The sequence below is a fragment of the Pseudomonas sp. JUb42 genome, from assembly GCF_024807945.1.
Lineage (GTDB): Bacteria > Pseudomonadota > Gammaproteobacteria > Pseudomonadales > Pseudomonadaceae > Aquipseudomonas.
Window position 1 is genome coordinate 1 of the sequence record NZ_JANUFD010000005.1, and the last position, 57671, is coordinate 57671.

Genomic DNA, 57671 nt, shown 5'->3' on the forward strand with positions numbered 1-57671 from the left:
CGCTTAAAAGGCTAGAACTGGTGCCCACTTAAATTTAAGTGCACACCATGTCCTGGCTTTGCGGGGCTGGGTAGATGACTTGGCCGGACGCTTACACAACGTGAGCTTCAGTGAGTGTGGATGAGTTGTCCGGTTAGAGTGTACCCTTGCCAGACGTCAGGCGAACCATACGCCCAGCGTCAGAGTAGAGCCGTCTTCTGCATTTCCTGACGCTTCGGCGTTAACCTATATAGCCTCAACCTGACAGGCCACACTCCCAGGCCTATTTATGGACGCCAACGGAATGAGGGTTCCAATCCTAGGAATTGAATATGAGGTGCCCGTCTACGTGCACACGACCACTTCGGAGGTCACGACCACTAGCCCATACAGACTCGTAGTGGTTGATGAAAATGGTAAGCCAGCTCAAGTCCTCACTGAAGCCAACTTGCAAAGCTACCATTTCGACGAACAGAAGAACGTAACTCCGAATGCGTGACTGTGTAGCTCGTGCCTGGCATTTTGAGCCGCCCCCCCGTCAAACCAAAGACACTTTCGACATGATCCGGGGCGAGCGTGGCCTGAACGACAGCTGGACAGGGTACCGAGGCGTCTGTCCTTCTCAGACAGATCACCTCCCTACCAAGCACCGGTTACTGTCGCATGACTTTATTCCAGTCAACGAAATGTCCCGCAGCCTGTAGCTCACGCCCTAGGGACTGCTTCCAAGCCCCTGCGTCGTCCATCTGCTCCCAAACAACACCTGCAAAATCACTTGGGATCTCCAGCGCTCCGCGCTTAAGAGCACAAACCCTGTCCCGTCCAAGTCTGCCGATGAAATATCCCAGCTCCAGGAGCACATTTTGTCGAGCCCTAGGCTCAAGCTCACCGCCTTTCACTCTCCCCTCGTCGTCCGGGGTTAAGAGCACAACCGCGAAGCTTACATCTCCATGAGCTTCCACTTTCTCGATGACCGTTCGACCTCGATTCGCTTGCTCATGCAGGATGATGGCCTCGAAGCCGATCCGTTCTAGAAAGCGAGCAAGCGTTTCACGCGCACCGTTATCGTGGCCATGAACGATAAATATCTTATTTGAGATGGGTAGCTGCAAGCTTGGCTCAACGTTGCCATTCGATTCAACGTAAAGCTTGTAGTCTCTGACAAAGGGAATGAGAAGCTGCTTTGTAAACTCGCGAACCCCCGCGATTACCTTATTTCCGGCATAGAAGAAATTACGGCCAAAATCGGTTGCGAAACCCGGATCAGCGGCCAGCATGTCGATCAGAAGCAGAGTTAGACCCATCGTCTCCTTAGGGTCATCAGGCCAAAGGAGGGACGCGCTACCCACCATGCCACCTGCCGTACGCTCGCTTGCTTCTAGAAACTGGTCTACATCTAGACCGGCTTTGAGCGAGCTATTGATGCTTTCCAAATCAGGATTGTTCAGGAGAGCCGAAATTCTTTTCAGAGGGCGTTCGAAGGTTTGGAGATTCGCGCCTTGGAGGTCGAGCAGCGCGTTATTCAATTGCTTGAACAGATCAGCGTACATTATTCACCCGCTTCCATTCTCGCGGCCGAAGCACGCTCCAGGATTTCAGAGCGGTAGCGCTCTTTCATTTCAGCTGCAAGCGGCTCAATGATCGGATTGGAGGCGTAACGGCCAATGCATTCATCAATTACTGTCTCGACCTGCTGGACTGCTTCCTCGATGCTCGCAGGATCGTTGGGGTCGAAATTTACCGTGCACAGATCACCATCGAGATCCTTAAGTACTTCTTGTGCCTCTTTGAGCTGCCGCTGAAGCTGGTCGAGTCCTTTAAGCATAGTCATCACTCCTTCGGGTAATCTCAGAACAATATCACTAATTTTCTGACAGATGGATCCAAAAATCGGCAGGGCCGCGCATGACGGAGAGGAGCCGTACGATTACGGCCCGCACCGCCGGCGCAACGGTGACCCAGCCACTCGATGCCCATAATCACCTGGTGATTGATCGCTGCTTATCGCGGGATATTTCCCCCAAGCCCTCCTGCTAACCGGTGTGGCACATTGAGCTAATTCTTACGCATTCAGAATTCGCTCTATTCGCTGACGCGCAGCACCTGTAAGCCGTTTGACGCCTAGCAACCGCGCGACCTCCAATGCGGGGTCAGCCGCATCAATGATGCTCGCAGCGATGCGCAGCTCCTCTGCCGCAATTTCTTCAATCGAACGCGCATCGTTGGCCGATACGGGAACACGGTATGTCGACCATGCCATCACATCGCCTTCGGCGTGCCAGATGAATACCTCTTCAAAGCCCGCCTGCTGGACGTGATGGTGCTGATCAGCCAGCTCCAGCACTCGATCCCTAATCAGTCGACCAGATCGTTGGAAGCCATGCGCACGCGCTACACGTTGAACTAGCAGCGCATCGAGGATTGGCGCCTCTTGGCGAATCACCTCCTCAATAATCTGACGAAGCACTGGAATGTATTCAGGCACGTGAAACTGCTCGGCTTCGATCAATGAGGCGAGTGCCGAAAGATCAGCCACTCGATATTCACCCTGTCGCCCAACAGCAGTTTGGCGGCCATAAGCGCTAGCGATTCGAGCCTCAACCTCCAAAGATTGCTCATCACCGGAATCCATCGGGGATTTAATCAGGGCTTCTACAACCTCATCCATCTCTGGCTCCACGGCGAAGTCGATGGCGACCGTTGGAGCTACCGCTTCATCCGCTTGGATTGGCGCGACCTCCAACCGGGATTGATCCAGTAGGTCATTGAGCGCAGCGTGCAGCTTCTGGAGAGCGCCTTCCTTGTTCACCCACCACTCCGTGGACCAAAGGCGCAGCAGATTCCATCCCAAGCCCTTGAGAATCGCTCCGCGAACTTTGTCTCGGTCCCGAGCAGTGGCAGCGCTGTGGTAAGTAGCTCCATCGCATTCAACGCCAGCCAAGTAATCACCCGGCCGGTCAGGGTGAACAATCCCCAGGTCGATGCGGAAGCGCGATACGCCGATCTGTGGCACTACCTGCCAGCCAAGACGTCGTAGACCCTGGGCAACGGCCTCCTCGAACGGCGAGTCGTAGCCGCCTACAGAGCCTTGTATCGCTTCAGCCAGTGCCCTTGGGCCGCGCTGAGCAAATTCGATGAAGTGCTTCAAGTCACGAACGGCGCGGGCGTTGGTCCGGTTCAGATCGATCATTGACGGATCGAAGGATGTGAAGACGAGCATCTCGCGCCGAGACCGGGTGATGGCGACGTTCAGCCTGCGCCATCCACCGTCCTTGTTGAGCGGACCGAAGTTCATGGACATGACCGGCGCGCCCGCCTCCGTTGGTCCATAGCCTATCCCTAGCATAATTAGATCGCGCTCATCGCCCTGGACCGTTTCCAGGTTCTTCACGACTACAGGTTCGGTCTGTGTATCTTGGAAAAACGGCTCAATTTGTGGGTACTGCTTGCGCGCAGTATCCAGCAGATCGTTGATCAGCTTTTGCTGGTCAGAGTTGAGCGTGATGATACCGATTGAGTGGCCGGCAGCGACGAACGCAGGATCAGTCAGACGCTTTACAGTCTCGCTGACGATGGCTTCAGCCTCAGCTTGGTTGTAGCGGCCCTTCCCTTTCGCATAGACACCCTCAACCCTGCGCCACTCTACAGCGCTTGCACGGGTCTCCGCCGCAGGAAAGGTAATCAGGTTGCTGTCGTAGTAACGGTGGTTGGAGAACGCGATCAGGCTTTCATGGCGGCTACGGTAGTGCCAGCTCAGACTGTGGCTTGGCACCCCTGCCCCCAAGCATTCATCCAGGATGCTTTCCATGTCCTCGGCGGTGTCATCGTCACCAGCGCTTGGACCACGGCTGAAGAAGTTGGTAGGTGGCATCTGACGCGGGTCACCGGCGATTACCACTTGCTTGCCCCGAGCGATTGAGCCGATAGCATCCCATGGGGCAATTTGCGAAGCCTCATCGAAGATGACTAGATCAAATGGAGGCTGATCGGCAGGTAAGAACTGCGCAATCGATAGCGGGCTCATGAGCATGCAGGGAGCCAGACGGTTCAACGCGTCTCCCATCTCAATAGCCAACTGCCGGACCGGTTTGTGCCGGCGAGACTTTTGCAATTCGTGCTTGAGAATCGCGAAGCCGCTGCTCTTGGGGATGTCGTTCTTGGATGGAATAAGGCCGCAGAGCTTCGCCCGTATGTAGCGCACCGTTAGTTTCGCCAGTTCGTCGTCCAGACGAACAAATGCCCCGATGTCGCTCATGTGTTCGGCAGCGACGAAGTTTCTAAGAAGCGGTTCGCTGTCGATGCCATGGGTCGCAAACCAATGGGCGTAGGCGGTGACGAAGGTTTCTTCAGTAGAGGTTGGCGTCAGACGCCCTGCTTCCAGAGCTTGAGCCAGACTGATTAGCCCAGCCTCGGCAGCCTGCTCGCGCACTCGGCACCAGTCGCACCATGCCTTTAGCTGTTCTTCTTGTTGCTGAATGGAGAGCGAGGTAGCCCGCAGTGCAGTAACGGACGGATGCGTATCGGTGCTCGTTCCAGCCAATCCAGCAAATAGGCGTGCTGCATCGTCATATCGGGACAAGGCTTGTTGCAACACTGTCAACGCAGCACCAATTTGCCCACTTGGCGCCAGCATTTCATTCGCATCGATGACGAGACGCGCGACTGAGCCGCGCAAGGAAACCAGGTGGTCGGGTGACTCGGCGAGAGCACTCAGCAGCCCGCGCAGATTCTCAGCCAATATGACCGCACGCAGAGTGCGGGCACTGTCGCTCGTCAGACCTTGCCAGCCAGGAATCGACTGCATGTCGCTCGCCAACCGATCCAACTCGGTTAGCTGAGCATGGAGGCGCTCGAAAGTGGCGAGATCGGCAAGGGTATCTGGAAGACCCGCTGCACCACCCAATGTGGCTAATTTCTTCGCTACCTTTTTCTTGGCGAATGTTGCCAGGAACCAGAACTTGCCTTCAGCCTCTTGCCAATCACCGCGCAATTGGTCGAACGGGATACGGCGGCACGCTTCATCGGCGTAATCCAGTGAGAGGCTTTCCTCAAGCTCCCGATAGCTCTCGATCAACTGACACGCACGTCGAGCTGATTCGATACGCGTAACAGCATCGGGCGTAAATGCGAATGAAAGGTTCTGGCCATGGGATTCGACTACCAGAGTGATCACATCACATAGCTGCTGAATCTGAGTCACCTCGGCTACAGGCAACGACAGGTGCGTTAGTCCAAGGAGCTTCTCGCTTGTGGCGTTCAAGGCATCAAGCGCCTGCGGCAATTCTCGCGAGGCGCTAGCGATCTCTGACTGCCAGACGTTCGACCATTGGGTCTGCGACAGAGCGCCAAACTTGCCTGACAGGTCACGAGCGGCAGTGCCGTTTAAGCCAAGACGCCGGGAGAGGTCCAGTAAACTTCCGTACTCGGCAGCATCGTGCTGCGTGGTCGGGGTCCAGGTCAGTTTCGGCGTCTGAGGGCCGTGGTCGCGAACTACCCGGCCAATCGCCTGGTGCAGGGAAAGGCCGTTATCCCAACGTCGGTGCAGGACGTCAACCAACTGATTCAGTCGCGAACGAAGGGTCTGCAGCCGAGCAGCTTCGTTTTCCCACTCCTCGGCACTCAACGCGTCACTCACATCCCATGCACGATCCAGTTGCTTGAGCACTTCAACCTTCGACGCCTTGCTTGAATGCAGCTCCAGGCAGAACTCGCCCAGGCCTTTTTCAGCCAGGCGGCGATAAACCACATCCAGCGCTGCACGTTTTTCGGCAACGAACAATACGCGACGTCCCAACGCAAGGTTGTGCGCAATCATGTTGGCAATGGTCTGCGACTTACCGGTGCCCGGAGGCCCATCCATTACAAAGCTATGAGTACTGGCAGAAGCGACTACGGCTGATAGCTGCGACGAATCGGCGGGCAATGGTGCGAACAGTTGTGCTGGCGTTACAGATGAATCCAGCTGCTCAGGTCGGGGGAATTCGTCTGAACCAGAAAAGCTCTCTCCTGCTTCATTTGGCTCTAAGAGATGCTTGACCAAAGGGCTTTGCAGCAACTGCGCCGCGTTGGCGTTCAGGTCTTTCCACATCAGGTATTTGGCAAACGAGAATGTGCCCAGAACGAGTTCGGTGCTCACCTCAAACCCAGGCACATCGCGTACTGCTCGCCGCACCATATTCCAGATACCGGTCACATCGATGCCACTTTCATCACTCGGTAGTTCACCATCGAGCCCAGGGATCACCAGCTCAAAATCATGACGCAGCAGTTCAAGCAGCGTCATATTGAAACGTGGCTCCTCATCGAGCAAGCTCAACGTCACTCCGGACAAAGCGCTTTTGCGCTCAAGCTTCACCGGCAGCAAGACCAGTGGAGCGGAGTACGTTTTTACGTCGTCTGCGCTTTTCTTCCATTTGAGGAAACCGATAGCCAGGAACAGCGTGTTTGCTCCGCCCTCCTCTAAATCGCTGCGCGCTTTGCGAAACAGATCGATCAGCGTCGCTTCAAGCTTGACCTTTTCCAGACTCGCCAGGACTTCACCACGCGCGAGTGCTTGACGAGCGACTTCATCGACCAGGCTTTCGTTGTTTTGCTGCTCGTAGAGAGCAACATCACGGCCACTGCTTTTCAGGTCAGGTACCGGCACCACGCGAATGCGCCCGCCACTGGAAAGAAGATCTTCGAGGGCCGCCGGATCCGGGCAGAGAAGACGCACGCCCTTGGCGCTATCTGGCAGGTGCAGCAGGCGGTTGCGGGTGGTCAGATCAAGTAGTTTACGCTGCCAAAGCGTGAGCTTGCCGGCCGGACCGTCGCTGTCTTCGTTGATTTCGACATCGAACCCTGGGAGCGGCGGAGCATCTTCCAGCCCTTCAGCAGCGGGCAACGCATCGGCGCTCGAGTCGACCACCTCTACTGCTGAGACCAGCGCCATTGGACGGATCTTCTGCATGCGGGCACGATGCACGTCGATGGCCATGATGAACTGCTCATCATCGAGCTGCCGTTCGGCTGCGGCGACTGCCTGGCTGAAGCTAGGCGGATGCGCCCGCGTGGCCAAGGTGGTCTCAAAAACCAACATCTCCTTCAGATCAAGGCGCTTGCGCACTGCTGAGGCTTCGTCGGTCAGCAATTGCGAGAACTCTTGAGGCTGCAACCAGACACCTGCAAATGCGTGCCCCTTAGTCATCAGAAGCAAAGCGTTTAGTCCGGCCTGCTCCAGCGCCGCTGCAAACAGCAAGGCGGAGTCGAGACACGTCGCTACTCCGTTTTCCAGCACAACACTCGGGGGCCTGATTTTTTGGCCCTGTTGCTCGAAGCTGGCCGGAGGCAAGGCGTAGCTCAGTTGAAACCTGCATATCCCTGACCAGATGGCAGAAGCCAGCTCCCACGTGCGAGTTCGTGATTTGCTTTCATAGCCGTCAATACCGTCTTTCTTGCTTGCCCGGCGCAACACTTGCGAAGCTGCTTTGAGCACCCGGTCCACTGCTGGGTCATTGGGCATGCTGAAAGCAGCTAGCAGCTCGGGCATCGCGCTCAAACCGCCCCACTCTGTTCGGGCCAGCAGTTCTGTCGGGAAACGCTGCTCCACGAGTAGGCTATCGCCTTGAGCCAAGCGCATTACGACATCGGCGGTCAGGCTTTCGCTCAACCCAGATAGGTAGCCTCCATTGAGCTTGATATCGCGTTCGGAAATGCTGAGGCGGTCACCCGCATGGATACGGTCGATGTGCCAGGTTCGGCTTTCAACGAAGCCCGGATCGGTACTCAAAGTCAGGGTGAGGTTTTCTAAGGTTGTTTCTTCTTGGTTCCAGATGCTCAACTCACGTACGAGTGGTACCGCATTCTGGTGCGAGGCGAAGCCGATTTTACGGGCAATCAGCGCCTCAATCTTGATGTTCATTCACGGGCTCCTGCTGCTGCGAGCGCTGGCCTCATATAGAGGCCGCAAATGGCGCCTATAGTCCATTAGTAATCGACGGTTGGGAATTTGTTTATTATTGAACCATCCGGATTGAGGCGTTATTAAAGTTGAGAAGCGGCCGTTTTGCGAAAAGGCGCAATTTGCGTTTAAGGCTCGTCCTCGCCTACCCAGGATCCCTCGCCGGGCTCCCGTGGTTCAGCAGAGGATGAACCCGCTTGGCACTACCCATGAGATCCTGTGCTTCCCGACTCATTCTTGCCCAAAGGAGCTGCCCCTGGACGTTACGAAGACAGACCTGAATGCCAGCGACGTCTATCACATCCTCAAGGATGTCGTTCTCGGGGAGCGGACGATGCACCGAGGGAGCGAAGAGCCTTGCGATGGCCTTGGTCCAGGCGTGATGACTGTGTTGCTCATATCGCCTCCGGGACGGAAACCATTCGGATAGGCGTTGGGGGAGTCATGCTTATGAACCATTCGCCTTTGATTATCGCCGAGCAATTCGGGACCCTAGCCAAGCTGCATTCTGGCCGTATCGACCTTGGCGTTGGCCGCGCCGATGGTGGCGTGGATCATTCAACAGGCGCAGCCCTCAGACGACTAAGCAGCGGCGAAAGTTTTCCTGGAGGTATTGCCGAACTTCAAAACTACTTCGCTAACGAGAAGGCTCACAGGAAAGTACATGCCTATCAAGCAGAAGGCACACATGTCCCTATCTGGATTCTTGGCACCAGTATGTATGGCGCGAAGCTGGCAGGACGACTCGGGTTGCCCTATACGTTCGGGTCCCATCTGAACCCGATCAAACGTCGATGGCACTCCAGGCCTACAGAAATGAATTCCAGCCCTCCTCCGTTTTGAAATCGCCTTATGTCATGGTCGGAGTGAACATCGCTGCCGCTGAAACGGACGCTGAGGCTCAGTGGCTCGCGACGACACGGATGATGACTTTCACCGACCTCGTTCGCGGAAAGCTAGGTCCTACTAGGCCACCGATTGATGATATGGATGCTTATTGGTCACCAACAGAAAAGCTGCATGTGCAACGAATGTTGGCGCGGTCCATCGTGGGATCAAAATCCGCCGTAAAAGCGGAGCTGAAGGAGTTCTTAGTGGAAACCGGGGCCGGCGAGGTCATCATCGCCTTCGATATATACGATCACAAAGCCAGGCTGCGCTCCCAGGAGCTGGCAGCCCAGTGCATGACAGAATTGTGATTGCTACCTTCAGCGTTTGACGCGCGCTTATCATCCAACATCGAACTTGAAGATAACATCTACTCGGAATGGATCCAGGGGGCGTTAGGGCCGATGTCTCCCATGAAACCGGAAACATTGCGACCCTACATACTCGTAGTTAAAGCTTGTACTAGAACTGCCGATTACTTGACATGTGTGACGCGCAACGAGTCTTCACCGACCTCACCATCAAGGAGCCCCAGCCGGCTTCCCTAATAACTGACCCGAAGGACAAGCTCTTGAACCAACCTGCATCTGGGCTGCCTGAAAATTCCAGCCAGCGCTCTGAAACAACGAAATTAATGCGTAAAATACTTCGAAAGGCACCGAAGTATTGGAAGTTTATCGCCGGAGCTATTTCCCTTTACGCCGTAGGCGCAGCGATCCTGGCATTATACATCTATCTCTACGTGATTCAACGGGTGGATTTATTCATGCCCTCCGTTACAGTGAGCCCCGCACTGTTCGCATGGTTGACCTGCGGGGTCCTTATATTGCTCGCAGCGCTACTTTGTATAATTACGCCAGCCATCGTATTCACGGGAATGATATCGCTGTTCGGTCTGCCCGCTAAAGATGCAGCAAGGTTAACACCCCGATTAGCCTTTCTCATGGCAGGTGGATTTGGAGTGATGATCCTGGGTGCATACAAATTAAATTCAGACGATTTTGCTTGGTCATTTCTTGTAGTATGGCTGCTCGGAATTTTGGGTATTTCGCTACTCGTGGCAACTACGAAATTGCAACGATCAAGCTATCTGAAAAAAATAGAAGGGAAGAGTTGGTACAAAGTTAGAGCCGCGTGGATGATTCTCGGCGCATCAATAATCTACCTACTTACCGTAGCTGTAGGCATATATCCAACAACATTTATATCATGGTCTCACCCCGACGCCTCAACGCAATCTGGGGAACTTCTGGTCATGGGAATCTCTATTGCATGGATGGTCTTGCTCTGCATACCAACAATCACATTCTACAATACAGAGGGAGACCTAACAAAAAAGGTGTTGAATACCTTCAAAGCCGTCTGCTTTGCGGTCTTTGCGTTTCTTGTTATGTCACCCTCTTTGTTTGGACTGGTTGCTTATTCGGCGGCCTCAGCGGTCAAATTAAGGAATTCCCAAGTGTCGGAATATATTGTTAGCAAGAAATATCCGAAGGCAACTTTGGATAACGAACTTTGGAAGGTCAGAGAGCTAAAAGATGAAGAGAAAACTGTCACCATTCAAGCCTTCCCTCTGTTCAAGTTCGGCGAAACCCTCCTGCTTTGCCCTGCTAAATACGCACAGCTCGATAGAGATCACATTGCCGAAGTTTCTAAATATTGCTTTGCAACAAGCAGTTCCGAAATGACACTAGCCGCACCCACTCAATCAGGCAGAACGTTTTATCTCAAAGAAACCTATTGCGGCCGGGTATTTACAAATCCACCTTTGAAGCTCAGCCAAAAGCAGCAGTGCATATATGCGCCCCCCAAAGAGCAATCCAATGGCCTCATAATTTCAGCTCGTATGCGGTAATACGCCTATCAGCTTACGGCGGGCGACTTCGTTCGTGAACATGTACTCAAATTTAGATACGGAAGGCGACGCACTAGATGTGCGAAGATAATACCGGACAGCGGCCCGCACCATACGGATAGCAAAGGCAAGATCAATCTGTACTGGATTTTGAAAAAAGATCTCCCTGATGATACACCGTCATTCACAGCCTGCTATGGCTATGCGCAGCAGTTACCGAAATCGGACTGGACGCCGCACCGAAGGGTGAAATTGATCTAGTTTTGATTCACCCGGTGTTCGGCGTACTCTTCGTAAAATTCAACGCCGTAATCTCCGCTGTATTCTCCAAGCTTTCATTTTAGCGTAACTAAAAACATTATTCCTATACGCAGCATCCTCAAACCCCTCTATAAATGAAAGTAGACATTCATTATTTAAATAAGGCGCTGCAGAAAACAAGTCAAGAATTTCCAGATACTCTTGCTCAGAGTAAAACCCTGGAACAAGCGAGCCTATTTGCCTAGCATCACTTAACCATCTGTACCCTGACGCCCTAAATGCTGACGCCATAGTCGATTTCTCGTTTTCATCAGAAAGCCCAAAAATACAGGAAATCATTAATAACGCAATCATGCGTTCGTATGGCGAAGCAGTTACGGCACCTAAATTCATACTTTCCTTATAAGTTAAGCGCTCGTGAACAATAGGCTCACGACCATCGCAGTAGAGCGCTCTCGCCGGTCCGGCTGACCTTGCAACAATGCGACAAGACAAAAGTATCTGCATCGTCAGAATTGTTATATTTTTCAATAAGCTTGTTGAGACCAATTCGGGCTGTCCACTTAACGTAAACCATTCAGCAGTGTCTAGCCCAGCAAGCCACTTTTGAATTCTCATCCCAATTTCTGCACTAGGTATTTTGCTTGGTACACCGCCCCACCTCCTTGAGTAAGCAAATAACGGCGCTGAACCGACTTCAGTCGCGAAGGCCTCCCAAGGCTTATAAAACGTGGGATCATCTTCCATAACTATTAAAAGACAGCCATGGCGCAAGCAATAAGGTGCTGTTATGTAACACCATGACTTGCGCCATGCGGGCATGCCAATATTTACAATATCTTCCCGTATGCACATCCGACAGAAGCTGAATCTGTGTAGCGGGTGACTGAGTAGAGATGCTCTTGGTTTAAAATAAGATCTGATCAGTTCTTTTTTTAGGCCTCCGGCATCACAAACTCGATCAAACGCGGCACTGTACAAATCAAAGTCTGGGTCCTCCGAGTCGTCATAATACATCTCACCTTGATCGGAATTGAAGCTCAAACAGTTTTTGCTGTGGGCGGCTCTAAAAAGCCAAGATGCGAAAGTTTCGTCTATCAAAGGTTTTGGCCATCCTTCAAAGTGCATTTATCATCTCCAGCAAAAGACAGAAATGTCACAGCGCATTTTCACATACACCTAAAATGCCCAGGGATTGCTTATAGCTTCTCGCATCACGTCCAAATCTATGAATTCCTTTTCGTTTTTTATCGCAACTATGGCACTATGCTTTATGAGTTTAACTACGTTATCCATTAACCCATTAGTATTCGCTAATATAAATTTCACAGATGCGCTCTCGTATAAGCACGATGGCTTTTTCAGAGGAAGATTTTCTTCAAAAGCGGCTAAAAACGCTCTAAATACTTCAGATTCATTCCATCTAGGGAGATCATGAATGTAGTACCTACGCAGCAACTGTGCGTCATGGCGCAGAGCATTACGCGCTAAAGATGTACCAAACCCGATTACCGACAAACAATATGGCTCCCCCGACAGCCCTTTAAGAAGAGACAAGGTTTTTAACTGCTCCGGACGATTGGATAGCAATGCGTCATGAAACTCATCTATTACCAAGGCTCTAACGCGCCTCAAGGTAATAAACTCTTCAAGTTCGGCTGGCAAACTAGGCCTAGTTTTCTTCCTGACAGAGTTTGAAGCTCCTATTGCATCTAATAAAAGCTCTCTAAAGTTAAGGTTTCCTGGATTTTCATTCAATGCAAAAAAGGAAATTTTTTCGTTCCACCGTTCACTTATCAGCTTAAGCTGCCTAACTATGCTCGTCTTTCCACTCCCCCCCTCTCCGCAAATCAACATGCATGGAGCCTGTATCTGAGGCGGTGACTTGACCATATTGCTAATCATCCTAATCGCTAGAGTAGAATGTGGGCACTCGATCCACAAATCGTTCTGGACCGACTTAATCTTCTGCTCGATTGACAACCCCAACATATAACGCTTCGATTCTTTTATATGATCCCCATTCATATCAAGCATCCTCACTAGGAAGCGCTATAGGCTTATGGGTATAATTTACAATGCTTCTCTTATCATTAATATCCGACAATCCTAAATTTTTAGGTCGCGATTTTAAATCCGCATCGGTTAAATAGTCAGCGTATTCAGAGAATGATGCTCTCCTTTTCTTTTCTTTTCGCGTTGTCTTTGTACTTTCCTTAACAAGGCTTTCATTATCCCTGCGTAGCTGAGCAACTCTCACCGGGGTAATCCATTCAGGCTCGAGATTTCGCTTTCTTGATAAAAAATATTCCTCAAAACTACAATCTGAGGTTGTCAAATCCGCAAATGATAACTCAACATACTCATTTTCAAGTTTTACCCATATTTTGGATAAGGATAACGGATCATACTTTACTAATACTTTTTTTAACCCTATAAAAAGAGATAGAGCTGGCGACCAGTAATGCGAACCGAAAAGGGCAATTCCTTTCGGCGAGATATCCCGCCTCTCCTCTGGCATGAAATCAAGCCTAAACCTGAATGGGTCACGCACTAACTTAGGTTGGGTTAGTGCATTATTTTCCCCCATAAAACTACGATTCCAAGCATCTCCCGGGCTACATTCAATTCCACTATGGTACGTACCGTGATAGATGGCAACTTGGCCAGAAAACCATATGACAAACTCTCGAAAAGACAACACGGATTTTTTATCACTATCATACCCTTTTCGTTGCTGGGTATTAGAAAAGGTCGTGCCAGATAGGAAGTGAACGTGACTAGTCATCATCGTCCCTATCAATCTTTCAACATGACCTCCATAGTGTTTCTTCCCCGGAGGCCTGTATTCTGGTTTAATATCATATTCTTTGCAAGCAGCCTCCAACTTAGGAGATCTAAATTCTTTAGCGTTATCCATGTGAACAATAGATGGCACGCCATGAAATGGATAAATATCCGCATCAGCACCGATGCTATTAAGATATGTTCTTTTGGGAAAGGCAGCATGAGTCATTGCGCACGCAACCGATACAGATGAAGGATGATGATATCCAATATAGTAACCAAGTATAACTCTAGTATGTACATCTATAACAACAGTCAGCCACGGCCGACCGATAGGCTCGCGAGTTAACGGATCACACAGTATGACATCTACTAAAGTATGATCCATCTGAACAACTTCCAACGCACAATTAGTAACTCTAATACCCGGACGCGCATCAAATTTTTGATTAGCAGCCTCTGCCCCATATCTTAAAGTGTGAAGTTCTTTAGCATTAAGCAATTTTAGTCTACAGGTGACTGCGCCGATGCTAGGCGGGGTTATACCACTGAGAAGGCAAATATCCGTTACTTCCTGGTACGCCTTTTTAAATGTAAGCTTTATGCCCGAGCGTTTTTTGGAGATTGTTAGACTTATGATTTCCTCGACTTCATTAGTCAATCGCGTTTCCCCGACTTTCCTTCCCCGACTCTGACGCAATAATGAAAGCATACCAACTTCGGAGCTATAGCTCTTTAACATTTTATAAAGCTGTGTCTTTTTCACACCTAGCATCACCATTGCTGTTGAATGGTCAATTTCTTGATTTTTAAGCTTTCCTATAACAAGAAAACGATCGCGCGCAATGTTGATCTCTTTTTCTGATGCTTTATTTTTTGCCAAAACTAATTCTTGGCTATATATCTCTTTTCCGTCAGAAGCTATAGCTGGCAGGAACGTTAACTGATCTACAGCAATGATTATTTTTTTTCTATTTTTAAACAGGCTCACTTCGACATGCGATTCAGACACGCACTTTAGGATGGTGGCAGGTTCCCCCGCGACCAAAACCACCAGACCTTGCTCCAAGGCTACAAGATGCATCTTGATCAGTCCGCGAACAAAACCAATTCAACAAGCATAATAAAAAAACGGAATTCTGCAACAATATGGCTGTATTTTTCCGTTTTTTTGATACAAACTATATTTTTTTATATAAAATTCAATTAGTTATGCTTGGTTCGCTTTTTAAATGGTTCTCACATCGTTATGGTCTCGCTGAGCACTGACAAGAGCAACATATAATCTCCATCAGGTGGCTTGGTCGCCCGCCTACAACCGAAAAGAGCTTTGCATCGCACGCGCCAACAACCCCACAGCCTCATCCCCACGAGATGCAGCACTGCGCACGAGTACAATGTCATAGTCCGGAATAACCGGCATTCCTTCGAGGATCTGCATGCGCTTGGTGACCTTGCCACGGTCGATCAGGCTGACGGCCAATCCTGCCTCCACACACGCTTTGATCGCTTGGCTGGAGTGACTTTCGAGCACGATGCGTGAACGCCGACCTGACACTTTGAGCGACTCGGTCATGGCCTCGCGGTAACAGCATTGCACGGTGTGGACGGCCAGAGGCAATGGATCTTCGAGCGCCACAGTGGTACTCATCGGACCGACCCAGACCGGCGTGGTCGACATCAACACCTGGGTGTCCGGGCCTATGTCGTCCTTGAGCTGAGTCACCACGGCCGCCTGTAATTTGCCGCGCTGGACCCATTCTCTCAGTACAGGACTCGGCCCCGTCTTGAGTTCCAGCACCACGTTGGGCCAGGCGGAGGTGAAGGTCGGCAGAATTTCCCGGATGACGTGGGTCACGTATTCGTCAGGGACCCCCAATGTGATGCGCCCGGCGAGGTCGGCGCCATGCAGATCAGCCAACGCCTGATCGTGGGTGCGTAACAGCGCAGCGGTCGAGATCAACAGGCGCCTGCCCAGTTCAGTGAGAGAAATTGACTGGTTATCGCGATTTAGCAGCCGACCGCCCGCCACCCCCTCAAGACGCTGAATGTGAACGCTGACCGCTGCCGGGCTTTTATGCAGGTGCTCGGCGGCCGCGCTGAATTTTCCGATGCGCACTACAGCGTGAAAGGTGCGTAGCAAGTCGATGTCTAAAATTGCAGACATAATTCAATTCCGATGAACAACTGATAAAGGATATTTTGATTTATTAGACTACGCCCATTCCGTAGGCTTTGGGAATGAGCCAGCCAATTCCGATTCAACATGAAGAAATAATGCGCCGGCGGTGGCATCAGACCTTGCCGCTGCTGTTGCTTGAAGCCGGTCTGTTGCTGACCTGGAGCTCGGGATTCATCGGCGCACGCTTGTCCATTGATTACGCACCCGCATTGTTAGTCACGTTCTGGCGCTGCGTAGTGATTTGCCTTCTCCTGCTGCCCTTCGTGTATAGACCGCTGCTTAACACACCTTTTCGTATCCTGTTGAGACACGCAGGGATCGGACTGCTGGCGATGGCAGGGTATCTGACCGGATTGACGCAAGGGATCACGCTCGGGGTTCCTGCCGGGCTCGCTGCCCTGTGCGCGGACCTGTTGCCGCTGGGCATGGCGTTACTGTCAGCGGTGTTTCTTGGTGAGCGGTTGGTGCGTCAGGTCTGGCTGGGGTTGATCGTCGGGCTGATCGGCGTGATGTGGGTTAGCCATAGTGCGCTGGCGCTGGGCAAAGCACCGCTATGGGCCTGCGCCTTGCCAGTAGCGGGCATGCTGTCGCTTGCGGTAGCGACGTTGTGGCAGAAACGCGCCAGCACGTCACAATCAATGAGCCTTCTGCCCAACCTCTGGCTGCAATGCTTCGTCTCGAGTTTCGCCTTTGCCGCCATCGAGGGCAGCCAAGGCAGTCTGGCGCCCATTCCCTCTACGGGCTTCACGTTAAGCGTGCTGTGGACAGGCCTGTCGACCCTCGGCGGCTACGGGCTGTATTGGCTCTGCCTGAGCCGAAGCACCGAGACCCGCGTTACCAGCGTGCTATACCTGAGCCCGCCGATTACCTTGCTCTGGGCCTGGGCCATGTTCGATGAACCACTGTCCTGGCAGATGGGGGCCGGGATGGCGATATCCGCGATCGGCATCTGGCTCGTGATGCGTGCCGAAGCCAGGCACACTCCGTCCGCAGTACATGCCGTGACCGGTCTGCACAATGAATGCCGGCTGCCTTGCCCGCGGCACAAATCCGTTTGATCGCGTCTTCAATGGCTTCCTGAACATCGGGATGTCCAGGATTACCTCGATAGCCCATTGCCGCCGATAGATCGGCCGGGCCGATGGTGCTGGGTGCGGTCGTGGTCATGCTCAATTACTCAAAATCCAGGGTCTGACCTCCCATGTCAGCCACCAACCGCAGTTGGATCTGATCCGAAAATCGTCACAAACGTCCATCCGATACACTGTCACCATGCTGTCATACGTCAAAGCCAACATCCGTGGTTACCCTCCCCCTACCCTATTGAAGGACGACACATGCACACTCGCTCAAGCCCGCCAGCGGTCAAAACGCTGCTTGCCCGCTTTATCGTTGTCGGATGCAGCCTGCTGGTGAGTGCTTGTGACAGTGTGACCGGGGGTTCAGTGGGCAGCAGGCCAGCCGCCGCTGCTTCGTTCAAAACCCTGGACGGTGCACCGCCCCTGGTTATCGGGCATCGCGGCCTGCCGGGGCTGTACCCGGAGGAAACCCGGGCGTCTTATGAGCATGCGGCCGATGCGGGTGCGGATTCCCTCGAGCTGGATCTGCACATGACCAAGGACTGCGTATTGGTGGCTCGACACAACCCGTGGTTGAGCGACAACACCAATATCAGCGAAGTCGCCAAGACAAACACCGAGGTTGCACGCCGCAAGCGTACTGTTCCAGGGGTATGGGTCAATGTCAGGTATCCCGCCACTGCAGAAAATGGCCCGGCCCGATACCTGAGTGATTTGACCGATCCCAACGACCCAAAATCAGTGTTGAAATCCCTGGTCGTTGACGGTGAAGACCACACCAATGATTGGTCAATCAGCGACTTCACACTGGCCGAACTCAAGCAATGGATAGGTGGCACGACTTTCGATGCCCGCGACGAGCGCCCTACCGAGCTTAACGGCAAGTTGCCGATCCTGAGCTTTCAGGAAGTGATCGACATTGCAAAAGCCAAAAGCGCAGCCACAGGCCGGGTTATTACGACCTACCCGGAAAGCAAGAACCCGATCTGGAACAATGCCCAAGCCGTTGCCAATGGTTGCGGCGCACCAGGTACTCATCCGTTCGAGGCGGCTTTTCTCAAGACCCTTAAAGACAACGATCTGAATCGCAAAGATGCCCCGGTCTTTGTACAAAGCTTTGACCCGAACAGCCTGAAATACCTGCGCTCTATCGGCCTGCATACCAAGGCAGTTCAGCTGGTCGATGGGAACGGCATAAACTTCAAGACCGGAGAAACCATTTTCATCACGGACAAACCCAACACCTTCGTCAGCGGCCGCCCTTACAGCTGGACCATTGCCGGGGACCCACGCCCCTTCGGTGCGCTGCTGACGCCAGCCGGGTTGGCCGAGGTCAAAACCTACGCCGACGGCATTGGTCCTTGGAAGCCACAAGCAATGTCGCTTACAGCCGCTTCAGCGCAAACCACTTCGTCCCAGCCGGGCTTGCCCCAGGTCGACACCCTTAAGCCGACCAGCCTGATCAGCGACGCCCACCAGGCCGGTTTGTTCGTCCATATATTCACCTTCCGCAACGAAGCGAAGTACCTGGCAGGTGTCTACAAGGGTAATCCAGCGGCCGAATACATGGCCTTTTTCCGGGCCGGTGTTGACGGTGTATTTAGCGACTTCACGCCTGATGCCGTTGCTGCCCGCACTACCTACCTGAAGGAAGTAGCGCGCTAAAGGAAGTCATCCCACGGCAATTGGCACCGGCCTTACCTGCTCAACCGGCGTGCCCGACCTCTTGTCGGGCTGCCCACCATCGAAAAAACTCTGGGCGATTAACCTCACAACCTTGCAAAACCCGCAAAAACCGATGGTTCTTGCTGATGGGCAGCCTGTCGCCAGGCGGCCATGGGTCGACGAACCGTAGCGTAATTTACTAACGCGACACGCTTCACCCTGCCGCTGCCTGGCAAGCCCTTCCAGGGTGAATCGGGCCTGGGTCAATACCACATCCTTGATCAGCTCCATTTCCCGCTGCTCGACGGCCGTCCAGTTCAACAGCTTGAGCATCCGGCTGCGTTGCGAACGGAACGCCATGCCTTGGGTAAACAGCGCAATCGAATGAATGACCGTGCGCTCGTCATCCACTGCCAGAGCTATCCCTCACCCATGGCGCGATCAGCCAGCACATTGCCCGGCTGGAAAAGAGCTGGAGGGGGTGCGTCCGTTTGTCCGTGATGGCCAACGGATGATCCTGACCGACGCGGGCCAAGTGCTGGTGCTACAGGTCCGCGAAGGCCTGAACACCCTGTCACAGGCTTTCGATGAGGTACGCGCCCGCCCGCGACGTACCGGTGCCAGCAGCACCCTGACCGTCAGCGTATTACCCAGTTTCGCCATTCGCTGGCTGGTACCCCGGCTGGCAGAATTTCAGGCGCTTCGCGCTGATGTCGATATTGCCATTCGCCCAACCACTTCACTGGCGGTATTGGACAGCCGCGACGGGGTCGATCTGGCCATACGTTACGGCAGCGGAAACTGGCCGGGATTACATGCCGTCAAATTGATGAAAAGCGTGGTCTTTCCGGTATGCAGCCCCGGGCTGCTTGCTCGGCTTGCGGTCAAGACACCGGCCGACCTGCGCGATGCGCCGCTGTTGAGAAACCCGCGGCAGAAATGGCAACCCTGGTTCCAGGCTGCCGGACTGGATTGGCCAGAACCGGCGCACGGCCCTTTGTACGACGATTCCGGTCTGCTTTTGCAGGCCGCGGCCTTGGGTCAGGGTGTAGGGCTGGCCCGTGAAGTTCTGGCCGCCGACGACCTCGCCACCGGCCGGTTGGTACGGGTTGGACAGTTGGCGATAGAAGATGCCTCCAGCTGGTTCCTGGCCTGGCGCGAACCGCTGCGCTGCAATCGTCCGGATTTCGAGGCTTTCGTCCGCTGGCTACAACAAGAGGCCGATAGCGCCTGAACATCCGGCCAAATCCTGATCTGGAATGCATAAGGCACCGGACAATCGTCCAGGGCCTTTTATTCAACAACACTCAGACAACTGCGGATCAGGCGCTCAGGGCCTGCTCGATCGCCGCTGTCAGGCGCGGATCATCCGCTGCGACATCCGGGGCGAACCGACCGATCACTTTACCGTCCCGGCCGACCAGGAATTTCTCGAAATTCCACAGCACTTCGTGTCCTTCGCCGCTCTCGATGCCGTAACCCTTGAGGCGTTCACGGAACGGGCCGTCGCCGGTCGCTGTTGGCTGGGCTGAGGTCAGCTCGCTGTACAACGGATGCCTGTCGGCGCCTGCAACGGAGATCTTGGAGAACAGCGGGAAATGCACGTCGTAGGTGGTGGAACAGAACGACTGGATTTCTTCGTCTGAGCCTGGTTCCTGCTCCTTGAAGTTGTTGGCCGGGAAACCTAGTACTTCAAGCCCTTCGGCCTTCTTGCTCTGATATAGGCTTTCCAGACCTTCGTACTGCGGTGTAAGCCCGCACTTGGACGCGACGTTGACCACCAGCAAGACCTTGCCCTTGTACTGGCCCAGGTTGGCTGAAGTCCCGTCGATTTGCTTAAGAGGAATGTCGTAAAGAGCGGCAGTCATGGGTATCTCCTTTGAGTGATCGGTAGTGTCATCCAGTGGCACACATTAAAGCGTATTCAATAATTGAAAAATACCTTGCACCGGGCACACCATTTCTCTGCTTCGGTCCGGTTCATCGGAAAACGCAGAACAGGATGGCTTGCATCAGCGACCTCTAAAACCAGTGCGTAATCGATAAATTCACGCCTGATTTCAAAGGCCGGGACGCTCATGCCCGAAGCATTGACTATTCGAGCCTCAACACCGCCCGCGAATCTCCTCTCAACCTGCACCCACTCACATCGCCAGCCTGTTACCCATGAGAAGTCGCGGACTTGATAGTCGCCAGTGGCGCTCTGGCATTGAGCGAGTTTGTGCCTGGCGTGGTCAAAGACGACGAACAGCGGGCGTGGGTAGCCGAGGAACTGAGTATCGTCGAGGCTCAGGCCTTCTTTCATGTTGATGGAGGCTACAAGTGCTTTCGCTCGTCTGCGCCGCCATATCAGGAAACCTATGGCTAGGCAGAGAATTGAAAAGGAAACCAGAAAAGCCTGGAATATGTCGAAGGTAGGCGTCCCTTTGTGAGGCAGCATGCACCACAAGAGTCCTATTGTCGCTAACCCCGATAAGCACGCTACGGGGATAACGATTCTATTGGCAACGCTGATTCCGAATGTCTTCAACTCGCTGCTCATCATTGTTTTCGCTGTCACTTGTTGACTGGATCAGTGCTTACACTGTGAGTGAAGGTCAACCGGAGCGAACCCGTGTCACGGACTTCAGTGGTAATCAACTCACCCTTGTTGTTATCAAAAGCGATCGCATCACCGACCTTGCCCAGGCTCAACTGTTGCCAAACTATGGCAAAACGCGTTCTGGAAACTTTGCGTACTTCACCAACAAAAGCCCACTGGGCAGGCACTGATTGGGCTGGTGAAACCTGACACTTTACGGGCAAGGGATAAGCCGGCTCGGTCGTTTCACGAAGGTACATTGCCGATTTGATAACGGCAGTACCAGGCGTCGGCACACAGTCGACAATGGCACCTGCGCTGATAGTCGTCTCCCTGCCCGCTCTGCTGCCTGGGCACCATCGGCAAGCAATAAAAGCCCTGCGCCAAGGATGACCTTTATATTCTGCTGCATCAGCCATTCATCCTGCTGAGCGCCTTGTACATCATCATCAAGAACACCACAGTTCCCACCACCGACAACACCAGCCCAACGACAAGCACGACCTTGGCGATCTTGGTCCAGGTCCGCTGCACCTTGTCAAACTCCTCGAAACTGGCCCAGCGCTTGTGTGCCCATGCCAAGGAACGCCCGCGCACTATCAGATAAAGCCAGACACCCTGACCTACAAGCGACAGCGCGATGTTGAGCGTCGGATATCGGTGCGGCATGAACGGTGGTATCAGTGCCAGGAAGCTCAAGGCACCGAACCAGACGCCATTGCACAACGCCCACACGCCACCAAAGACAAACGCGCCCCAACTCCCGCCCCTGGCCTGCAGCGGAATGACCTCGGAACGTTCGCCCGAGTTGTTATCGACGACGGGTTGAAGGGGTACTGCAGGGCTGAAGCGGCCGTCGCTCATGACAGGTACACCGGGATAAGGAGCGCCACTGTAGCAGAGTCACTGCAGTTGGCTGGCTCACCACGTTGAACGCCTCATGGGCATAACTCCAGACTCAGAAGTTCCTGAATGTTTTGTCGACGCCTGATCAACCGAAAACCGGCGTGCTCAATCAGGATCTCGGGCAATAGCGGCCGACTGTTGTAGTTTGAAGACATTGAAGCGCCATAGGCACCGGTGTCGTGGATCACCAGCAGATCACCGACACGGGCCAAGGGCAGATCCCGGGCGGCCAGAGCGTGTTCATCCTGGGTAAAAACATCGCCAGACTCACACAGCGGCCCGGCCACCATTGTCGGCTGCAACGGGCGGGTGACCGGCTTGCCGTCAGCGTCGAGCAACGTCATGTGGTGGTAACTGCCGTACAACGCCGGCCGCATCAAGTCGTTAAAGCCGGCATCAACCAGCACGAAGGTATTGCCGCCCATTTGCTTCACGGCACGGACCTCCGTTACCAGGTAGCCCGACTCTGCAACCAGAAACCGGCCGGGCTCTATCTCCATACGCACGGGATGGCCAAGCATCGCCTCGATTTGCGCCCTGGCCGCCGCCCATGTCCGGGCGTAGCGCTGGATATCGACCGGTCTGTCGGTGCTTCCATAGGGTACTGACAGCCCACCGCCAATCGAGAAGGCCTCTATATCCCTGTCCATCTGACCCACCAGCTTGATCATCGACTGAGCAATCTGCTCCAGATGCTCGTAATCCACACCGGAGCCGATGTGCATGTGCACACCCACCAAATGCAGACCGTAAGCGCTTATACAGTCCAGCGCCTCGCCCAGTTGCTCATGCCAGATACCATGTTTGCTTTTTTCACCGCCGGTGTTGGTCTTGCGACTGTGGCCATGGCCGAATCCGGGGTTGATGCGGATCCAGACACGATGTCCTGGGGAGCGCTCGCCCAACTGCCTGAGCATGTCGATAGAGCCCGCGTTCACTTCGACTTGTAGCACGATCACTCGGGCCAGGGTCACCTGATCGAGCATATCGCAGGTCAGGACCACCCCTGGCGGATGACCATCGACCGAGGCCCCGGCAGCCAGGGCTCGCTCGACCTCACCCAATGAAACCGCATCCAGGACCAGACCTTGAGCACGCATCAGGCGCAGGATATGCAGGTTGGGGTTGGCTTTCTGCGCGTATCGAACCGTGTCGAAACCCTGCAGATCTTCGATGCGATCAATGATCGTCCTGGCCTCATAGGCCCAAAGCGGCGATCCGTGGCGGCGAACCGCGTCGGCTAATAATTCAAACGGTGCGGAATCAATCATGAAGGGTTCTCGTCCAGGGAAAACCCGAGAGTGGACCCGGCAGAGAATTTATAAAAATAGCTTTTTTTCGTCAGATCATTCAGATCTGATATGGCTATAACGTTCCTTATTGGTTTTCCCGTGAAACTATCCTTTCGTCATATCGAGATATTTCGAGCCATCATGTCATCCGGGAGCGTTACGGGTGCCGCCCGACTGCTCTTCACCTCACAGCCCACCATCAGCCGTGAACTCTCACGATTAGAGCAGTTGGTCGGGCTGTGTCTGTTTGATCGTGAGGGGGGACGCTTGAAGCCAACAGCACAGGCGTTTCTGTTGATTGAGGAAGTTGAGCGCTCGTACATCGCCCTGGAACGTATTGACCGTTTCGCTCAGGCGATTCGCAACTTCGAGCATGGGAGGCTGGCGATCACCTGCCTGCCGCTGTTTTCCCAGACGTTGCTGCCCGAGGTGTGCCGGCAATTTCATCATTTCCACCCAGGCGTGAGCGTAAGCATTACCGCTCAGGAGTCGCCACTGCTGGAAGAGTCCCTGGTCGCACAACAACATGACCTCGGCTTGACCGAAGTCGAGCAAATACCCAGAGGGACGTTCGGCGAATTGCTGTTCAGTGCAAACATGGTCTGTGTATTGCCTGACCAGCACCCGTTGGCACACAAGGCCCAGCTCGAGCTCAGCGACTTTCACGACGTGAATTTCGTCAACCTGTCCCGCCTTGATACCTACCGGCAGCAGCTGGACCAACATTTCAGAACTGCCGGCGTCAACCGGCGCACGGTCATCGAGACGTCCAACGCCGCATCGGTATGCGCCATGGTCAGACAAGGGTTGGGCGTGGCCGTTATTAATCCGCTGAGTGGACTGGCGGCGGCCCAAACCGGACTGTCGATTCGTAAACTGAGTGTTAGCGTGCCTTATAAGGTGATGCTGATACGCCCCGACCACAGGCCAGGTTCGACGGCAGTGGATGTGTTCTGCGAGGCGTTACGAACGCAGGCCCGACAGATAACCGATATCCTGGGCAAGGATTTTTGAATTGATGGGCAACTGTTCATTTGAACGTTAATCCCCAATAGACAGCCATGTGATCTGAAACATTCTTTCTCCAGTCCCGTCCTGACAGGCTGTTCATTGTGATGTAGCAGTGATCGTCGCCCACCAAAGAGGCGCCGGTTATGATCAAGTGGTCATAAGGACTGGCAGGATCGCCTTTGGCAGTCAGGCTGGTTGCGTCATTTCTCGGGCATGCCGACGGAGCCAGTGCGGGAGATGCTTGCGGATCGGCCCAGGTAAATCCCGGTTGATAAACGTCTTTCTTGTTGGTCACGCCAAGATTCCAGTCGCCACCGATCACCACCGCAAAGCCTTGCGGTGGAATTTCAACTGCCTCGTGGGTTGTTGTCGCAAGGCTGTTAAAGAATGAGCCTGCTGCGTTTGCTTCCGCTTGGCGCAGTTTCGGTGAATTGCCAAAAATAGAGTGAATATCCGCAAACCACGCATAGTGATTTGATGTACCCACGCTGACCCTGGCAAGCATTGCGTAGGGCGGACGACTGAATGAAGCGGCGGGCGCATCCTGGAAGTCTATCGGCGTTATTTTGCTGGTTTTATATACAAAGCAATAGGCTTCTCTATACGTACTGTCGCCCTTCACTGCAGAACAGGTACTCGCCACGTCGCTGCCCAGCTCAGTGCAGGGCAAAGATGAACTCATCGCTTCCTGCAAGAAAAGCACATCGGCTTTCGACATCAGCCCTTTTATCTGCTCGCACTTGTTTTGTGTGGCTGGCGACGCGCCCCATCCAAGATGAAGAGTGTTGAGTGAGGCAACCGTAAGGTCCGCTGCATGGGCGTTACCGACCAAGGCTGGCAAAACGCAGCAGATCGAGAGAAAAATGCGCACGCTTCGAATCAATCACTCACCCCTTCAGGTAATGCTTGCAGAATGGCCTTTGCGCAGCGGTGAATCGTCTAAAGCGACGGTTGGTCTGCCAGGCTAACGCGCGACGATACCAATCTGCTGCAGGAATGTCAGGTTGTCCTCCAGATGCCAGTTCTCGGCGATCCGGCCGTTGGCGATGCGGTAGATGTCGGTGGCAATGAAGTTGACCGCCTGCCCCTGCCCTTGCACGCCGTTGAATGTACCGGTGAAGTGGCCGCTGAAGCGCAAGTGCGATACCACGCGATCACCGCTGACAATCATTTGTTGAATCTCACATTGCAGGTCTGGCACCGCACTGTGGAACGCCTTGGAAGCCGCCAACGGACCTGCGATACCTTGAGGGCGGCCAGGCGGCAATGCGCGGTCCATGAAGTCCGCCGCCAGTGCCTCTTGTGCCAAGGCCGGATTGCCGGACTGCCAGAAGGTCGCATAGCGCCGCGCGGCCAGGGTTTGCGCCTCAACCCGTGCGGGATTTGCGCCAGGATCGGCAATGATTACCTTGGGCGTTATCAGTGTCGGCTCGGCAGCCCTGGCGTTCGAACTCAGGACGGTAGTCGTCAATGTAGCAGCGGCAAGCAGGCCCGAAATCAATCTGCGCATCATGCTTCTCCCACAGTAACAGCGGGGTAATCGCTGTAGCCCTTGGCGCTGCCGCCAAACAGGGTCGAGTGATCGAGAGGCGCCAGCGGCAGGTTTTGCATCAGGCGCAATGGCAGGTCCGGGTTGCTGACAAAGGGCCGACCGAAAGCGACCAGGTCGGCATAGCCCTGACCGATGACCCACTCCGCGCGCTCGCGATTGTAGTTGCCGGCGACGATGATCGGACGGCTGAAGCGAGCCCGGATCGCCTGGCGGAACGACTCGGTAAAGACTGGCGCATCGTCCCAATCGGCTTCCACCAGGTGCAGATAACCGATGCCCTTGCCTTGCAGGTATTCAGCGGCTTCGAGAATGGTCGGCAGGATATCCGGGCAAGCCATGCCACGCGCCGTCAGAAAAGGAGCCAGGCGAATAGCGGTACGTTCGGCACCCACCTCGTCGCTGACCGCATCGACCACGTCCTTAAGAAAGCGCAGGCGATTGCTGCGCGAACCACCGTACTCATCGGTACGGGTGTTGGAGGTGGTGCGCAGGAACTGATCGATCAGGTAACCGTTGGCGCCGTGGATTTCCACGCCGTCAAAACCTGCGCGCATCGCCCGGCGCGCGGCCTGGCGGAAGTCTTCGACCACCTGTTTGATTTCTGCATGGCTCAGTGCCCGGGGTGTCGGGGAATCGAACATGCCGCCCTGCCCCGTTACCGGGTCAACTTTCCAGATCTGCCCTTCGAACGGCTCGGCAGAGGGCGCCACTGGCAACTCGCCGTGATGAAAGTCGGGGTGGGACAAGCGCCCGACATGCCACAACTGCAGGAAGATACGCCCGCCCTTGGCATGCACGGCCTCGGTAATACCCTGCCAGCCTTGCACTTGCGCTTCGCTATGGATGCCGGGGGTGAATGAGTAGCCCTTGCCCTGAGGCGAAATCTGCGCGGCCTCGGTAACGATCAAGGCTGCCGAAGCGCGCTGGGCGTAGTACTCGGCGTTACTGGCGTTGGGGATGTCGCCGGGCTGGCTGCTGCGGGCGCGGGTCATGGGCGCCATGACGACGCGATGAGAGGCAGTGATGCCGGCGAATGCGACGGGGCTGAACAAGGTGTTGGATGCATTCATGGTCAAGGTCTCCTGGGCTAATGAATGTTGATGGGGCCAGTGTGTAACCAGGGACGTGCATTGATAATTGGCCTAACCTTTGATGGATTTTCAAAAATATTGGAATAATCATGGATAACCTCGGCGACATCCGACTGTTTGTCGAAGCGGCTCAGTTGGGCGGGCTGTCACAGGCAGGCCGCAAACTCGGGCTGTCGCCGGCAGCAGCCAGTGCGCGACTGCTCAAGCTGGAAGCTTCGCTGGCCACCCGTCTGTTCGAGCGCACCACCCGGCAACTGCGCCTCACCGATGAGGGCCGGGTTTATCTGGAGCACTGCCGTCAGGCGCTGCAGGCACTGGACGATGCCCGTGCGGCATTGTCGGCAGAGAAAAATGAAATTCGCGGCAAGATCCGTATTTCGGCCACCTCGGACTTTGGCCGTCATGTGCTCAACCCGTGGCTCGACGCGTTTACACGTCTGTATCCACAGGTCGTTCCCGCGCTGCAGTTGTCTGACTCGCTCTCGCACCTGGTGGCCGATGACGTCGATCTGGTGATCCGCTTCGGCGTGCCGCCGGACAGCTCTTTGATCGCCCGGCCGCTGGCCGCCAATCGCCGGGTGTTGTGTGCAGCGCCCGGCTACCTGGCACGCAAAGGCACGCCGCAACACCCGCGACAGTTGGCTGACTTCGATCATATCGTCGTCGGGCAGTCAGGCTGGTCGAATGAATGGCGCTTGCGTCGTGGCGAGGAAGAGGTGCTGTTCAAGGTGCCACTGGAGGCCGCTCGGGAAACCAACGACGGCGCCCTCGCCCGGCAGTGGGCTGTCGATGGTCACGGCATCGTGTTGAAGTCGATCTGGGATGTCACAGCGGATATCAACGCCGGGCGCCTGACCTTGCTGATGCCCGAGTGGCAAACAGCCGAAGCGCCAGTACACGCCCTGTATCCACGCAGTCGTTACCTGGCGCCGCGGGTGCGGGCGTTGCTGGATTTCCTGCGGGAGCGGTTCGATGAGACTTCGGCGCAAATGCCGTTTTAAGGACACGACGCCAGAGAGTGATGATGTCCCCTAGCCTGCACAGATCCCCTCTGAATCCCTGGACTGAAACCAATCAAGGGGATCTATGGTTATCCCGGTTTGTCCATCAAACCTGCGCCAATCCTCCATCTACAAACATCTCGCTCCCCGTCATGAAGCTGCTTTCATCCGATGCCAGGAACAACGCCGCAGCGGCCACTTCTTCCGGCTTACCGATACGGCCCAGCGGCAATTGCTCGACCATCGAGTCAACGATCGCATCCTTCTGGCCTGTGGTCGAAAGCGCCAGGTCCAGCCCGGGTGTTTCGATCGGTCCAGGTGAAAGGACATTGACGCGAATGCCCGTGCCCTTGAGGTCCAGCGCCCAACTCCTGGCGAAATTGCGCAGCGCCGCCTTGGTCGCGCTGTAGACACTGAATGCCGGCGTGCCCATGGTGCCGGTGGTCGAGCCGGTGAGGATGATCGAGCCGCCCTGCTGCATCAGTGGCAGCGCTTTTTGCACGGTGAACAGCGTGCCTTTGACATTGATGCCGAAGGTGCGGTCAAAGGACTCTTCAGTGATCGAGCCGATTGGCTGGAAATCCCCCAGCCCCGCGTTGGCGAACAGCACGTCGATCCGGCCTTTGGCGGCCTTGATCTGCTCGTAGATACGGTCAAGGTCCTGCAGATTGGCAATGTCGCCTTGGATTGCCAACGTTTCATGGCCGATCAGTTGGACCGCCTTGTCCAGCTCTTCCTGACGGCGTCCGACGATGACGACTTGTGCGCCTTCTGCCGCAAAACGTATGGCTGTCGCCAGGCCAATGCCGCTATTGCCGCCGGTCACTACTGCGATTTTTCCGGTGAGTCTGCTCATGACTGTTCCTCAAGAAAGTTGAGGCACAACTGTAGATCCGCGCTATTTATTTGAATAGTATGCACCTTTTGGTAAGTGCCTGATCCGGGAGTCAAAACATGCTCAACAACCCTTTCAATTGCGGGCTGGACGCCGCGCTGGCAGTGATCGGCGGGAAATGGAAACCGTTGGTCCTTTATCATCTGGCGCAGAACGTTCATCGCTACGGCGAGCTGCGCCGGGCCATTGGTGGCGTGACCGATAAAGTATTGATTCAGCAGCTCAAAGAGCTGGAGCGGGATGAAATCATTGCCCGGGTGGACTTTCAGGAGATACCGCCGAAGGTCGAGTACTCCCTCACCCCTTTCGGGCAGTCCCTGGCCACAGCATTGGGCGCATTGTGTGCCTGGGGCACCGAGCATATGGCGACGGTTGAACGGATCAATGAGCGCCGTGCGCTCGCCCTCACAAAACAACCGGCTGATTGAATGCGTTTTTGTAGGAGCGGTGTCAGCCGCGAGAGCGCGCTCCCGGCTAAAGCCGGTCCTACAAACCACACAATTGCTTATCCAGCCACCAATCTCACTCCCTGCTTGAAACAAGCCACGGCACGCTCAATATCCTCGTCACCAATATGCCGGTGGGTCACGCAGCGAAGGCGATCTTTGCCCCACGGCCGCACCAATAGTCCCAGGGACTCGAGGTTATTTGCCCAGGCGTTGCTATCCAGGCCGGTCTGCGCGATGTCGATCTGGACGATATTGGTTTGCGGCTGCGAGGCGCTGATCGGCAGACCCAGCTGATTGATCAGGCGGCTGAGGTGTTGCGCGCGTTGATGGTCTTCGCTGAGACGGCTGACCATGTTCTGCACCCCATAAAGCCCCGCAGCGGCCATGATGCCGGCCTGGCGCTGGGTGCCGCCGAGCATGCGTCGCAGTCGGCGGGCCTGGTGCATCATGGCCGACGGCCCGACCAGCACCGCCCCGACCGGTGCGCTGAGGCCTTTGGACAGGCACACGGAAACCGTATCGGCATGCTGCGCCACCGCCTGCGCACTGACGCCCAGCGCCACCGCTGCGTTGAACAGTCGCGCGCCGTCCAGATGCACCGGCACGCCTTGCGCTTCGGCCAGCCGATACACCGCCTGCATGTGGGCCAGCCCCGGCACAGCGCCGCCTGAGTTGTTATGAGACGTCTCCATGGCCAGCACGCCCGTGTGCAGCTTGTGCTTGCCGCCCTTGAGGGACTCCTCGGTGTGATTCAGGTCCATCTCGCCGCGCAGGCCGGGAACGCCGAGATAAAACAGCCCGGTAAAGGTCGCCGCCCCACGCTCGGAGGTATACATGTGCGCACTGGACTCCAGCACCACCTGCTCGCCGCGTCCGGTTTGCGCCAGTACCGCCAACAGGTTGGCCATGGTGCAACTGGGCACGAACAAGCCTTCTTCCTTGCCAAGCAGAGTGGCAACGCCCTCCTCCAGCATGCGTACCGAAGGGTCGAAATCCAGGCCGTCATCACCGATCGGTGCGGTGCGCATGACCTCGTACATTTGCTCGGTAGGCCGCGTCACCGTGTCGCTGCGCAAATCGACCGGCAAGGCGATGCCCGCCCCGCTGTCGTGGGAATTCAAAGCAGACATGAGAAACCCCTGTCAGTGCTGGAGGATTTTTGAGAGAAACTGGCGAGTGCGCTCGCTGCGCGCCTCGACGTTGTCGAAGAATTCAGAGGTGACGCAATCTTCAATGATCTTGCCGCCATCCATGAAGATGACCCGATCAGCCACGCGCCGGGCAAAGCCCATTTCATGGGTGACCACCATCATGGTCATGCCTTCACGGGCCAGGTCGGTCATGACATCCAGCACTTCGTTGACCATTTCCGGATCCAGGGCCGAGGTCGGCTCATCGAACAGCATCACCCCAGGGTCCATGGACAAGGCCCGGGCGATGGCCACGCGCTGTTGCTGACCACCCGAGAGCATGCCCGGATGCTTGTCCTTGTGCGCCAGAAGACCGACCCGGTCCAGCAGCGCGTGAGCTTTGATCCTGGCTTCTTCCGGGTTGCGCTTGAGCACCTTGATCTGGCCCATGCACAGGTTTTCCGTGACCGACAAATGGGGAAACAGCTCGAAATGCTGAAACACCATGCCGGCCTGGGAGCGCAGCTTGGGAAGGTCGGTCTTGGGATCGCCGACACTGATACCGTTCACCGATACCGTACCCTTTTCAAACGACTCAAGGGCGTTGACGGTCTTGATCAGGGTTGATTTGCCCGAGCCCGAAGGCCCGCAAACCACCACCACTTCACCCTTGCTGACCTGGGTGGTGCAGCTGTCCAGTACCTGAAACTCGCCGTACCATTTGCTGACGTTATTGAACTCAATCATCTTGGATAACCCGTAACTGGATTGACACTCACCAATGGCGGCTCAACGAGCGACCAGCGCTCTTCTTTCAAGCAATTTGACGATCCGCGAGGCGCTGAAACAGATCACCAGGTAGACCAGGGCAACGAACAGATACAGCTCGACCAACCGGCCATCACGCTGGCCGATCTTCGCGCCCGCGCCGAGGAAGTCGGTCAGGGACAGCACGTACACCAGTGAGGTGTCCTGGAACAGGATGATTACCCGTGTCACCAGTGACGGCAGCATGTTGCGAAAGGCCTGGGGCAAAATGATGCTCTGCATCGACTGGCGATACGTCAGGCCGATCGCCAGCCCCGCCGACATCTGCCCACGGGATACCGATTGAATGCCGGCCCGCATGATTTCGCAGAAGTACGCCGCTTCGAACAGGGTGAAAGTGATGATCGCCGACTTGTACGCCCCCACATTCATTGGCCGTGAAGCCCCGGTTGCCCAGGCGCCGATGTACGGCATCAGAAAGTAGAACCAGAAGATCACCAGCAGCAGCGGCACCGAACGCATGGCGTTGACGTAGAACCCGGCCGGTATCGATATCAGTCGATACGGTGACAGGCGCATCACCGCCAATAAAGTCCCCAGCAGCAGACCCATGCTCGCCGCTGCGGCCGTCAGGGTCAGGGTGAAGGTCATGCCCGTGCCGAACAGGTACGGAATGGCACTGATGACGACAGCAAAATCAAAATTCATGATGCGCTCCCGCTCAACTTGACCCGGGTTTTCCAGCCAATCCTGCCCGGCAAGGCAAAATGCCGCTCCAGATAGTGCATGGCCAGTACGACGCAGCCATTGATCACCAGATAACCCACCGTCGCTGCTGAAAACGCCTCGAAGATATGGAAGCTGAATTCCTGCATGGCCCGCGCCTGCCCGGTCAATTCCAGCAGGCCGATGGTCAGGGCCACGGAGGAGTATTTGACGATCCCCATGAACTCCGAGGTCAGCGGCGGGATCACGATGCGATAAGCCTGGGGCATGATCACGTAGCGATACACCTGCAGCGGCGTTAGGCCCATGGCGATGCCCGCCTGGCCCTGCCCTCGCGGCAGCGACTGGATGCCTGCACGAAGGGTTTCCGCCAGGCGCGCAGTACCGTAGAAGCTCAGGCACAGCACCGCAGGAATGAACTGCCCCCAGGGCTGGCCCATCTGTTTCAAGGCATCGCCCCAGTCCTTGGGCAACAGCTCAGGAAGGACGAAATACCAGAGAAACATCTGTACCAGCAGCGGGATATTGCGAAATATCTCGACGTACAGGGTGCCGATATAGTGCAGCAGCACCGAGGGTGCCGTGCGCAATACCGCCACCATGGACCCCATGATCAGCGACACCGCCCCTGCCGACAACGACAGGGCCAGGGTCCAGCCGACACCGATCAGCAAGTTGTACAGATAGGTGTCGACGCCGTTGGAGGACAGCTCAAGAAAGATCCTCCAGCTCCAGTCATAGTTCATGAGGTTGCCTACTCGTAAAGGGCCGGATCAGCCGAATCGGTAGGGTTGGCCAAGGCTTTCTTGAGCGCAGCGCTCATGGGGAAATTCAGGTTGATGCCGTGGGGCGGAATCGGCGAGGTGAAGTATTTGTCGTACAGCTTGTTCACCGTGCCGTCCTTGATCAGCTCGACGACTGCGGTATCGACCAGGGTCTTGAACTGCGGATCGTCCTTGGGCTCGAGAATGCCGTAGGGGGCAAGCTCCAGGCCTTTGCTGCCGACGACGAAGTCTTCAGGATTCTTCGACGACGCCACGGCACCGTACGCCAGCCCGTCATCGTTGGCCGAACCGGCGGCACGGCCACTGGAAACCATCAGGAAGGTTTCCGCGGTGTCCTTGGCTGGTGCCACGGAAATACCGTAGCCGTACTTGGCGTTGAGCATCGAGATCAGCTTGAAGGTCTGGCCACCCGCCTGGGCGGCGATGGTCTTGCCGCGAAAGGACGACAGGTCATTGACGTCTACCCCGGCGTCCTTGCGTGCCAGCAGCACGACCTGGGCGACGAATGTCGTCGGGGCGAAAGACACCAGCGAATGGCGATCGGCTTTATTAGTGGTATTGCCGCACTCCAGATCGATCGTGCCATTGGCCAGCAACGGGATACGGGTTGCCGACGCCGTCGGGTTGTAATGCACGGCCAGGGACGGGAGATTCAGTGCCGTCTTGATCTTCTGGGTAATGGCTTCACAAATCTCGACGGTGTAGCCCACGGGTTTCTGCTGGGCGTCCAGGTAGCCGAACGGCACCGAACTTTCCGGGTAACCAAGGGTGATAGAGCCCGACTCGCGAATCCTGTCGATTCGCCCATCCGCAAACGCCTGTGCACTGAGCACAACTGCCGCAATCGCTGTTACAGCGCTGATCACTTTCATAGTCCTTCCTCGGTAATCGAAACAGAGAACATCATCTGGTGTCGCGAACTGACCGAGAGCAGGAGATCGGTAGTGGCAAAAAGTATCCATGAAGAATATATTTAAGCCCAATACCTCTTACGTATTGCTGGATACAGGATTGATATGAGCGAAGGATATATGAAGCTTCGTCAGATCGAAGCGTTTCGCGCCATTATGATGACCGGATCGATGACAATCGCCGCTCGTAAGCTGCACACATCGCAGCCGCAAGTCAGCCGCCTTATCAGTCAACTGGAAGCCCTCACCCAATTTCCCTTGTTCGAACGCCACGGCAGCAAGCTCAAGCCGACCGTGGACGGCGAGCGTTTTTATAGTGAGGTAGAGAAGACATTTTCCGGCCTGACCAGCCTCGAATCGGCGGCTGCGGTGATCCGCTCGTTCGGTCGCGATCGCCTGGTATTGGCGGCCATGCCCCGGCTGGCGGGTGGTTTGCTGGCGCGAATAGTCGCCCGCTTCAAGCTGGAGTTTCCGGATGTGCTGGTGACTATCCAGTCGGGCAACGAAAGCACGGTCAACGAGTGGATTCGCTCCGGCATGTGCAGCACCGGTCTGGCCATGCTCTATAACCAGACCCCCGGCATCCATGTCGACCCGGTGATCACCTCCAACTGCGTCGCGGTCTTTCCCAAGGGCCATCGATTCGCGCAACTGGAACGGGTCACGCCCGAAGATTTCGCCAACGAACGCTATATCTCCTTCCCCAGCGCAAGCCCGGTGCGCGAGCGCATCGATGACATCTTCGAGCAGGCCGGAGTCAAGCGTCGGATCGTTGCCGAAGCGAGTCTGGGCGCGTCGATTTGTGCACTGGTCGGCGCGGGCATGGGCGTCAGCCTGATCAACCCGGTCGCCGCCTCCGAAGAGGCAACGATTCACAGCATCGAGTCACGCCCCTTCACCGCCAGTATCCCGGTGGTGATTGGCTTGCTGTTTCCATCCCACCACCCGCAATCGCGACTGGTCAGCAGCTTCGCGCAATGTGCGCGGGAGGTGATGCTCGCCGAGCTGTCGCCGCTTTGCGCGTGATCGGCTGAGCAAATCACCCGGATCAGCTCACTTGAGTACCAGCAGCCGATAAACCCCCGCCTCGGTCTCGATGCCATGGGTGTCATGGGTAAAGCCGGGATAGGACTTGTCGAAGCTTTCCAGCGCCCGCAGGTAGGCCAGCAACGGGCCATCAGCGGGGCCGGCGTTTTCCCCCGGCATCAACAACGGGATACCCGGCGGATACGGCACGATGCCGGTGGCGACAATACGCCCGGCCGCCTCCTCCAGTGTGACCAGTTCGACCTGATTTTTCACCAGCTTCTCGTAAGCCTCCACCGGGCTGAATTCGGCCTTGGGCAACATGCCGAAGGCCTTGGCCATGGTCGAGGTGGTGCGGGTCTGCTTCATGGCCGTGAAGATATCTTCAGCCAGATCTCGCAAGCCCATGCCGGCATAGCGCTGCTGGTTGGCGGTGAGCAGATCGGGCAGGCACAGCTCCAGTTCCAGGTTGCTGTCGTAGTCGCGCTTGAAGTCGAGCAAGGCATTGACCAGCGTGCCCCATTTGCCTTTGGTGATGCCGATGGAGAACAGGAACAGGATGGTGAAGTCCGTGGTTTTCTCGACGACGATGCCCTGATGGCTCAGGTAGGCGCTGAGCACGCAGGCGGGTATACCGAAGTCCAGCAACTCACCATCGTCGCCCATGCCGGGGCTGAGCACCGAGACCTTGATCGGGTCGAGCATGCAGTAGCCGTCCTCGATATCGCCGAAGCCATGCCACACCTCATTAGGGTGCAGGACCCAGCAGTCCGGATCGGTTTTCAGTGTCAGCGGATCGACCTTGTGGAACGGCACCGCCGCACCATCGACCTTGACCGATGGCGGCTGCCAGCAGGTGAAAAACCAGTCGTCGTGGCTGAGCATCTCGCTCTTCATCCGCGAGATCACCTGCCGGAAGGCGATGGCCTCCTCGATGGATTCATTGGTCAGAATTTGCCCGCTGGGCGCCTCCATCATGGCCGAGCTGACGTCGCAGGAGGCCATGATCGCGTAGTTCGGCGAGGTCGAGGCATGCATCATGAACGACTCGTTGAAACGCCCGTGGGGAATCGGATTGCGGCCGTTGCGCACATGAATCATCGACGCCTGGGACAGCGCCGCCAGCAGCTTGTGGGTCGATTGGGTAGCAAACACCGTGGGTTTCGACGCATCGTGATCTTCCGGACGGCCATGCATGGCAAAACGGTCGCGATACAGCGGGTTGAACCGCGCATAGCCATACCAGGCTTCGTCGAAATGCAGGCGGTCGACGCTCTGCCCCAGCAACTCTTCGACTCGCGTGACGTTATAGGTCAGGCCGTCATAGGTGGAGTTAGTAACAATGGCGTGGACCGGCGTCGGGTCGATATGGCTCTTGACCAGCGGGTTGGCGGCAATGGCTGCCTGCACCCCTTCACGGCTCAGGGTCTGGGGCAGGATCGGGCCGATGATGCCGTAGCGATTGCGGGTCGGCACCAGATAGGTCGGGATCGCCCCGGACAGGGTCATCGCATGTTCGGCGGACTTGTGGCAATTGCGGTCGCACAGGGCAATCTGATCACGGGTCACGCTGGCCATGAGGATGACCCGGTTCGACATGGACGAGCCATTGGTCACGTAGTAAGTACGATGGGCGCCAAAAACCTTGGCCGCATAACGCTCGCCCTGCCCTATGGGGCCGCTGTGGTCGAGCAACGAACCGAGATCACCCACCGAGATCGACAGGTCGGAACGCAGCAGGTTTTCCCCGAAAAACTCGTAGAACGCCCTGCCCGCCGTGCTTTTCAGGAACGCCGTGCCACCGGCATGACCCGGCGTATGCCAGGAGTATTCGTAGGAGCGGGCGAACTTCAGCAACGCGCCGAACATTGGCGGCAACACGGCCTGACGGTAGCGCTCGATGGCCGCCAGAATGCGTCCGCTGAGAAAGCGACTGGTGTCTTCGGGCAGCCAGATGAAGTCATCGGCGTGCTGCATCACCACCAGCGGGATACTGGACGCGGTACTGCGGTCGCTGATCAGGAACACCGGCACCCGGGTGTTGCGCTCACGCAGGTCGGTGAGCAACTGGATGCATTCCTGATGATCGTCACTCTTGTCCATTTCCCAGCTCAACAGCACGCACTGGATGGCCGGGTCGGAGTGCAGAATCGAGGTGGCATCACTGAGGCTTTCCGACACCAGCACACTGATTGAGCGTTCTTCGACATCACTGATCAATTGATTGAGGGCGCGGCCGAATACCGTGCGTTTGTCAGGGGCGCTGCTCACCAGCAAGGCCAGCATGCCGAGCAATTGGCGGTGTTCCGTCATGGTCGAACCTCCACAGGGGAATTCAGGTTGTTTACCGGGATGGGCTCCGCGCTGAGGTGTTGGGCGCTGATGGTTTGCACCGGTACGCTGTTATTCAGCGCTTCGAGGCGGATCAGGCGGTTATTGACGAAGCCGAACAGGGTGTAGCCGAAAATCGTCGCCACTCCGCCCAGCATCAGCGCCTGCGGGCCCGAGCTGTACAGCGCCAGATAGCTGTAGGCGGCGGCCACCCAGGCAATGACATTGCTGATCAGTGCCTGACGCGGCTCAACGTTTGAGACCTTCTGCATCGTCATCAGTGCGGCCATGGACAGGATGTACGGCACCAGATTGGTGACGACGGCCAGGTTGACCAGCACATCGAACTGCTTGCTCAGGTCCGGGCTGATGGTCAGCAACGCGAGTGCCGTCTGCCCGGCCAGCAGGATCAACATGCCGACAATCGGCGTGCCGGCCTTGTTGGCCTTGGCAAATATCGGCAGGAAATAACCGGTGTCGGCCGAGCTCTTGAACACCTGGGCAATGGTGAATTGCCAACCCAGCAGCGAACCGATGCAGGCCAGTATCATCAGGCCCATGACCAGGTTGCCGACCAGCGGCGTGAACATCTTCGCGAAAACCAGACCAAATGGCGCAGTAGACGCCACCAGCTCGGGATTACTGACGATGCCGGCGATGACGTTGGTCGAGACGATGTAAATTACTGCCGCACCCAGGGTGCCGCCGAGCACGGCAATGGGCACGTTCTTCTCGGGATTTTCCACGGCGTCGGTGTTGGCACAGGCCGATTCCAGGCCGAGAAATGCCCACAGGGTGATTGCCACCGAAGCCCCCGCCGCCTCGAACCAACTTTTGTCGTGGGGGTTCCAGCCTGCGGCATAGACGCTGCTGTCGAACCAGAACCAGCCAATGGTCGAGACCAGCACCACCGGGGCAATCACGCCCCAGACCGTCACCGCACCGATCTTGCCGGTAATTCCCGCGCCACCAAAGTTGGCGAAGGTGGTGATCCACAACAGGACGATGGTCGCCAGACCGACCTGCAGCGAGTTGAGCTGGATGCTGAACAGCGTCTGGATATAGCCAACCGCCGTAATACCGATCGCCACATTGGCAATAAGCAACGAGAGGCCATAGGTGTAATTGGTTATATAGTTGCCGCCCTTGCCGAAGGTGTATTCGGCATAGCCGCCCATGCCGCCGGTCTTTCGGCTGAGCATGCCGCAGCGCGCAAAGGCGTAGGCCAGCGCTAGGGAACCGGTGGCCGTGACCAGCCAGGACAGGATGGAAATGGCCCCAACTTCGGCCAGTTTGGTGGGCAACAAGATAATCCCTGAGCCTAACATGTTAACGGCGGTTAACATGGTTAGTTGCCCGACGCTCATCTTCTTGGCAGCTGGCATTTCATGATCTTCCTGTGAAAACGAAAACTAAGTCATAGCCAGTTATTGCGATTCGGCAAGCCTCGGCACGTTGACTGACGAAAATAGCGCTGGCAAGCAGCATCAAAACGCCATCATTCAATACTAAATATTTCACTGTTTTTCTGAATATAAATACTTGCACACCGATTAAACGGATCTAGTCTCCAGAACAGCCGCGCGAAGCTGACAAGCCAAAGCTCACAAGTCTGCGGCAACGCCACTCAGGGTTTTCTTATGAAATGGATGTCTATCTATACAGCGTTTTTCTGCATCGGTTTCAGCGGTTACGCAGGCGCCACAAGTATTGCCGCTACGCTGGATGCCATCGGCAGGTCAATAGAAGGATCTTCCCAGGCCACCTCCGACGTCTCTTCTTCCGGCTCCAGCAGCAATGACAACAAAGTCGTTAGTGCCGCCCGAGATGATGCGGCTGCTTTTGTCGCGACTAACGGTGCGATAAGAGCCGCCAGACTGGAGCAGGCCTTGCTGTCGCTCAGGGAGCTTGCCGCGAACCAAAGGGCTACGGACTTGCAGCTGGCGCAGGCGATCCTGGCGAATAATTGAGCAGGGCTGCATGGGTTTACATTAAATAAGCGGATCGTTGCCGACCAGCGTACTCGAAGGCCGTGATCAACCCTGCATTAGACGGTTTGGCTATAGACCGGCTGTTATCTTTAGCAAGTCCCTATATGGCCGCTTGTTTTAATAGTAAGCAAGCTAACATAAATCGTTCAATAGGGTGTAAATGAGTGCAATTTGATGGAGGCTTATTTGCTCCAGGAACTTCAAGCGTAATGCCGTTTGTTAACACACCACCACTTGCAGCCTAACAATAAGATGCTAATTTCTTTTCTCTCTGCATCTGTTTTCGCGACGCATACCTGAACCGCCGTACGTGCAGCACGGGCGCTGGCCATGTGGCTTTTTATCTTTAGAGATAAGATGTTATGGATGATTTTCGCAGGTCAGGACAAGTTCTCTTCCTCAGCCTTCTTCTGCCCGCAGGTCTGGCATCGGCTGATAACGCCGATACTGCCAACAAGAGCAATAATCCCTTGAACCTGGCACCGGGTCTCAATCTTCAGGACTACTACACCCCGGACATCGCCAACACTAACGCCCATACCAACGACCTGTTGCTGCGCGGCACGCTGCCCATCGCGCCCGGTGATTTTATCGGTGTACCACAGTTGCTCAGGGCGACCCTGCCCATCAGTACCCGTCCCGATCCTCATGGCGGCTACAGCACAGGTGTTGGCGATCTAAACCTGTTCGATATCTTCCTGCTCAAGACCGAAGGCATACAGTTGGGCATCGGTCCGCAGATCACCGCGCCCACCGCCGCCCATGACCAATTGGGTACTGGCAAGTGGCAGGCGGGCCTTGCCGCCATTGCCATTGACTCTTCGCCACGGGGCTTGATCGGTGCGCTGGTGCAATACCAGAGCTCGTTCGCTGGCGACGAGGATCGCGTGCACGTCGAGTCCGCCACCTTACAACCCTTCCTGATCCATAACCTGCCCAAGGGCTGGTATCTGCGCTCCACCGGCACCTGGACCTTCGACCTGAAGAACGACACCCACTACATCCCCATCGGCTTGGGCGCAGGCAAGGCGTGGAAAGTCGGCAGCACTATCTTCAATGCCTTCGTCGAGCCGCAGTGGACGGTTGAACACAAGGGCGATGGCCTGCCGCGCTTCACTCTGTTTGCGGGCCTGAACATCACTTTTGGCAAGTAAGGAGTTGTCATGACTACAGATAGCCGCGCCCGTTATTTCACCGCCGCCGTACTGGCCGCCGTCCCCGTCATGGCCTTTGCCGATAACGCCCGTGACTGGCAGAACACTCCGATCGATCTGAATATGGCGTTCGGTTACTACAACCTGATCGATACCAACACGCCCATCGATACGTCCCTGCCCATCGACGGCCTGTCCCTTAACGCCAACGTCTATATCGCCCGTTTCGCCCGCTCCTTGGCGATAGACGGGCGCAATACGGCGGTGGAAATCCTGCAGCCCTACGCTGATATCAGCGCCTCGTTCGACAATGGCCAGTACTTCTCCGGCACCAAACACAACGGTGGTCGTGGTGATACGCAACTGATCATTGCCCACAATTTTTTCGGTGGCCCGGCCCTGACCAAGGAAGAGTTTGCCAGCTGGACACCCGGCACCTTCTTCAGCGGTGCCTTGACCCTGGTCACCCCCACCGGCGACTACGACAAGAAACGCATCATCAATATCGGCGCCAATCGCTGGGTGGTGAAACCGGAACTGGCCTTCGGTACACCCATTGGCCCGACCTGGCTGGAGTTCAACACCTACGTCTCGCTGTACGGCAAGAACAACGACTACATCGGCGACAACAAGCTCGAACAGAAGCCGCTCTACGCCCTCGAGAGCCACTACAGCTACAGCATCAACCGCGCGCTGTGGGTCGGGCTCGATGCCACCTACAACACCGGCGGCGAAACCAAGATCAACGGCAGCGACCAGGACAACAAGCAGGAAAACGTCATCGTCGGCGCCACCATGGGTTTCATGCTGTCACCGCAATTCGGCGGCCTGATCGCCTACAGCGACACGGTCTCCGAGCGCACCGGATCGCCCGACGTCAACACCTGGACCTTTCGTCTGCAGTATGTCTGGTAAGGCGTTTCCCCCCCCCACCATGAAGGGAGTCACTCAATGAAAATGCCAGTGCTTAAAACGCTGCTCTGCTGCGCCATCCTGGGCCTTGGCGGCTGCGCCAGTTCCCAGGTCGACCCCAGCAAGTATTCGGGCTTTCTCAAGGATTACAGCCAGCTCAAACCGGCAGAAAGTGCCACCGGCGCGCCAGTCATGCGCTGGATCGATCCGGACATCAAGCTCAGCGAATACACCCAGGTCTATATCGAACCCAGCCAGTTCTATCCGCAGCCTCAGGCGACGGCAGTGATCTCGGCGCAGACCCTGCAATCCATCACTCAATACTTCGACGCCGCCCTCAAGCGCGAACTGGGCAAGGACATGCCGCTGGCCCAGGGGCCGGGACCGCACACCATTGTCGTACGCCCGGCGATCACCGCCGTGTCTACCAGCACCGAAGGGCTCAAGCCCTATGAAGTCATCCCCATCGCCCTGGTGGCCGCCGCGGTGAACACCGCCGCAGGCGGGCGTGACCAGAACGTCGAGGTCGCTACCGAAGCGGCGTTCCTTGACGGCCAGAGCAAGAAGGTACTGGCCCAGGTGGTACGCAAAGGCAGCGGCAAGCCTCTGGAAAACGACAAGACCCAACTGACCCTGAACGACGTCAAGCCGGTGCTCGACGGCTGGGCCAGCGACATGCGCCTGAGCTACGAGAAGCTCAAGGCGGGCAAGAAATAAGCTCGGATCAGCAATGGCATGCCGAGGCCGGTATGCCCCGCAGTTTGCGCATGGCCAGGAAGCTCGAAAATGAATGTAGGACGCTCATTGCAATGCCAACGCCGACTGGCAGCCAGCCTGTTGGCGCTGCTGCTCGCCAGTGCCTCGGCCGCTGGATCGGCAGAACCGGCCGTGTCTACGGAAAAGGATCCCCGGGCCATGAAGGTCCTGCAGGACATGGGCCGTTTCCTGCGCACCCTCAAACACTTGCATCTGGTCGCCAGCAGCGACACCGATCAGGTCCTTGATAACGGCCAGGTCATCCAGTTCAGCTACCACACCGAGCTGATCGCTACCCAGCCCGACAAGCTGCGGGTCACTGTGGTCGACGGCCCCTGGCGCAAGACCCTGTTCTACAACGGCAAGCGTTTTGCCCTGTATGACCAGGGGCAGCGTTACTACGCCAGCGGCGATGCCCCCGCGACCATTGATGCGCTGGTCGACGACATGAACAAACGCTACGGCGTAGTGCTGCCCCTGGCCGATCTGTTCCGCTGGGATGCCGGTACAGCCGACGAGGTTGGCATCAGCAATGCGCTCTACATCAATGATCAGGAGGTCGACGGCCAACTCTGCGCCCATTACGCCTATCGCCAGCCCGGTGTCGACTGGCAGCTCTGGGTGCACCTGGGGCCGCGACCGATGCCGTGCCAGTTGGTGATCGTGCGTCAGGATGCCGAAGGCAAGCCACGGCACAGCGTGCGCTACCGCTGGATCGAGGATAAACCGGCCCCTGCCAGCACCTTTGACTTCGTCCCGCCGGAAGGTGTGCGTGCCGTGCCGTTGCGGGAAATTGTCCTGCCTGCCGGGGAGGTGCAGCCATGAACAAGTCGTTTGTCCTTTGCCTGACCGGCGCTCTGCTGTTGCCCGTACCTGCACAGGCCTGGCATGTCATCGCCGGTGGCGGCGCCCGTACCTTTGTCGTTGCGCCGCCTCATTTTGCCGGCCCACCCCCTCACCCACCGGGCCCTCCCCATCCGCCTGGACCTCCGGGGCCCCATCCGATGCCGCCTCCGCCACCGCCACCACCACCGCATCACGACGATGACTGGTATCACCCTTGGGCAACGGCTGCGGTGGTCGGCGCAACCACAGCCACCGCCATCGCCATTGGCACCGCCGTGGCGTCGGTGCCCAAGACCTGCGTGCCGGTACTGATCAACGGCGTCAGCTATCAACAGTGCGGCAGCACCTGGTATCAGCCGCAGTACGTCGGCACCAGCGTGCAATACGTGGTGGTCGTCGCGCCGCGCTAAAGGAGCTTTGATGAGTATTCGTGACGATATTGCCGGGTTGCAAGGCCAGATCAGCCAGGATGTGCTGGGGCAAGAACAGGTTATCCGGCAAGTTCTGCTGGGGCTGTTAGCCAGCGGCCACATGCTGCTGGAAAGCCTGCCGGGGCTGGCCAAGACGCGCATGGTCAAGGCCCTGTCCCGGCACTTGCAGGTGAAGATGAGCCGGATTCAGTTCACCCCGGATCTGCTGCCCTCGGATATCACTGGCGCGGAAATCCTCCAGCAGGTCGACGGTCAGAACCAGATCCGTTTTCAGCAAGGTCCGCTGTTCGGCAACCTGATTCTGGCCGACGAAATCAACCGCGCCCCGGCCAAGGTCCAGGCGGCGCTGCTGGAAGCCATGGAAGAACGGCAGATCACCGTGGCCGGGATCAGCCACAAGTTGCCAGAGTTGTTCGTCGTGCTGGCGACCCAGAATCCCATCGAACAGGAAGGCACCTACCCGCTGCCCGAAGCGCAGATGGACCGTTTTCTGATGAAGGTGCTGCTGGATTACCCCCGGCCCGAAGACGAACGCCAGGTCCTGCAAATGCTCCGGCGCGAAGAACAGCAGCCGGGCCTGGCGCAGGCGGTGATTACCCAAAGCCTGCCCCAGGATGTGCTATTCGCCGCACGCAGGGAGATCGGCGCGATTCATGTCTCGGCGGCCATCGACCAATACCTGATCGACCTGATCGACGCCACTCGGCACCCGGCGACCTATGACCCAGACCTTGCGCGCTGGATCGACCTGGGCGCCAGCCCTCGCGGCGGCATTGCTCTGGACCGATTGTCACGCAGCCATGCCTGGTTCGAAGGCCAGGACTTCGTCGGCCCTGATGACGTGCGAGTCATGCTGCATCCGGTGCTACGCCATCGAATAAAGCTCAGTTATGACGCCGTGGCCGATGAGGTCAGCGTCGAGCAGGTACTGGATCGGTTATTGGACAAGGTAGGTATTCCGGTTTGATCAGTGTGGGACCGGCTTTAGCCGGGAAAACGATGTAACAGGCGATACAAATGTATCGACCCTGCCTGCGCCTTCCCGGCTAAAGCCGGTCCCACAAGGGTTCTACGCAGCGGTTGTAACAAGGAGAACGCCATGCACGACCAACCCCAGGCACTCCAGGGCGTTCGGGTGTCATTAGCGGAGCTGATGGCCCTGGAATTCAAGGCCCGCGGCCTGAGCCTGCTGACGCGCCAGCCGCGCTCGAGCATCCTCGCTGGCAGTCACGGTTCGCGGCTGCGCGGTCGCGGTCTGGACTTCGAAGAGCTGCGCCGCTATCTGCCGGGGGATGACCTGCGGGCACTCGACTGGCGGGCCAGTTCGCGGCTCGGCAAGCCCTTCGTCAAGACCTACCGGGAGGAGCGCGATCGCCCGGCGCTATTGCTGGTCGATCAACGCATGAACATGTTTTTCGGCTCGGTTCGCAGTTTCAAATCGGTAATCGCCGCCGAACTCGCCGCCCTGCTCGCCTGGATTGCCGCCCAGGCTGGAGATCGCGTCGGCGCGCTGGTCTTCAACGATGAGCGTATCGAGCACCTCAGCCCCCGGCGTAGCCGGCAGCACATCGCGGCTTTGCTGGCGTCGCTGGTCAGGCAGAACAACGCACTCAGCGCCGACAATCTGATTGAAGAAGACCCCGGCCAACTGGACAAGTCCTTGCGTCAGTGCCTGCGAAGTGCCGGACATGATCACGTGATCTGCATCATCAGTGACTTCGCCGGCAGCAGTGACACGACACTGCACTTGCTGCGCGAGCTGGCGGCCCATAACGACGTGCTGGCCCTGCAGGTCTACGACCCCCTGGCGCTGAATCTGCCCGCTCAGGGTCGGCTGCTGGTGACTCAGGGCCAGTTGCAGGTGGAGCTGACCCTGGACCGGGCCAAGGTGCGCAAGCCGCTGGGCGACTATCTGCAAGGGCGCCTGCGTGAGGTGGCGCATATGCTGCGGCGCAGCCGGATCCCGCTGCTGATGTTCAGTACCGGCGAAGACCCAGTGCTGCAATTGCGCCGCGAGCTGGGCCACGCAACGGGTCTGCAACCATGAGCACCAACGCATGAGCAGCCCGTCAATCGAGCAACTGCAGGAGCTGCCACTGCCAGCCGCAATCAGCTATGCGCCGCAGACCTGGGGCTGGCTGCTGGTGCTGACGTTGCTGTTGCTGCTGACGGCGGCTTGGCTGGCTCACAGGTTGTATCGCTGGCGGCACAATCGCTACCGTCGCGAAGCCCTGGCTCGCCTCGATCAGCTTCGGCAAAAACCCGACAATGCTGCCCTGCGCGAGATTGCGCCCTTGCTCAAGCGCGTGGCGCTGTCCATGCCGCAGCAACCCGAGGTCGCCAGCCTCAGCGGTCAGGCATGGCAGGACTTCCTGCAACGCAGCACGCCCCTGACGCTGCCGCAAGACTTTGCCCTGCAGCTGACCACCCTCACCTATGCCCCCGATAGCGCCCTGCAAGCGTTGGATGAGCCTCGGCGACAGGCACTGCTGAGCCTCTGCCGCCAATGGGTGGAGACGCATCATGTGGCAGCTTGATTATCCCTGGCTGTTGCTGCTGCTTGCCCTTGCCTGGCCAGCCCACCGCTATCTGCCCGCCTACCGCGAGCAGCAGCGGGCATTGCGTGTACCGTTCTTCAAGGCCCTGGCCCAGGCTATCGGTCAGGCCCCGCATAGCCACGGGCTGCGCCGCAGCACCGGGCAGTTTTGGCTCAACCTTGCGGTGTGGGGCCTGCTGGTTGCGGCCGCCTGCCGCCCGGTGTGGATCGAAAAGCCCATCGAACGACAGCAACCGACCCGCGACCTGATGCTGGCAATCGATATTTCCCAATCCATGGAAACCCGCGACTACATCAGCCCGACGGGTGAAAAAATCTACCGGCTCAGCGCCGTGAAGCAGGTCGTGCAAGGCTTCATCCAGCAGCGCAAGGACGACCGCCTCGGCCTGATCGTGTTCGGCAGTGGCGCTTTTGCCCAGGCGCCGCTGACCCTCGATCACGCCAGCCTGGCGCTGCTGCTGGATCAGGTCGGCATCGGCATGGCCGGACCGAATACCGCCCTGGGCGACGCCATCGGCCTGACCATCCGCCTGCTGGCCAAGACCGCTGAACAGGACAAAGTGCTGGTCCTGCTGACCGATGGCAACGACACCAGCAGCGTGGTCGCCCCTCTGCACGCCGCCAAGATGGCCGCTGCCGCCGGTATCGTGGTGCACACCATCGGCATTGGCGACCCGGCTGCCAGCGGCGAAGCCAAGGTTGATCTGGGCAGTCTTGAACAAATCGCCAGCCGCACCGGCGGACGGTTCTTCCGCGCTGAAGACAGTCAGGCCTTGCAGCAGGTCTACCGCACCCTGGACCAGATCACCCCCCATCAGGTCAAAACCCTCACGCATCAGCCCAAGCGCGACCTGTTCTGGCTGCCCCTTGGAGCGGCATTGTTGCTGCTCGGCGGCTGGCACGGCAGTGCGGCGCTGTGGGCGCTACTGCGGCGCCAACGTCCACACGCACTGGCAACGGAGGCGTGATGGAAATCGATCTGAACGCCTTCCATTTTCTGCGTCCCTGGTGGTTGCTGCTGATTCCCCTGGCGCTCTTGCTGGCCTGGGCATGGCGGCATTTGGGCAATGAACGCGGGCGCTTTCGCGGGACCATCGTTGCACACCTGCTGCGTCACCTGATCGTCATGCCCAAAGGTAACGCGCGGGTGCAGCCGATTCATCTGCTGGTTGCCAGTCTCATCCTTGGCTCAATCGCCGTGGCAGGCCCCAGTTGGGAGCAGGATCGCCCGCCCTTTCTGGACAATCGCGCGCCCCTGATCCTGGCTGTCGACCTGTCGCCGTCGATGAACAGCAGCGATATTGCCCCCACCCGGCTGCAGGCCGCGCAACACAAGCTGCATGACCTGGTGAACCGCCGCCACGGCACGCGCATCGGCCTGATCGCCTATGCAGGCAGCGCCCATAGTGTGCTGCCACCCACCGATGACCCGGACCTGCTCGACGGCTTCTTGCAAGCCCTGGCCAGCCAGTTGATCAGCGTGCAGGGCAAGGACCTGTTGGGCGTGATCGGTATTGCCGCCAACCTGCTGGATGGCGAGCACAGCCCCGGCACTCTGGTTCTGGTCACCGACGGCGCCGATCTGAGCCAGCTCAAGGAAGTTAGCGCGGAGCTTGCGCAACAGCCCGACGCACGAAGCCTGCAACTGCTGATACTGGCGGTGAACAGCCAGGCTGATGCCAGTCTCAAGCAGTTGGCCGATGCCACCGACGCGCCGTTGGGCAGCCTGACCGCCAATGACGACGATCTGGACTGGATCGAACTGCATGCCCAGACCCATTTCCAGGCCGTCAGCCCTGACCAGCAGCAATTGCACTGGAAGGATGCCGGTTACTGGCTGATCTATCCGTTGCTGGTGCTGGCATGGTTCAGCCTGCGCCGGGGCTGGAGCCTGGGCTGGAACGCCCTGGCGCTGCTGACCCTGGGCTGCACCCTGCCCGTTCAACCAGCACAGGCCAGTGGGTTGAGCGATGGGTTTTTTACTGCCGACCAACAGGGGCGCTGGGCCTACGAGCATCAGCACTTCCAACAAGCCGCCGAGCACTTTCAGGACCCGTACTGGAAAGGCCTGGCCGCCTATGCCCTGGGCGATTACGCCGTCGCGCAAACGGCCTTCGCCAGGGTCAGCAGCGCCGCCGGGTATTTCTACCAGGGCAACAGCTATGTGCATCTGTTCAAGTTCGACGAGGCCATCGCCGCTTATCAGCAGGCGCTGGTGTTGCAGCCTGACTTTGCCCCGGCCATTGCCAATCTGGCCTTGAGCAAGGCGCTGCAAAAGGATTATCAGGATGCGCAGAACGAGGCACCGCAGGTCAAACCCGATCAGGTCAAGTACGAGGGCAAGCCCGGCCAGGGCAAAAGCCACACCGTGCAAAATGCCGCCGCGAGCTCGGATGAACAGTGGCTCAATAACCTCAACACCTCGCCTGCACGCTTCCTGCAGCAAAAATTCAGTCTTGAAGATACACAGCGTGCCGACGCGAAGCAGGTGCAGCCATGAAACGCCTGCTGGCGTTGGTGCTCCTGACCTTGCTGCTCGCCGCGCCGTGCATGGGCGCGCAACTCTGGGTCGAGGTGCGCCTTGAACCTTCGGAGCATCTGGTGACCGGGCAAACCCTGCAACTGCAGGTCGATGTACTGACCGACACCTGGTTCACCTCGGCGCCGCAGTTGCCGGTACTGGAGATCGACAACGCCATCATCTCCGCGCCCTCCGGCGAGGCGCGGCATCTGAACCTGACGCGCGACGGCACCGCGCTGTTTGGTCTGCAATACAGCTACCAGATCACTCCGACCGCAGCCGGTGATTTCCTCGTTGCGCCGCTGACCATCAGCGCCACGCCGGGGCAGGCTCCAGGCCCCGTTACTCAGCACAGTGTCCCAGTACATTTTCGCGTCGAACAGCCCGCAGGGATTGCGCCCGGCCGGTTGCTGCTGGTTGCTCGTGACCTGAAGCTGAGCCAACAGATCGTTCAGTCCAGCGACAACCTGGCCATCGGCGACAGCGTGCGTCGGCAGATCGACCAGATCGCCGATGGCGCGCAGATGATGCTGATCCCCAGTCCCGGTTTCGCCGAAGTCCAGGGCCTTGGCCAATATGCCGGGACGCCCATCCTCAAGACCCTCGACGATGGGCGGGGCAATGTCACCGGCGGTTCGCGCAGCGACAGCGTCACCTACAGCGTGCAGCGCGGTGGCGAGTTTCAGCTGCCACCTGTCACGTTGCCGTGGTGGGACAGCGATGCCCATCAACTGCGCACAGCCGAGCTGCCGGGCGTGACCTTCAAGGCGGCGGCCACTGCCTTCAAGGCGCCCTTTTCGATCAGCGAAGACCTGCAACGCCTCGGCCAGCATGGGCGTATCAGCCTGTCGCGGCATTGGCTGGGTGTGGGCCTGACAGCATTGGTACTGGCCCTGATGCTGTATCTCGGCTGGCCCTGGGCACGGCACGCCGGGCAATGGTTGCGCCAGCGCCGGGCAATCCGGCGGCAACAATGGCTGGCCTCACCGGGTTATGCCTTCAGGCAAATCCCACGACAGCTACGCGCCCAGCCACCGCAGCTGGACGCGCTGTATCTGTGGGTTCGCCGCCAGTTCGGCAGCACCGGCTTGCAAGGCCATGTGCCCGCCGAGCCGATTCGCCTGATCTACGGCCCTGAGCGGCAACTGGATGCGGCCTTGAAAGCCCTGAGCCAGTCAGAGCGATCTCCCCGCATCAAAGTCCGGCGCCCAGGCAATGGTTTGCGCGCGCTGAACCCTCGTCTGCCCGAAACGGAGCCACGCCCATGATCACCGTCACCCGCAAGTCAGTGCTGTTTGTCTGGCTGTTGCTGTGCATGCCGCTGCTCGTACAAGCAGCTGAACAACTGCCGTCCTGGCAAGACACCGGACCACGCCAGGCCCTGGTGCAGTTCGTGGAAAATGTCACCCTGGACGGCTCGCCGGACTTTATCCCCGTGCCTGCCCGCATCGCTGTGTTCGACAACGACGGCACCCTGTGGAGCGAACAACCCATGTACTTCCAGGTGCTATTTGCCCTGGATGAAGTCAAGCGCCTGGCGCCACAGCATCCCGACTGGCAGACCACCCAGCCGTTCAAGGCGGTACTGGAAAATGACCACAAGGCCCTGGCGGCCACTGGCATGGACGGCATGAACCGCATCATCGGCGTCACTCATACCGGAATGAGCGGTGCGGCGTTCACCGACTCGGTCAAGGCCTGGCTGGCCAAGGCCCGGCACCCGAAGAGCGGCCGGCCCTATACCGAGATGGTCTACCAGCCGATGCTCGAACTGCTCGACTACCTGCGCGCCCACCAATTCAAGGTGTTTATCGTTTCCGGTGGTGAAGTCGGTTTCATGCGCGCCTGGGCCGAAGAGGTCTATGGCATCCCCCCTGAGCAGGTGATCGGCAGCCGCTTTGTCGGGCAATTCCGGAACAGCAACGGCCAGTTGCAGATCCTGCGTACCGCCCACCTTGAACACAACGATGACGGCCCCGGCAAACCGGAGAGCATTGACGCCCTTATCGGCCGCCGCCCCGTCCTGGCATTCGGCAACTCTGACGGCGACCTGCAGATGTTGCAGTGGACCGCCGCAGCCAAGGGCAAGAGCTTTGTCGGCCTGGTGCATCACACCGATGGCAAACGCGAGTGGGCCTATGACCGCACTTCCGATATCGGCCGCCTGGACAAGGCGCTGGACGCCGCCACCGCCAATCACTGGACCGTGGTCGACATGGCCGCGGACTGGAAACGGATTTACCCCTTTGACTGACTCACCGCAACACCCAGTAACGACGCACCGCGACACCGCAAACCGGAGTGAATGCAAACGATCGCTGGGACAACAGCGATTACGTCATGGCAACGGAGGCAATAAAAATGACTCGCAGGCAAAACTGGCTACCCAGGCTGGCCTTTATGGCGGCTTCAATGATGGCGCTTTCGGCGACTGCCGCAGCGGCGGATAAACCCAACATTCTGGTCATCTTCGGTGACGATATCGGCCAGACCAATATCAGCGCCTATTCAATGGGTGTGGTCGGCTACAAGACGCCGAATATCGACCGCATTGCCAAAGAAGGCATGATGTTCACCGACTATTACGCGGAAAACAGCTGCACCGCCGGGCGTTCCAGCTTTATCACCGGGCAGAGCCCGCTGCGTACCGGGCTGACCAAGGTCGGTATTCCTGGCGCGCCAGTAGGCCTGCAGAAGCGCGATATCACCATCGCCCAGGCACTCAAATCCCTGGGCTACGCCACCGGGCAGTTCGGCAAGAACCACTTGGGCGACCGCGATGAATACCTGCCGACCAACCATGGTTTCGATGAGTTCTTCGGCAACCTCTATCACCTCAACGCAGAAGAGGAACCGGAGCGCCCTTACTGGCCCAAGGACCCCAATGATCCCTACGTGAAGGCCAACTCACCAAGGGGCGTATTGCACGCCTATGCCGACGGCAAGATCGAAGACACCGGCGCGCTCAACAAGAAGCGTATGGAAACCATCGACGACGAAACCACCGCCGCCGCCCAGGCGTTCATCAAGAAGCAGGTCGATGGCAACAAGCCGTTCTTCGTCTGGATGAACACCACACGCATGCACGCCTTCACCCATGTACGCGAATCCATGGCGGGACAAAGCGGCATGCCTGGCAACGAATATGCCGATGGCATGCTCGAACATGATGGCGATGTCGGCAAATTGCTCAAGACCCTTGATGACCTCAAGGTCACCGACAACACCATCGTCGTCTACACCACCGACAACGGTCCGAACCAGTGGTCATGGCCCGACGCGGCGACGACCCCGTTCCGCAGCGAGAAAGACACCAACTGGGAAGGCGCCTTCCGCGTACCGGCAATGATTCGCTGGCCGGGCAAGATCAAGGGTGGTGAGGTCTCCAACCAGATGTTCTCGGGCCTGGACTGGTTCCCGACGCTGCTGGCGGCAGCCGGTGACACCGGGGTCAAGGACAAATTGCTCAAGGGCTGGGCGCCAGTCAGTGGTAGCGGCGACTTCAAGGTCCATCTGGATGGCTTCAACCAGCTGCCCTACCTGACCGGGCAGGAAACCAAAGGGGCACGTCACGACTTCTACTATTTCGACGACGACGGCGAACTGGTTGCCATGCGCTTCGATGACTGGAAGGTGGTGTTCTGCGAACAGCGCAAGCCTGGGGGCTTTGAAGTATGGTCCGAGCCGCTGATTTGCGGGCGTGTACCGAAACTGTTCAACCTGCGCATGGATCCCTATGAACGCGCCGACGTGGTCTCTGACCAGTACTACGACTGGCTGGCAAAAAATGACTACGTCATTGGCATGGGCATCATGCGTGCCGCTGAGTTCCTGACCACGTTCGTCGATTACCCACCGAGCCAGAAACCCGCGAGCTTCGGCATCGCCCAGGTTCGGCAGATGGTGGATGCGAAGATTGCCGAGAAAAACAAGGGCCAGGCCCCGGCCAAACCTTGATCAATCGCCCATCCACCTCGCGCGGGTGGATGGGCTGATCTACTGTGAGGTTTATTAAGGACCATGCAGTTTGTTTTTGTGGGAGATCCCGCCCCGTCTACGACGCCGCACTGTCACGCGGCAAACACTAACCGAGGCAGGGAGCACATCTTGTGGGAGTGAATTCATTCGCGAAGAGGCCGGTACATTCGACGCATCTTCGTCGCCTGGAACACCGCCTTCGCGAATGAATTCGCTCCTACAGAATTCGCCCGCATCGATCGCGGGTTTAGCCCCCGTGATAGCGCAATGACTGCCCCAAAGGAATGACTGTCGGCATGACGAAAGACAATAACAAGCCGAACCCCGGCGGGCTGTTGAGCCGCCTTTATCCCCTTCTGATTGTGTTTCTGCTGCTGATTGCCGGTGTACTGGGCTACTTCGCCCTCAAGGCCCCGGCTCCCCTTGTCACGCCCCCGGCGGTCGTTGCTGCCAAGCCCGCTGTCGCCATCGCCGCCAAACCACAACCGGCCAGCTTAGTCGACGAACAACAATGCGTCGGCTGTCACAGTGCCCAGGTCAAGGACTGGCAAGGCTCGCACCATCAATTGGCGATGCAGGTCGCCAGCGAGCAGAGTGTGCTGGGTGATTTCAACGCCTCGACCTTCAAGGGCGAAACCGACAGCACCCGTTTTTTTCGCAAGGACGGCGAATTCTGGGTCAATACCCTGGATGGCGCAGGCCAGGCCAAAGACTTCAAGGTGGCCTATGCCTTTGGCATCGCGCCCTTGCAGCAATATTTGCTTGAGACCGAAGGCGGTCGCCTGCAGGCCCTGAGCGTCGCCTGGGATACCGAGCACAAGCGCTGGTTTCACATCTATGCTGGCCAGGGCGTGGACTTCAAGGACCCGCTGCACTGGAGCAAACCGGGGCAGAACGCCAACTTCATGTGTGTCGAGTGCCACACCACCGGCTTCAAGCGTAACTTCAATGCCGCCACCAATAGTTTCAACAGCCAATGGAACAGCCTTGGCGTCGGCTGCCAGGCCTGCCATGGCCCGGCGTCGAATCATCTGCAATGGACGGCAAAGAAAGACAGCAGCCTCAATTACGGTTTCGATATCAACCTGAGCAAAGCCGATAACCTGACCCAGGTTGATACTTGCGCCCGCTGCCATGCCCGTCGCGCGCCGCTGGGCGATGATCAGAAACCCGGTAAACCCTTGATGGACGCTTATTTGCCCAGCGCCCTGACCCCGGAGTTATACGAGCTGGATGGCAAGATCAAGGGTGAGGTGTTCGAACACGGCGCCTTTGTGCAGAGCAAGATGTTCGCTAAAGGCGTGAGTTGCAGCAATTGCCATAACCCCCACAGCAACGAGTTGAAGGCGCCGGGCAACGGCGTCTGCCTGCAATGCCATAACCCGGCAGGCAAGACCGCTGCGCCCGGCGTCGATGGTGCGGGCTTGCAGGCGAAGAACTACGACTCCCCCGAGCACCATCATCATCAGCCTGGCCAGCCGGGTTCCCAATGCATCGACTGCCATATGCCGGGCAAGCTGTTCATGGGCAACGACCTGCGCCATGACCATAGCTTCAGCCTGCCCAATCCGGCATTGGCCACGAGCATCGGCATGGCGGACGCTTGCCTGGGCTGCCACCTGAAGATGCCTGAGCAAGCGCTAACCAATAAATTCAAGGACTGGTACGGCGAAGCCCAGCACCCGACCCACGACTACGCCCGCAGCCTATGGCAGGTTCGCAGCGCGCAGCCCGGCGCCGCAGCGGCGCTGTTCGCGCAACTGGAGTCCACCCGACTGGCATCGATTCGCCGCGCCACCCTGGTCGCCGAGCTGCCTGCCTACCCGAGCCAGCGCGCTCTGGAATCCAGCAGCAAGGCGTTGCGTGATCCGGCACCACAAGTGCGCGAAGCGGCGGTCAATGTCATCGCTGCGCAACTGCCCGCCAACCAGCGCCTGGACCTGCTCGGCCCGCTGTTGCAGGACCCGATTCTTGCCGTGCGCATCGCCAGTGCCCACGCCCTGCTCGGCTATGGGCAACAGGCCGGACGCTACCAAGGCGCCTTCGACAAGGCCATTGCCGAGTACGAGCGCGTGCAATTGAGCCTGCAAGAGCGTGCCGAAGCCAACCTCAACCTGGCGATGCTCTATCAGGCCAACGGCAATACCGCCCAGGTCGAGCACTACCTGCGCACCGCCCTGCAACGCGACCCGGATTTCCTCCCGGCCTTTATCACGCTGGTGCAATGGTTGGACGCCAATCAACGCAGCGACGAGGCCGCGACAGTGCTGACCGAGCGGCTGCGCTTGCAACCGGGCAGTGCCCTGTTGCAATTCACCCAGGGCCTGGCGCTGGTGCGCCGCAACCAGCCTGATCAGGCCCTTGCAGCGCTGCGCGAAGCCAATCGCCTGGAACCGGATAACCCGCGCTTCGCTTACGTCCTGGCCCTGAGCCTGCAGGATCGCGGCGATCTGCCAGGCGCCGAACAGCTACTGCAAAACACCCTCGATCGGCATCCGCAAAACCGTGACGTGCGCATGGCATTGGTGGCGCAGTTACGCGATAACGGCCAGGTGCCGAGGATGAAGGTGCTGATCGAGGAGTTGAAAGCACTCAATCCCGGTGATCCGTTGCTGCAGCCCGGCCCCCGGCAATAATGTGGTCCCACAGCAAACACTGACCGTGTAGGAGCTGCCAAAGGCTGCGAAAGCGGTGTATCAGGCAGATCGAATTCGCAGCCTTCGGCAGCTCCTACACATCTCATTCCGTTTCAGGCTAAGAGATGGTTACCTGGGCATCTGATTAATGCTCAGTCGCTCACCCACCACCATCTCGGTGATCCAGTCCACCAGTATCGAGGTATAGGCCTCCTGGGATACCTCGGTACTCAGGCTATGGTCCGCATGATCGATGATTCGATGGGTCAACGAGTGCGTCTGCTGAAACGCAGCGCGGTAGCTCATGATCGTTGCGTGGGGTACATGCTCGTCGTGCTCGGATTCGACGATCAACACATCCCCGCGAAACGCCGCGCAGGCCCGCAGGGCGCGGTTGTCGGCGGCGTCGATATGGCTGGAGCGATATTGCATCAGATCGCGGCGGTCGAGTTCACGCTTGGGCATCAGCCAGTTGGCATCGCGGTACATGGCCGGCACGCGCAGGGCCAGCCAGCGCACTTTGCGCATCTGGCTGAGGATGGTCGCCAGGTAGCCACCGTAGCTGGTGCCTACCACCGCTACCGACGACGTGTCGATGGCCGGATGGGACAGCAAATGATCGTAGGCCGCCAGCAGGTCGCGCAGGTTGTCTTCACGGTTAACGCTGGCCTGGCGATCGTTGAAGGCGCCATGGCCGCGCAGGTCGAAGGTCAGGCAGACGCAGCCCAGACCGGCAATGCCCCGGGCACGAATCAAGTCGCGCTCCTGGCTGCCGCCCCAGCCATGGACGAACAGCACCCCCGGCACCTTGGCCTTGGGGCTGAGAAAGTTACCGGCAATCGCGTCCTCGTCGACGCTGATCGAGACCGGTTCGGCATTAGCAGTCATAAGCATCGATCCGTGCAAATTTAAGAAGGAAATCGCCGTTGCCGTCGGGGCCGCTATAGAGCACGCGGGCGCCTTCCGGTGCGGCTTGCTCTTCGTGTTTTTCATGCGTGCTGGCGCGCACGGCGTTGGTCTGTGGACGCTTGCGGAAGGCCTGCAACGCGGCCAGCTCGGCGCCGGTTGCACCGCCCACCCGCCAGGACTGCTCCAGTACGCCGACTTTCAATGAGCCGTCGCTGCCCTGCCCCTGCACTACATCGTAGTTGCGCCGGGAGGCGAAAAAGCCGGGGAAGCTCAGCGCCGCCGCCGTGTCGTAGGTGCGCGCGTATTCGATGGCGCGACGTACATCGGGCTTCAACTCACGGGCCAGCAACTCGATATAGTCGCCGCGCACGATCAGCAGCTCGGAACCGCCATAGACGCTTTCGCCGCGGCTATTCTGCTTCTGTTCCTGTTGACCGAAATAGGTCATCAGCAGCCCGTCAATAAGGGTCTGACCGACGCTGTAGGTCACGCTTTCATTGAGGTTTTCTTCGAGGACGATGCCATGGCCACAGGTGGCGGCATCCAGCCTGCTCAGCCATTTCTCCACGTCATTCTGGTTATGCAGCACGGCCTGGCCCGAGCCGCCGCTGGCCTCGACCTGCTTGACCCGCAGCGCGCCCTTGCGCAAGCCGGTCATGGCCGCCTGGCGAGCATCTTCCAGGTCAAAAACCGTCACGCCGGACAGCACCACATCCCGCACCCGTTCGCAGAACTGCGGGTTCCAGCCATCGGGCTGGCTGCGTGCCTGGGCAATCAACGGATGAGAGATGGCTTTGGTGGCAACGAAGGGATGCTGCACATAGCCGCCGAGCAAGTCGTCGGCACCGCTGATATTGAGTTCATCAAGTTGTTTGCCGATCAGGGTTTCAGTGGGGACCCAGTACAACGGCTGCTGGGAGCCATCGGCCTGGCCGTTGTCCCTGTAGGACCAACCGAGAATTTCCGCCAGCCACCGGGCCAGGGCCTGGGTGGTCTGCAAATCGTGTCCGGTGCCGCCGCTGTCGGCGTGGACCACTACGCATTTCTGGATCAATCGTGCTGACATGCCGGGCTTCCTTCTTGTGGCAGTACTCAATAGCCGACCCCTTGCGGACCCCGATAGTTCGCCTGGCACTGATCAGCGGCCACCTGCGCGCCATTCGTCAGCGCGACCGTTGAATTGTTTGAACGCTGGGCGCCGGCCATCTGACTGATATCGGGTAAGCCGCGAAAACTGACCTTAGGAGAAGCCCATGACTGACTATCCAAAACCACCTTTCGAGCCGCAATCCCAAGCCGTTCCGGGCAGCCAGGCAAAAATGCAGCCTTACCCTGATTGTGGCGAAAGCAGCTACAAGGGCTCGGGCCGCCTGGCCAACAAAATCGCCCTGATCACCGGCGCCGACAGCGGCATTGGCCGGGCCGTGGCCATCGCCTTTGCCCGTGAAGGTGCGGACGTGGCGATTTCTTATCTGGACGAGCACGAAGACGCCGAAGAGACCGCACGCTGGGTCAAGGAAGCCGGGCGCCAATGCCTGCTGTTGCCGGGGGATCTTGCGCAAAAGGCCCACTGCGCCGCCATCGTCAATAAGACCGTGGAGCAGTTCGGCCGCATCGATGTGCTGGTCAACAACGCCGCCTTCCAGATGACCCACGAAACCCTGGAAGAGATTGCCGACGAAGAGTGGGTAAAGACCTTCGATATCAACATCACGGCGATGTTTCGTATCTGCAAGGCCGCGTTGCCCTCCATGGCAGCGGGCAGTTCGATCATCAATACCAGCTCGGTCAACTCGGACATGCCCAGCCCGAGCCTGCTGGCCTATGCCACAACCAAGGGCGCCATTGCCAACTTCACCGCAGGCCTGGCGCAAATGCTGGGCAAGCGCG

The 57671-nt window shown here is 57.6% G+C and carries 52 protein-coding genes and 1 pseudogene (1 of these 53 running past the window's edge); 26 read left to right on the forward strand and 27 right to left on the reverse strand.

Translation table 11 applies throughout. The annotated features are described in order from the left end of the window. Positions 1 to 632: 632 nt before the first annotated feature. The 3 genes from M2401_RS11130 to M2401_RS11140 all read right to left on the reverse strand — a co-directional run bounded on the left by M2401_RS11130 (position 633) and on the right by M2401_RS11140 (position 7879). The gene (locus M2401_RS11130; protein WP_259102713.1) at positions 633 to 1529 is read right to left on the reverse strand and encodes a nucleotide-binding protein; all 897 of its coding nucleotides are present in this window, start codon (positions 1527 to 1529) and stop codon (positions 633 to 635) included. Beyond that, positions 1529 to 1804 carry a hypothetical protein gene (locus M2401_RS11135; protein ID WP_259102715.1) on the reverse strand — a complete coding sequence of 92 codons (276 nt, stop codon included), beginning with the start codon at positions 1802 to 1804 and terminating at the stop codon, positions 1529 to 1531. The genes M2401_RS11130 and M2401_RS11135 overlap by 1 nt, the downstream gene beginning before the upstream one ends. A gap of 237 nt (positions 1805 to 2041) precedes the next feature. After that, positions 2042 to 7879 carry a DUF3320 domain-containing protein gene (locus M2401_RS11140; protein ID WP_259102717.1) on the reverse strand — a complete coding sequence of 1946 codons (5838 nt, stop codon included), beginning with the start codon at positions 7877 to 7879 and terminating at the stop codon, positions 2042 to 2044. A 258-nt stretch (positions 7880 to 8137) separates the two neighbouring features. On the opposite strand from M2401_RS11140, the gene M2401_RS11145 reads away from it, so the two are divergent. From M2401_RS11145 to M2401_RS11155, 3 genes are all read left to right on the forward strand, one after another. After that, positions 8138 to 8761: an MsnO8 family LLM class oxidoreductase gene (locus tag M2401_RS11145; protein WP_259102719.1), complete on the forward strand. Its 624-nt coding sequence runs from the start codon at positions 8138 to 8140 to the stop codon at positions 8759 to 8761. Further along, positions 8713 to 9117, forward strand: a complete 405-nt coding sequence (locus M2401_RS11150; RefSeq protein ID WP_259103307.1) for a hypothetical protein — start codon at positions 8713 to 8715, stop codon at positions 9115 to 9117. Before M2401_RS11145 ends, M2401_RS11150 begins: the two co-directional genes overlap by 49 nt. A 260-nt stretch (positions 9118 to 9377) precedes the next feature. Then, the gene (locus M2401_RS11155; RefSeq protein ID WP_259102720.1) at positions 9378 to 10661 is read left to right on the forward strand and encodes a hypothetical protein; all 1284 of its coding nucleotides are present in this window, start codon (positions 9378 to 9380) and stop codon (positions 10659 to 10661) included. Between the two features lie 300 nt (positions 10662 to 10961). On the opposite strand, the gene M2401_RS11160 is transcribed toward M2401_RS11155, so the two are convergent. The 4 genes from M2401_RS11160 to M2401_RS11175 all read right to left on the reverse strand — a co-directional run bounded on the left by M2401_RS11160 (position 10962) and on the right by M2401_RS11175 (position 15876). Beyond that, positions 10962 to 12050, reverse strand: a complete 1089-nt coding sequence (locus M2401_RS11160; protein WP_259102722.1) for a TniQ family protein — start codon at positions 12048 to 12050, stop codon at positions 10962 to 10964. A 51-nt stretch (positions 12051 to 12101) separates the two neighbouring features. Continuing rightward, positions 12102 to 12959 carry a TniB family NTP-binding protein gene (locus tag M2401_RS11165; RefSeq protein WP_310504117.1) on the reverse strand — a complete coding sequence of 286 codons (858 nt, stop codon included), beginning with the start codon at positions 12957 to 12959 and terminating at the stop codon, positions 12102 to 12104. Further along, complete coding sequence (locus M2401_RS11170) at positions 12952 to 14793, reverse strand: Mu transposase C-terminal domain-containing protein (RefSeq protein WP_259102724.1); 1842 nt, start codon at positions 14791 to 14793, stop codon at positions 12952 to 12954. The genes M2401_RS11165 and M2401_RS11170 overlap by 8 nt, the downstream gene beginning before the upstream one ends. Before the next feature lie 228 nt (positions 14794 to 15021). After that, complete coding sequence (locus M2401_RS11175; protein WP_259102726.1) at positions 15022 to 15876, reverse strand: LysR family transcriptional regulator; 855 nt, start codon at positions 15874 to 15876, stop codon at positions 15022 to 15024. Between the two features lie 74 nt (positions 15877 to 15950). Here M2401_RS11175 and M2401_RS11180 point away from each other — a divergent pair, with 74 nt between their 5' ends. Further along, a complete protein-coding gene (locus M2401_RS11180; RefSeq protein ID WP_409033911.1) occupies positions 15951 to 16949 on the forward strand; it encodes a DMT family transporter in 999 nt (332 codons plus the stop codon). Here the strand turns inward: M2401_RS11180 and M2401_RS11185 are convergent. After that, positions 16900 to 17034: pseudogene (locus M2401_RS11185) on the reverse strand (aldolase/citrate lyase family protein); the annotation flags it as partial. The gene M2401_RS11180 and the pseudogene M2401_RS11185 sit on opposite strands and share 50 nt — an antisense overlap. A gap of 194 nt (positions 17035 to 17228) precedes the next feature. Here M2401_RS11185 and M2401_RS11190 point away from each other — a divergent pair. Next, the gene (locus M2401_RS11190) at positions 17229 to 18635 is read left to right on the forward strand and encodes a glycerophosphodiester phosphodiesterase family protein (RefSeq protein WP_259102727.1); all 1407 of its coding nucleotides are present in this window, start codon (positions 17229 to 17231) and stop codon (positions 18633 to 18635) included. Positions 18636 to 18641: 6 nt separating this feature from the next. Here the strand turns inward: M2401_RS11190 and M2401_RS11195 are convergent, their stop codons facing one another. Beyond that, the gene (locus M2401_RS11195; RefSeq protein WP_259102729.1) at positions 18642 to 19046 is read right to left on the reverse strand and encodes a DUF1956 domain-containing protein; all 405 of its coding nucleotides are present in this window, start codon (positions 19044 to 19046) and stop codon (positions 18642 to 18644) included. A 70-nt stretch (positions 19047 to 19116) separates the two neighbouring features. Here M2401_RS11195 and M2401_RS11200 point away from each other — a divergent pair, with 70 nt between their 5' ends. Further along, on the forward strand, positions 19117 to 19869 hold the full coding sequence (locus tag M2401_RS11200) for a LysR substrate-binding domain-containing protein (protein WP_259102730.1): 753 nt from the start codon (positions 19117 to 19119) through the stop codon (positions 19867 to 19869). 88 nt (positions 19870 to 19957) lie between these two features. Here the strand turns inward: M2401_RS11200 and M2401_RS11205 are convergent, their stop codons facing one another. The 5 genes from M2401_RS11205 to lysA form a co-directional block, all read right to left on the reverse strand. After that, entirely contained in the window at positions 19958 to 20503 is a 546-nt protein-coding gene (locus tag M2401_RS11205; protein WP_259102731.1) for a glutathione peroxidase, read from the reverse strand. Positions 20504 to 20559: 56 nt separating this feature from the next. Next, positions 20560 to 21075, reverse strand: coding sequence for a hypothetical protein (locus M2401_RS11210; protein ID WP_259102732.1), 516 nt, complete (start codon positions 21073 to 21075; stop codon positions 20560 to 20562). Between the two features lie 116 nt (positions 21076 to 21191). After that, entirely contained in the window at positions 21192 to 21635 is a 444-nt protein-coding gene (locus M2401_RS11215) for a hypothetical protein (protein WP_259102733.1), read from the reverse strand. Next, a complete protein-coding gene (locus M2401_RS11220) occupies positions 21628 to 22080 on the reverse strand; it encodes a hypothetical protein (RefSeq protein WP_259102734.1) in 453 nt (150 codons plus the stop codon). Before M2401_RS11220 ends, M2401_RS11215 begins: the two co-directional genes overlap by 8 nt. Before the next feature lie 74 nt (positions 22081 to 22154). Next, on the reverse strand, positions 22155 to 23393 hold the full coding sequence (gene lysA / locus M2401_RS11225; protein WP_259102735.1) for a diaminopimelate decarboxylase: 1239 nt from the start codon (positions 23391 to 23393) through the stop codon (positions 22155 to 22157). 120 nt (positions 23394 to 23513) lie between these two features. Between lysA and M2401_RS11230 the strand changes: the two genes are divergently transcribed. Next, complete coding sequence (locus tag M2401_RS11230; protein ID WP_259103285.1) at positions 23514 to 24428, forward strand: LysR family transcriptional regulator; 915 nt, start codon at positions 23514 to 23516, stop codon at positions 24426 to 24428. 16 nt (positions 24429 to 24444) lie between these two features. Here the strand turns inward: M2401_RS11230 and M2401_RS11235 are convergent, their stop codons facing one another. From M2401_RS11235 to M2401_RS11245, 3 genes are all read right to left on the reverse strand, one after another. Continuing rightward, on the reverse strand, positions 24445 to 25296 hold the full coding sequence (locus tag M2401_RS11235) for a deoxyribonuclease (protein ID WP_259102736.1): 852 nt from the start codon (positions 25294 to 25296) through the stop codon (positions 24445 to 24447). Positions 25297 to 25389: 93 nt separating this feature from the next. Continuing rightward, positions 25390 to 25935, reverse strand: a complete 546-nt coding sequence (locus M2401_RS11240; protein ID WP_409033912.1) for an ester cyclase — start codon at positions 25933 to 25935, stop codon at positions 25390 to 25392. Continuing rightward, on the reverse strand, positions 25935 to 27047 hold the full coding sequence (locus M2401_RS11245) for an alkene reductase (protein WP_259102739.1): 1113 nt from the start codon (positions 27045 to 27047) through the stop codon (positions 25935 to 25937). The genes M2401_RS11240 and M2401_RS11245 overlap by 1 nt, the downstream gene beginning before the upstream one ends. A 110-nt stretch (positions 27048 to 27157) precedes the next feature. On the opposite strand from M2401_RS11245, the gene M2401_RS11250 reads away from it, so the two are divergent. Next, positions 27158 to 28069 carry a LysR family transcriptional regulator gene (locus M2401_RS11250; protein WP_259102741.1) on the forward strand — a complete coding sequence of 304 codons (912 nt, stop codon included), beginning with the start codon at positions 27158 to 27160 and terminating at the stop codon, positions 28067 to 28069. 106 nt (positions 28070 to 28175) lie between these two features. Here the strand turns inward: M2401_RS11250 and M2401_RS11255 are convergent, their stop codons facing one another. Then, positions 28176 to 28925 carry an SDR family NAD(P)-dependent oxidoreductase gene (locus M2401_RS11255; protein ID WP_259102742.1) on the reverse strand — a complete coding sequence of 250 codons (750 nt, stop codon included), beginning with the start codon at positions 28923 to 28925 and terminating at the stop codon, positions 28176 to 28178. A 98-nt stretch (positions 28926 to 29023) separates the two neighbouring features. On the opposite strand from M2401_RS11255, the gene M2401_RS11260 reads away from it, so the two are divergent. Continuing rightward, positions 29024 to 29392: a helix-turn-helix domain-containing protein gene (locus M2401_RS11260; protein ID WP_259102744.1), complete on the forward strand. Its 369-nt coding sequence runs from the start codon at positions 29024 to 29026 to the stop codon at positions 29390 to 29392. A gap of 77 nt (positions 29393 to 29469) precedes the next feature. Here the strand turns inward: M2401_RS11260 and M2401_RS11265 are convergent, their stop codons facing one another. The 5 genes from M2401_RS11265 to M2401_RS11285 are packed head-to-tail and all read right to left on the reverse strand — an operon-like array spanning position 29470 to position 33694. Further along, positions 29470 to 30543 carry a low specificity L-threonine aldolase gene (locus M2401_RS11265; protein WP_259102746.1) on the reverse strand — a complete coding sequence of 358 codons (1074 nt, stop codon included), beginning with the start codon at positions 30541 to 30543 and terminating at the stop codon, positions 29470 to 29472. Positions 30544 to 30555: 12 nt separating this feature from the next. Then, positions 30556 to 31290, reverse strand: a complete 735-nt coding sequence (locus M2401_RS11270) for an amino acid ABC transporter ATP-binding protein (RefSeq protein WP_259102747.1) — start codon at positions 31288 to 31290, stop codon at positions 30556 to 30558. A gap of 42 nt (positions 31291 to 31332) precedes the next feature. Further along, positions 31333 to 32019 carry an amino acid ABC transporter permease gene (locus M2401_RS11275; RefSeq protein WP_259102749.1) on the reverse strand — a complete coding sequence of 229 codons (687 nt, stop codon included), beginning with the start codon at positions 32017 to 32019 and terminating at the stop codon, positions 31333 to 31335. Beyond that, positions 32016 to 32783 (reverse strand): amino acid ABC transporter permease, encoded by a 768-nt coding sequence (locus tag M2401_RS11280; RefSeq protein WP_259102751.1) that lies wholly within the window; start codon positions 32781 to 32783, stop codon positions 32016 to 32018. Before M2401_RS11280 ends, M2401_RS11275 begins: the two co-directional genes overlap by 4 nt. 8 nt (positions 32784 to 32791) lie before the next feature. After that, a complete protein-coding gene (locus M2401_RS11285) occupies positions 32792 to 33694 on the reverse strand; it encodes an amino acid ABC transporter substrate-binding protein (protein ID WP_259102752.1) in 903 nt (300 codons plus the stop codon). A gap of 144 nt (positions 33695 to 33838) precedes the next feature. Here M2401_RS11285 and M2401_RS11290 point away from each other — a divergent pair, with 144 nt between their 5' ends. Next, positions 33839 to 34759 (forward strand): LysR substrate-binding domain-containing protein, encoded by a 921-nt coding sequence (locus tag M2401_RS11290; protein WP_259102754.1) that lies wholly within the window; start codon positions 33839 to 33841, stop codon positions 34757 to 34759. Positions 34760 to 34786: 27 nt separating this feature from the next. On the opposite strand, the gene M2401_RS11295 is transcribed toward M2401_RS11290, so the two are convergent. Together M2401_RS11295 and potE are read right to left on the reverse strand one after the other, a co-directional pair. Then, entirely contained in the window at positions 34787 to 37072 is a 2286-nt protein-coding gene (locus M2401_RS11295) for an Orn/Lys/Arg decarboxylase N-terminal domain-containing protein (RefSeq protein ID WP_259102756.1), read from the reverse strand. Next, entirely contained in the window at positions 37069 to 38475 is a 1407-nt protein-coding gene (gene potE, locus M2401_RS11300) for a putrescine-ornithine antiporter (RefSeq protein WP_259102757.1), read from the reverse strand. Before potE ends, M2401_RS11295 begins: the two co-directional genes overlap by 4 nt. Before the next feature lie 255 nt (positions 38476 to 38730). On the opposite strand from potE, the gene M2401_RS11305 reads away from it, so the two are divergent. The 15 genes from M2401_RS11305 to M2401_RS11375 all read left to right on the forward strand — a co-directional run bounded on the left by M2401_RS11305 (position 38731) and on the right by M2401_RS11375 (position 54872). Then, entirely contained in the window at positions 38731 to 39060 is a 330-nt protein-coding gene (locus tag M2401_RS11305) for a DUF2388 domain-containing protein (RefSeq protein ID WP_259102758.1), read from the forward strand. A 383-nt stretch (positions 39061 to 39443) separates the two neighbouring features. Further along, a complete protein-coding gene (locus M2401_RS11310; protein ID WP_259102759.1) occupies positions 39444 to 40235 on the forward strand; it encodes a hypothetical protein in 792 nt (263 codons plus the stop codon). A gap of 69 nt (positions 40236 to 40304) precedes the next feature. Then, a complete protein-coding gene (locus tag M2401_RS11315; RefSeq protein WP_409033919.1) occupies positions 40305 to 41150 on the forward strand; it encodes a transporter in 846 nt (281 codons plus the stop codon). 36 nt (positions 41151 to 41186) lie between these two features. Next, the gene (locus tag M2401_RS11320) at positions 41187 to 41864 is read left to right on the forward strand and encodes a DUF3313 domain-containing protein (protein ID WP_259102761.1); all 678 of its coding nucleotides are present in this window, start codon (positions 41187 to 41189) and stop codon (positions 41862 to 41864) included. Positions 41865 to 41933: 69 nt separating this feature from the next. Then, positions 41934 to 42728, forward strand: coding sequence for a DUF2092 domain-containing protein (locus M2401_RS11325; RefSeq protein ID WP_259102762.1), 795 nt, complete (start codon positions 41934 to 41936; stop codon positions 42726 to 42728). Further along, positions 42725 to 43159: a hypothetical protein gene (locus M2401_RS11330; protein ID WP_259102763.1), complete on the forward strand. Its 435-nt coding sequence runs from the start codon at positions 42725 to 42727 to the stop codon at positions 43157 to 43159. The genes M2401_RS11325 and M2401_RS11330 overlap by 4 nt, the downstream gene beginning before the upstream one ends. Before the next feature lie 10 nt (positions 43160 to 43169). After that, entirely contained in the window at positions 43170 to 44147 is a 978-nt protein-coding gene (locus tag M2401_RS11335; protein WP_259102765.1) for a MoxR family ATPase, read from the forward strand. A gap of 132 nt (positions 44148 to 44279) precedes the next feature. Continuing rightward, on the forward strand, positions 44280 to 45227 hold the full coding sequence (locus M2401_RS11340; protein ID WP_259102766.1) for a DUF58 domain-containing protein: 948 nt from the start codon (positions 44280 to 44282) through the stop codon (positions 45225 to 45227). Positions 45228 to 45237: 10 nt separating this feature from the next. Then, the gene (locus M2401_RS11345) at positions 45238 to 45717 is read left to right on the forward strand and encodes a DUF4381 domain-containing protein (protein ID WP_259102767.1); all 480 of its coding nucleotides are present in this window, start codon (positions 45238 to 45240) and stop codon (positions 45715 to 45717) included. Then, positions 45704 to 46705 carry a VWA domain-containing protein gene (locus M2401_RS11350; RefSeq protein WP_259102769.1) on the forward strand — a complete coding sequence of 334 codons (1002 nt, stop codon included), beginning with the start codon at positions 45704 to 45706 and terminating at the stop codon, positions 46703 to 46705. Before M2401_RS11345 ends, M2401_RS11350 begins: the two co-directional genes overlap by 14 nt. Then, on the forward strand, positions 46705 to 48237 hold the full coding sequence (locus tag M2401_RS11355) for a VWA domain-containing protein (RefSeq protein ID WP_259102770.1): 1533 nt from the start codon (positions 46705 to 46707) through the stop codon (positions 48235 to 48237). Before M2401_RS11350 ends, M2401_RS11355 begins: the two co-directional genes overlap by 1 nt. Continuing rightward, positions 48234 to 49526 carry a hypothetical protein gene (locus tag M2401_RS11360; RefSeq protein WP_259102771.1) on the forward strand — a complete coding sequence of 431 codons (1293 nt, stop codon included), beginning with the start codon at positions 48234 to 48236 and terminating at the stop codon, positions 49524 to 49526. The genes M2401_RS11355 and M2401_RS11360 overlap by 4 nt, the downstream gene beginning before the upstream one ends. Next, a complete protein-coding gene (locus M2401_RS11365; protein WP_259102772.1) occupies positions 49523 to 50512 on the forward strand; it encodes an HAD family phosphatase in 990 nt (329 codons plus the stop codon). Before M2401_RS11360 ends, M2401_RS11365 begins: the two co-directional genes overlap by 4 nt. 107 nt (positions 50513 to 50619) lie before the next feature. Next, positions 50620 to 52215: an arylsulfatase gene (locus M2401_RS11370; RefSeq protein WP_259102773.1), complete on the forward strand. Its 1596-nt coding sequence runs from the start codon at positions 50620 to 50622 to the stop codon at positions 52213 to 52215. Positions 52216 to 52532: 317 nt separating this feature from the next. Continuing rightward, positions 52533 to 54872, forward strand: coding sequence for a tetratricopeptide repeat protein (locus M2401_RS11375; protein WP_259102774.1), 2340 nt, complete (start codon positions 52533 to 52535; stop codon positions 54870 to 54872). A gap of 129 nt (positions 54873 to 55001) precedes the next feature. Here M2401_RS11375 and M2401_RS11380 read toward each other — a convergent pair whose 3' ends face one another. Continuing rightward, a complete protein-coding gene (locus tag M2401_RS11380) occupies positions 55002 to 55760 on the reverse strand; it encodes a S9 family peptidase (protein WP_259102775.1) in 759 nt (252 codons plus the stop codon). Next, positions 55750 to 56847, reverse strand: coding sequence for a DUF3182 family protein (locus M2401_RS11385; protein ID WP_259102776.1), 1098 nt, complete (start codon positions 56845 to 56847; stop codon positions 55750 to 55752). The genes M2401_RS11380 and M2401_RS11385 overlap by 11 nt, the downstream gene beginning before the upstream one ends. Positions 56848 to 57034: 187 nt before the next feature. Here M2401_RS11385 and M2401_RS11390 point away from each other — a divergent pair, with 187 nt between their 5' ends. Continuing rightward, positions 57035 to 57671, forward strand: the 5' portion of a protein-coding gene (locus M2401_RS11390) for an SDR family oxidoreductase (RefSeq protein WP_259102777.1). The gene runs 221 nt beyond the window's last position; only the first 637 of its 858 coding nucleotides appear in the window; it begins with the start codon at positions 57035 to 57037; the stop codon falls past the right edge of the window.

Coding starts and splice junctions, on each gene's coding strand:
- M2401_RS11130 (WP_259102713.1), bottom strand. CDS start 1,529: ATGTACGCTGATCTGTTCAAGCAATTGAATAACGCGCTGCTCGACCTC.
- M2401_RS11135 (WP_259102715.1), bottom strand. CDS start 1,804: ATGCTTAAAGGACTCGACCAGCTTCAGCGGCAGCTCAAAGAGGCACAA.
- M2401_RS11140 (WP_259102717.1), bottom strand. CDS start 7,879: ATGAACATCAAGATTGAGGCGCTGATTGCCCGTAAAATCGGCTTCGCC.
- M2401_RS11150 (WP_259103307.1), top strand. CDS start 8,713: ATGGCACTCCAGGCCTACAGAAATGAATTCCAGCCCTCCTCCGTTTTG.
- M2401_RS11160 (WP_259102722.1), bottom strand. CDS start 12,050: ATGCACTTTGAAGGATGGCCAAAACCTTTGATAGACGAAACTTTCGCA.
- M2401_RS11165 (WP_310504117.1), bottom strand. CDS start 12,959: ATGCTTGATATGAATGGGGATCATATAAAAGAATCGAAGCGTTATATG.
- M2401_RS11170 (WP_259102724.1), bottom strand. CDS start 14,793: ATGCATCTTGTAGCCTTGGAGCAAGGTCTGGTGGTTTTGGTCGCGGGG.
- M2401_RS11175 (WP_259102726.1), bottom strand. CDS start 15,876: ATGTCTGCAATTTTAGACATCGACTTGCTACGCACCTTTCACGCTGTA.
- M2401_RS11180 (WP_409033911.1), top strand. CDS start 15,951: ATGAGCCAGCCAATTCCGATTCAACATGAAGAAATAATGCGCCGGCGG.
- M2401_RS11190 (WP_259102727.1), top strand. CDS start 17,229: ATGCACACTCGCTCAAGCCCGCCAGCGGTCAAAACGCTGCTTGCCCGC.
- M2401_RS11205 (WP_259102731.1), bottom strand. CDS start 20,503: ATGACTGCCGCTCTTTACGACATTCCTCTTAAGCAAATCGACGGGACT.
- M2401_RS11210 (WP_259102732.1), bottom strand. CDS start 21,075: ATGCTGCCTCACAAAGGGACGCCTACCTTCGACATATTCCAGGCTTTT.
- M2401_RS11215 (WP_259102733.1), bottom strand. CDS start 21,635: ATGGCTGATGCAGCAGAATATAAAGGTCATCCTTGGCGCAGGGCTTTT.
- M2401_RS11220 (WP_259102734.1), bottom strand. CDS start 22,080: ATGAGCGACGGCCGCTTCAGCCCTGCAGTACCCCTTCAACCCGTCGTC.
- lysA (WP_259102735.1), bottom strand. CDS start 23,393: ATGATTGATTCCGCACCGTTTGAATTATTAGCCGACGCGGTTCGCCGC.
- M2401_RS11240 (WP_409033912.1), bottom strand. CDS start 25,935: ATGCGCAGATTGATTTCGGGCCTGCTTGCCGCTGCTACATTGACGACT.
- M2401_RS11245 (WP_259102739.1), bottom strand. CDS start 27,047: ATGAATGCATCCAACACCTTGTTCAGCCCCGTCGCATTCGCCGGCATC.
- M2401_RS11250 (WP_259102741.1), top strand. CDS start 27,158: ATGGATAACCTCGGCGACATCCGACTGTTTGTCGAAGCGGCTCAGTTG.
- M2401_RS11255 (WP_259102742.1), bottom strand. CDS start 28,925: ATGAGCAGACTCACCGGAAAAATCGCAGTAGTGACCGGCGGCAATAGC.
- M2401_RS11260 (WP_259102744.1), top strand. CDS start 29,024: ATGCTCAACAACCCTTTCAATTGCGGGCTGGACGCCGCGCTGGCAGTG.
- M2401_RS11265 (WP_259102746.1), bottom strand. CDS start 30,543: ATGTCTGCTTTGAATTCCCACGACAGCGGGGCGGGCATCGCCTTGCCG.
- M2401_RS11270 (WP_259102747.1), bottom strand. CDS start 31,290: ATGATTGAGTTCAATAACGTCAGCAAATGGTACGGCGAGTTTCAGGTA.
- M2401_RS11275 (WP_259102749.1), bottom strand. CDS start 32,019: ATGAATTTTGATTTTGCTGTCGTCATCAGTGCCATTCCGTACCTGTTC.
- M2401_RS11280 (WP_259102751.1), bottom strand. CDS start 32,783: ATGAACTATGACTGGAGCTGGAGGATCTTTCTTGAGCTGTCCTCCAAC.
- M2401_RS11285 (WP_259102752.1), bottom strand. CDS start 33,694: ATGAAAGTGATCAGCGCTGTAACAGCGATTGCGGCAGTTGTGCTCAGT.
- M2401_RS11290 (WP_259102754.1), top strand. CDS start 33,839: ATGAGCGAAGGATATATGAAGCTTCGTCAGATCGAAGCGTTTCGCGCC.
- M2401_RS11295 (WP_259102756.1), bottom strand. CDS start 37,072: ATGACGGAACACCGCCAATTGCTCGGCATGCTGGCCTTGCTGGTGAGC.
- potE (WP_259102757.1), bottom strand. CDS start 38,475: ATGCCAGCTGCCAAGAAGATGAGCGTCGGGCAACTAACCATGTTAACC.
- M2401_RS11305 (WP_259102758.1), top strand. CDS start 38,731: ATGAAATGGATGTCTATCTATACAGCGTTTTTCTGCATCGGTTTCAGC.
- M2401_RS11310 (WP_259102759.1), top strand. CDS start 39,444: ATGGATGATTTTCGCAGGTCAGGACAAGTTCTCTTCCTCAGCCTTCTT.
- M2401_RS11315 (WP_409033919.1), top strand. CDS start 40,305: ATGGCCTTTGCCGATAACGCCCGTGACTGGCAGAACACTCCGATCGAT.
- M2401_RS11320 (WP_259102761.1), top strand. CDS start 41,187: ATGAAAATGCCAGTGCTTAAAACGCTGCTCTGCTGCGCCATCCTGGGC.
- M2401_RS11325 (WP_259102762.1), top strand. CDS start 41,934: ATGAATGTAGGACGCTCATTGCAATGCCAACGCCGACTGGCAGCCAGC.
- M2401_RS11330 (WP_259102763.1), top strand. CDS start 42,725: ATGAACAAGTCGTTTGTCCTTTGCCTGACCGGCGCTCTGCTGTTGCCC.
- M2401_RS11335 (WP_259102765.1), top strand. CDS start 43,170: ATGAGTATTCGTGACGATATTGCCGGGTTGCAAGGCCAGATCAGCCAG.
- M2401_RS11340 (WP_259102766.1), top strand. CDS start 44,280: ATGCACGACCAACCCCAGGCACTCCAGGGCGTTCGGGTGTCATTAGCG.
- M2401_RS11345 (WP_259102767.1), top strand. CDS start 45,238: ATGAGCAGCCCGTCAATCGAGCAACTGCAGGAGCTGCCACTGCCAGCC.
- M2401_RS11350 (WP_259102769.1), top strand. CDS start 45,704: ATGTGGCAGCTTGATTATCCCTGGCTGTTGCTGCTGCTTGCCCTTGCC.
- M2401_RS11355 (WP_259102770.1), top strand. CDS start 46,705: ATGGAAATCGATCTGAACGCCTTCCATTTTCTGCGTCCCTGGTGGTTG.
- M2401_RS11360 (WP_259102771.1), top strand. CDS start 48,234: ATGAAACGCCTGCTGGCGTTGGTGCTCCTGACCTTGCTGCTCGCCGCG.
- M2401_RS11365 (WP_259102772.1), top strand. CDS start 49,523: ATGATCACCGTCACCCGCAAGTCAGTGCTGTTTGTCTGGCTGTTGCTG.
- M2401_RS11370 (WP_259102773.1), top strand. CDS start 50,620: ATGACTCGCAGGCAAAACTGGCTACCCAGGCTGGCCTTTATGGCGGCT.
- M2401_RS11375 (WP_259102774.1), top strand. CDS start 52,533: ATGACGAAAGACAATAACAAGCCGAACCCCGGCGGGCTGTTGAGCCGC.
- M2401_RS11380 (WP_259102775.1), bottom strand. CDS start 55,760: ATGACTGCTAATGCCGAACCGGTCTCGATCAGCGTCGACGAGGACGCG.
- M2401_RS11385 (WP_259102776.1), bottom strand. CDS start 56,847: ATGTCAGCACGATTGATCCAGAAATGCGTAGTGGTCCACGCCGACAGC.